General features: G+C 67.9%; 43 protein-coding genes. 24 read left to right on the forward strand and 19 right to left on the reverse strand.

Translation table 11 applies throughout. The annotated features are described in order from the left end of the window. Positions 1-150: 150 nt before the first annotated feature. The 5 genes from ASC87_RS22820 to ASC87_RS22840 all read right to left on the reverse strand — a co-directional run bounded on the left by ASC87_RS22820 (position 151) and on the right by ASC87_RS22840 (position 6,376). Positions 151-1,677: a hypothetical protein gene (locus ASC87_RS22820; protein ID WP_056667975.1), complete on the reverse strand. Its 1,527-nt coding sequence runs from the start codon at positions 1,675-1,677 to the stop codon at positions 151-153. A 15-nt stretch (positions 1,678-1,692) separates the two neighbouring features. Then, positions 1,693-2,367: a C39 family peptidase gene (locus ASC87_RS22825; RefSeq protein WP_056667978.1), complete on the reverse strand. Its 675-nt coding sequence runs from the start codon at positions 2,365-2,367 to the stop codon at positions 1,693-1,695. A 4-nt stretch (positions 2,368-2,371) separates the two neighbouring features. After that, positions 2,372-2,779: a hypothetical protein gene (locus ASC87_RS22830; RefSeq protein WP_056667981.1), complete on the reverse strand. Its 408-nt coding sequence runs from the start codon at positions 2,777-2,779 to the stop codon at positions 2,372-2,374. A gap of 90 nt (positions 2,780-2,869) precedes the next feature. Then, entirely contained in the window at positions 2,870-4,603 is a 1,734-nt protein-coding gene (locus ASC87_RS22835; protein ID WP_056667984.1) for a hypothetical protein, read from the reverse strand. A gap of 435 nt (positions 4,604-5,038) precedes the next feature. Beyond that, the gene (locus tag ASC87_RS22840) at positions 5,039-6,376 is read right to left on the reverse strand and encodes a sigma-54 dependent transcriptional regulator (protein ID WP_056667987.1); all 1,338 of its coding nucleotides are present in this window, start codon (positions 6,374-6,376) and stop codon (positions 5,039-5,041) included. A 428-nt stretch (positions 6,377-6,804) separates the two neighbouring features. Here ASC87_RS22840 and ASC87_RS22845 point away from each other — a divergent pair, with 428 nt between their 5' ends. The 3 genes from ASC87_RS22845 (at position 6,805) to ASC87_RS32085 (ending at position 7,481) form a co-directional block, all read left to right on the forward strand. Next, positions 6,805-7,002: a hypothetical protein gene (locus ASC87_RS22845; RefSeq protein ID WP_056667990.1), complete on the forward strand. Its 198-nt coding sequence runs from the start codon at positions 6,805-6,807 to the stop codon at positions 7,000-7,002. A 120-nt stretch (positions 7,003-7,122) separates the two neighbouring features. Next, positions 7,123-7,326, forward strand: a complete 204-nt coding sequence (locus ASC87_RS22850; RefSeq protein ID WP_056667993.1) for a hypothetical protein — start codon at positions 7,123-7,125, stop codon at positions 7,324-7,326. Between the two features lie 17 nt (positions 7,327-7,343). After that, a complete protein-coding gene (locus ASC87_RS32085; protein WP_157604241.1) occupies positions 7,344-7,481 on the forward strand; it encodes a hypothetical protein in 138 nt (45 codons plus the stop codon). A gap of 12 nt (positions 7,482-7,493) precedes the next feature. On the opposite strand, the gene ASC87_RS22855 is transcribed toward ASC87_RS32085, so the two are convergent. After that, complete coding sequence (locus tag ASC87_RS22855; RefSeq protein ID WP_056667996.1) at positions 7,494-8,558, reverse strand: hypothetical protein; 1,065 nt, start codon at positions 8,556-8,558, stop codon at positions 7,494-7,496. A gap of 13 nt (positions 8,559-8,571) precedes the next feature. Continuing rightward, the gene (smc, locus tag ASC87_RS22860) at positions 8,572-12,087 is read right to left on the reverse strand and encodes a chromosome segregation protein SMC (protein ID WP_056667999.1); all 3,516 of its coding nucleotides are present in this window, start codon (positions 12,085-12,087) and stop codon (positions 8,572-8,574) included. A 187-nt stretch (positions 12,088-12,274) separates the two neighbouring features. Here smc and queF point away from each other — a divergent pair, with 187 nt between their 5' ends. The 4 genes from queF to ASC87_RS22880 all read left to right on the forward strand — a co-directional run bounded on the left by queF (position 12,275) and on the right by ASC87_RS22880 (position 15,125). Beyond that, complete coding sequence (gene queF / locus ASC87_RS22865) at positions 12,275-12,763, forward strand: preQ(1) synthase (RefSeq protein ID WP_369820784.1); 489 nt, start codon at positions 12,275-12,277, stop codon at positions 12,761-12,763. A 93-nt stretch (positions 12,764-12,856) separates the two neighbouring features. Next, positions 12,857-13,414 carry an NADPH-dependent FMN reductase gene (locus ASC87_RS22870; RefSeq protein ID WP_056668002.1) on the forward strand — a complete coding sequence of 186 codons (558 nt, stop codon included), beginning with the start codon at positions 12,857-12,859 and terminating at the stop codon, positions 13,412-13,414. After that, positions 13,404-13,844, forward strand: coding sequence for an SET domain-containing protein (locus tag ASC87_RS22875; RefSeq protein WP_056668005.1), 441 nt, complete (start codon positions 13,404-13,406; stop codon positions 13,842-13,844). The genes ASC87_RS22870 and ASC87_RS22875 overlap by 11 nt, the downstream gene beginning before the upstream one ends. Positions 13,845-13,922: 78 nt before the next feature. After that, positions 13,923-15,125: a glycerophosphodiester phosphodiesterase gene (locus tag ASC87_RS22880; protein ID WP_056668008.1), complete on the forward strand. Its 1,203-nt coding sequence runs from the start codon at positions 13,923-13,925 to the stop codon at positions 15,123-15,125. 38 nt (positions 15,126-15,163) lie between these two features. Here the strand turns inward: ASC87_RS22880 and ASC87_RS22885 are convergent, their stop codons facing one another. Beyond that, on the reverse strand, positions 15,164-17,326 hold the full coding sequence (locus ASC87_RS22885; RefSeq protein WP_056668011.1) for a hypothetical protein: 2,163 nt from the start codon (positions 17,324-17,326) through the stop codon (positions 15,164-15,166). Between the two features lie 506 nt (positions 17,327-17,832). Here ASC87_RS22885 and dapC point away from each other — a divergent pair. From dapC to prmB, 5 genes are all read left to right on the forward strand, one after another. Next, on the forward strand, positions 17,833-19,020 hold the full coding sequence (dapC, locus tag ASC87_RS22890) for a succinyldiaminopimelate transaminase (protein WP_056668014.1): 1,188 nt from the start codon (positions 17,833-17,835) through the stop codon (positions 19,018-19,020). Positions 19,021-19,033: 13 nt separating this feature from the next. Then, positions 19,034-19,855 carry a 2,3,4,5-tetrahydropyridine-2,6-dicarboxylate N-succinyltransferase gene (gene dapD, locus ASC87_RS22895; RefSeq protein WP_056668017.1) on the forward strand — a complete coding sequence of 274 codons (822 nt, stop codon included), beginning with the start codon at positions 19,034-19,036 and terminating at the stop codon, positions 19,853-19,855. A gap of 97 nt (positions 19,856-19,952) precedes the next feature. Next, entirely contained in the window at positions 19,953-21,149 is a 1,197-nt protein-coding gene (locus tag ASC87_RS22900; RefSeq protein ID WP_235582250.1) for a PilT/PilU family type 4a pilus ATPase, read from the forward strand. A 15-nt stretch (positions 21,150-21,164) separates the two neighbouring features. Further along, on the forward strand, positions 21,165-22,310 hold the full coding sequence (gene dapE, locus ASC87_RS22905) for a succinyl-diaminopimelate desuccinylase (protein WP_056668020.1): 1,146 nt from the start codon (positions 21,165-21,167) through the stop codon (positions 22,308-22,310). After that, the gene (gene prmB / locus ASC87_RS22910; protein ID WP_056668024.1) at positions 22,307-23,191 is read left to right on the forward strand and encodes a 50S ribosomal protein L3 N(5)-glutamine methyltransferase; all 885 of its coding nucleotides are present in this window, start codon (positions 22,307-22,309) and stop codon (positions 23,189-23,191) included. The genes dapE and prmB overlap by 4 nt, the downstream gene beginning before the upstream one ends. Before the next feature lie 132 nt (positions 23,192-23,323). Here the strand turns inward: prmB and trpA are convergent, their stop codons facing one another. After that, positions 23,324-24,193 (reverse strand): tryptophan synthase subunit alpha, encoded by an 870-nt coding sequence (trpA, locus tag ASC87_RS22915; protein ID WP_235582251.1) that lies wholly within the window; start codon positions 24,191-24,193, stop codon positions 23,324-23,326. Between the two features lie 676 nt (positions 24,194-24,869). On the opposite strand from trpA, the gene ASC87_RS22920 reads away from it, so the two are divergent. Next, positions 24,870-26,168 carry an ABC transporter substrate-binding protein gene (locus tag ASC87_RS22920; RefSeq protein ID WP_056668031.1) on the forward strand — a complete coding sequence of 433 codons (1,299 nt, stop codon included), beginning with the start codon at positions 24,870-24,872 and terminating at the stop codon, positions 26,166-26,168. Between the two features lie 157 nt (positions 26,169-26,325). On the opposite strand, the gene ASC87_RS22925 is transcribed toward ASC87_RS22920, so the two are convergent. Then, entirely contained in the window at positions 26,326-27,408 is a 1,083-nt protein-coding gene (locus ASC87_RS22925; RefSeq protein WP_056668035.1) for a beta/gamma crystallin-related protein, read from the reverse strand. 334 nt (positions 27,409-27,742) lie between these two features. Between ASC87_RS22925 and ASC87_RS22930 the strand changes: the two genes are divergently transcribed. After that, positions 27,743-29,911, forward strand: coding sequence for a bifunctional diguanylate cyclase/phosphodiesterase (locus ASC87_RS22930; protein WP_056668038.1), 2,169 nt, complete (start codon positions 27,743-27,745; stop codon positions 29,909-29,911). 40 nt (positions 29,912-29,951) lie between these two features. Here ASC87_RS22930 and ASC87_RS22935 read toward each other — a convergent pair whose 3' ends face one another. After that, positions 29,952-31,382, reverse strand: a complete 1,431-nt coding sequence (locus ASC87_RS22935) for a GGDEF domain-containing protein (RefSeq protein WP_200954480.1) — start codon at positions 31,380-31,382, stop codon at positions 29,952-29,954. Between the two features lie 169 nt (positions 31,383-31,551). Further along, complete coding sequence (locus ASC87_RS22940) at positions 31,552-32,787, reverse strand: cystathionine gamma-synthase family protein (protein WP_056668041.1); 1,236 nt, start codon at positions 32,785-32,787, stop codon at positions 31,552-31,554. A 59-nt stretch (positions 32,788-32,846) separates the two neighbouring features. On the opposite strand from ASC87_RS22940, the gene ASC87_RS22945 reads away from it, so the two are divergent. From ASC87_RS22945 to ASC87_RS22955, 3 genes are all read left to right on the forward strand, one after another. Next, positions 32,847-34,781, forward strand: coding sequence for an ABC-F family ATP-binding cassette domain-containing protein (locus ASC87_RS22945; RefSeq protein ID WP_056668044.1), 1,935 nt, complete (start codon positions 32,847-32,849; stop codon positions 34,779-34,781). A 170-nt stretch (positions 34,782-34,951) separates the two neighbouring features. Further along, positions 34,952-35,440 (forward strand): MarR family winged helix-turn-helix transcriptional regulator, encoded by a 489-nt coding sequence (locus ASC87_RS22950; RefSeq protein WP_056668047.1) that lies wholly within the window; start codon positions 34,952-34,954, stop codon positions 35,438-35,440. Positions 35,441-35,477: 37 nt separating this feature from the next. After that, positions 35,478-35,903: an organic hydroperoxide resistance protein gene (locus tag ASC87_RS22955; protein WP_056668050.1), complete on the forward strand. Its 426-nt coding sequence runs from the start codon at positions 35,478-35,480 to the stop codon at positions 35,901-35,903. Positions 35,904-35,918: 15 nt separating this feature from the next. Here ASC87_RS22955 and ASC87_RS22960 read toward each other — a convergent pair whose 3' ends face one another. Further along, a complete protein-coding gene (locus ASC87_RS22960; RefSeq protein ID WP_056668053.1) occupies positions 35,919-36,851 on the reverse strand; it encodes an asparaginase in 933 nt (310 codons plus the stop codon). Between the two features lie 92 nt (positions 36,852-36,943). Between ASC87_RS22960 and lexA the strand changes: the two genes are divergently transcribed. From lexA to ASC87_RS22985, 5 genes are all read left to right on the forward strand, one after another. After that, on the forward strand, positions 36,944-37,621 hold the full coding sequence (lexA, locus tag ASC87_RS22965) for a transcriptional repressor LexA (RefSeq protein WP_056668056.1): 678 nt from the start codon (positions 36,944-36,946) through the stop codon (positions 37,619-37,621). Positions 37,622-37,625: 4 nt separating this feature from the next. After that, positions 37,626-37,928, forward strand: coding sequence for a helix-hairpin-helix domain-containing protein (locus ASC87_RS22970; protein WP_056668059.1), 303 nt, complete (start codon positions 37,626-37,628; stop codon positions 37,926-37,928). Positions 37,929-38,308: 380 nt separating this feature from the next. Then, complete coding sequence (gshA, locus tag ASC87_RS22975; RefSeq protein WP_056668095.1) at positions 38,309-39,784, forward strand: glutamate--cysteine ligase; 1,476 nt, start codon at positions 38,309-38,311, stop codon at positions 39,782-39,784. 138 nt (positions 39,785-39,922) lie between these two features. After that, positions 39,923-40,696: a PEP-CTERM sorting domain-containing protein gene (locus ASC87_RS22980; protein ID WP_157604243.1), complete on the forward strand. Its 774-nt coding sequence runs from the start codon at positions 39,923-39,925 to the stop codon at positions 40,694-40,696. A gap of 79 nt (positions 40,697-40,775) precedes the next feature. Next, positions 40,776-41,174 carry a YbaN family protein gene (locus ASC87_RS22985; RefSeq protein WP_056668064.1) on the forward strand — a complete coding sequence of 133 codons (399 nt, stop codon included), beginning with the start codon at positions 40,776-40,778 and terminating at the stop codon, positions 41,172-41,174. 250 nt (positions 41,175-41,424) lie between these two features. On the opposite strand, the gene ASC87_RS22990 is transcribed toward ASC87_RS22985, so the two are convergent. The 5 genes from ASC87_RS22990 to ASC87_RS23010 form a co-directional block, all read right to left on the reverse strand. Then, the gene (locus tag ASC87_RS22990; RefSeq protein ID WP_056668066.1) at positions 41,425-42,186 is read right to left on the reverse strand and encodes a hypothetical protein; all 762 of its coding nucleotides are present in this window, start codon (positions 42,184-42,186) and stop codon (positions 41,425-41,427) included. Positions 42,187-42,226: 40 nt separating this feature from the next. Next, a complete protein-coding gene (locus ASC87_RS22995; RefSeq protein WP_056668069.1) occupies positions 42,227-43,144 on the reverse strand; it encodes an FAD:protein FMN transferase in 918 nt (305 codons plus the stop codon). Continuing rightward, positions 43,141-43,386 carry a hypothetical protein gene (locus ASC87_RS23000; protein WP_056668073.1) on the reverse strand — a complete coding sequence of 82 codons (246 nt, stop codon included), beginning with the start codon at positions 43,384-43,386 and terminating at the stop codon, positions 43,141-43,143. Before ASC87_RS23000 ends, ASC87_RS22995 begins: the two co-directional genes overlap by 4 nt. A 305-nt stretch (positions 43,387-43,691) precedes the next feature. Continuing rightward, on the reverse strand, positions 43,692-44,972 hold the full coding sequence (locus ASC87_RS23005) for a mechanosensitive ion channel family protein (protein ID WP_056668076.1): 1,281 nt from the start codon (positions 44,970-44,972) through the stop codon (positions 43,692-43,694). A gap of 54 nt (positions 44,973-45,026) precedes the next feature. Continuing rightward, the gene (locus tag ASC87_RS23010; RefSeq protein WP_056668079.1) at positions 45,027-45,962 is read right to left on the reverse strand and encodes a histone deacetylase family protein; all 936 of its coding nucleotides are present in this window, start codon (positions 45,960-45,962) and stop codon (positions 45,027-45,029) included. A 93-nt stretch (positions 45,963-46,055) separates the two neighbouring features. On the opposite strand from ASC87_RS23010, the gene ASC87_RS23015 reads away from it, so the two are divergent. Both ASC87_RS23015 and ASC87_RS23020 read left to right on the forward strand, forming a co-directional pair. After that, the gene (locus ASC87_RS23015) at positions 46,056-46,982 is read left to right on the forward strand and encodes a MoxR family ATPase (RefSeq protein ID WP_056668098.1); all 927 of its coding nucleotides are present in this window, start codon (positions 46,056-46,058) and stop codon (positions 46,980-46,982) included. A gap of 53 nt (positions 46,983-47,035) precedes the next feature. Then, a complete protein-coding gene (locus ASC87_RS23020; RefSeq protein ID WP_056668082.1) occupies positions 47,036-48,007 on the forward strand; it encodes a recombination-associated protein RdgC in 972 nt (323 codons plus the stop codon). Between the two features lie 7 nt (positions 48,008-48,014). On the opposite strand, the gene ASC87_RS33350 is transcribed toward ASC87_RS23020, so the two are convergent. Further along, positions 48,015-48,235: hypothetical protein (locus ASC87_RS33350; RefSeq protein WP_235582252.1), on the reverse strand; the 221-nt coding region annotated here is incomplete at its 5' end.

The raw sequence follows: 48,235 nt of genomic DNA on the forward strand, positions 1-48,235 counted from the left end.
TTGAGTTGGCGCTCTGGGATTTATCCCAAACAGCGAGTGCTCGCAACAACTTACGTGACCTCGGTCCAATTTATTCCGGACAGTAGTGGGCTTTCGCCGGGATGACCCGAGATTTTCCCCGGACAGCGATGACCGCTTTTCCCGGCAGCGTCAACGCCGCAGCGAGTTGGTGATCGCGCTCTGCACTGATTGCTGCAGGTTCAACGACCGGAGGATGCCGGCGCTGTTCACCGTCGCGTTGACGGTGGTGACGCTCTGGATCTTCTGGTTGTCCAGGGTGTTCTGGATCACCGTGCCCACCGCCGACCCGATCACCGCACCGGGCAGCACGGTGTTGCCCGCCCCGCTCTGCACCACCGCGAGCGCCCCGCCGTTGAGGGTGGTCACGGCGGCCTGGCCGGCCGAGAGCTTGCTCAGGTCCGCCACGTTCAGGCTCGTCATGGTCACGAGCGTGCCATTGATGTACACCGCGCGCTCGATGCCGAACGACAGCGTGAGGCCGGTGTCGGTCATGAACCCGCCACGCACACCGTCCAGTTGCGACGAGTTCATCGCCACGGTCTCGCCTTGCCACGGCGCACGCGCCGGTTCGGCCTCCTCGGCCTCGAGCACACTCCTCAGGGCAGCCAGGTCGTTCAGCACATGCTCGATCGGCGATACCGCGGCAGGCCGGCTGGCATCGGCCACCGACACCACGGGTTCGGGTTCGGGCACGGCAGCAACCACGGGCTGCTCGGGCGGGGTCTCCTCCACCTCCGGCACACCTCTCAGCGCTGCCAGCGCACTCAACACGCGGTCGGTGGGCGTGGCACCCACGGCGTCGCCAGCGCCGTCGATCCGCGCCTGCACGTAGTCGGCCCGCGGCGTGGCGCGGGCCGGCGCATCCCCATCCGCAACGTCCGCCGGCACGACCAGGTCGATCACGGGCGTGGCGGAAACCTCCCCGCCCACACGCACACCGGCCAGGCTCGCCAACACACGGTCCGCGTGCACGGGCTCGTCCAGCACGGGCGCCTGCGCCACCTGCACCACGTCCTGGGCCGCGTCGATCGGCACATTCGCCAGAAGCAGGTGGTCCGGGTCCAAGGTGCCGGCCCGGTCGTCCACCAGCACCGCCACGGTGTCACCCTCGGCAGGTGCAGCCGGTGAGCCAGGAGGGGGCAACCAGTCGAGCGTCCAGGGCGCTGCGTGCAACGGGTCATGGTCATCGGGTTCGTCGGCGGGGCGGCTCACCAGGCCCACGAGCACAGGAGCCTCTGTCGGCACATCCGGCGCCGCCGGTTCCGCGGGGTTTTCGGACTCGCCCGCGAGCGCGACCAGTGTCACTTCGGTGCGGCCGAATCCCTCGGCCACGGCGGGCGCCTCGGGCACCACGTCGGCAGCCGTATCGACGGCCACCTCCAACGGCGCGGTGGTCTCGGGCCGGATGAGCTGCAACAACGCGCGGCGCTCCTCGGCCTGCACCGGGCGCGCCACAGACCGGCGCGGAGGTTTCGCGACGACTTGCGGGCAGGCCTCGGGCGCAGGCGCCATCGGGGCATCGATTCCGAGCACGCGCATGACACGCGACACGTCGTCGTGCGTGGGGTCGTCTTCGGCCGAGGCCTGCGTGCCCGCCGACAGGCCAAGGGCCATCAGCGAGAACAGCAGGGCCGGCCGGGAGGGATGGAGTGTCATGGCGTGAGGTCCCGCTCAGAAATCCGATGGGCCGAGCTTGGGGATCGTGATGCCGTTCAGCCCTTCGCGAAGGATCCCGTTGCTTGTCGGTGCGCGCGGGACGGTGCGCCAATCGGCGGCCAGGTTGAAACCCGCGAGCTCCTGCTTGTTCGTGATCACGAACACGATCTGGTTCACCCACCTCGCCTCGAAGGCAGCCCGCGCAAGCGCGCGAGTGCCGCCCGCCGGGTCGCCGATCAGCACGCGGCCATCGCGCACGCCCTTGATCACGACGAAATGGTTGTAGCCGCTCTCATTGATGAGCGCGATCGCCGGGATGCGCGCGCTCTCGAGTTTGTCGAGTGGCGCCTCGAACCCGTCGGCCTGGTAGCCGTGGGATTCCAGGAACCGCTTCATGTCCAGCAGCGAGAAGCCCTCGCGCTGGATCTTCGCTTGATCGCCGTGGCGGTACATCGCCTCGAAGACCGCCTGCTCGTTCACCCGATGCCCGTAGTGGTGGGTGAGCAAGGTTGAAAGCGCGGCGGAGCCGCAGCTGAAATCGAACTGCTGCCGCTCCGTCGCGAGGTAACGCCCTTCCTTCAGGCTCACCGCGGGCACCGAATAGATGCCGCCCACGTCGACCGAGCCGGCATGGACCGGACCACCCCACAGGGTCGCCAGCACGAGGAACAGGAAGGTGGGGGACTTCATGGTGTCACTTCAACTGCACGTTGACGATGGTGGCGTTCTGGATCAGCACGTTGTTGCCGCTGTTCTGGATCACCGTGGGCAGCCCGGCCGAGCCCGCGAGGGCCCCGTCGCTGATCACGTTGCCACCGGTCACGACGTTGGTGGCCGAGTTGTCGGCCACGACGCCCTTGAGCTTCATGTCGTTGATCGTCACCGAACCACCGCGCTTGGCCGCCAAGGAGCGGCTGTCGAGCGGTTTGATCCCGAGGGGATTGGGCGCGACGGCTGGCGTGGCCGCAGCGGGCGCCGCGGCTTCGGCGGGAGGTGGCGTGGATACCGCCACGACCTCGTCGGCCGCGTGCACCGCCGCGCTCCACGTCAGCGACACGAGTGACGCTGCACCGAGCACGAGTGTGTGCGTTAGGGTCTTCATGATGCCTCCTGTGCATTCCGCTGGGGCAATGAACTGTTCGCCGAAACACCGGGGGGCCCGGAGGTCCCCCGGTGGATCAGCTTGCTTGCATCACCTGCCGAGGCTCAGGTTGGCCTGCACATTGACGCTCTGCTGCACCAGTGCGCCGATGCCGGTGTTCTGGCTGAGAACCAGAATGCCTGCCGCCGATTGCGCCGTGCCCGTCATGGAGTTGGACATGTTGAACGTGCCGGCACTGACGGCGTTGGAACCGCCCGCACCACCTGCACCGCCCGCGGCACCCGAGCCTGAGCCGCCGCTGCCGGCGCCACCCGTGCCCGAAGCACCTGCCCCACCACCACCACCGGCTGCGCCAGCGCCGCCGGCCGCACCGTTGCCTGCCGTCGCGCTGCCATTGGTGGCGCTGGTGGACGCATCGCCGTTCGAGGCGCTGCCCCCGCCCCCGCCGCCACCGGCCACATTGCTGGCGGTTCCGCCAGCGCCGGCGTTGCTCGTCGTTGCGCCACCGGTTCCGGTCGCCGCACCGCCGGACGACGTCGCCGTGCCGGTGTTGGAGCCGCTGGACGCCGTGGCTGCACCGCTGGTACCGGCGCCACCGGTGCCTGTGGCCGAGCCCGTGGCCGCACCACCCGTGCCGGACGAAGAGCCGGTGGCCGCGCCGCCGGTGTTCGCCGCCGTGTTGGTCGAGCCGCTGCTTGCCGTGCCCGTGCCGGTGCCGGCACCACCCGTGCCCGTGACGGCACCGCCCGAGCCGGCCCCGCCACCGCTGCTGCCGCCGGCGCCGCCGCCTGCGCCAGGATCCCCTCCACCGGCACCACCGTTGGAGTTGCCGGCACTGCCACCCACGCCGAGGCTGCCACCGAGTGTGCCGCCCCCTGCGCCCAGGCCACCGCCCAGGGCGCCACTGCCCGACCGCTGGCCGGACGCGGACAAACCACCAAGCGAGGCATTGGCCGACAGGGCCGATCCACCGGTGTTGCCATCGGTGGCGCTGCCATCGCCGCCACTCGCCGCCGAGCCTGCAGCCGCGCCGCCGGTCCGCTGTGCGTTGCCTGCGAGGGCTGCCCCGCCCGCGGTGCGGGTGGTGCCGCCAGTCGCGGTGGCATCACCGCCGTTGGCACCCCTGGCACCCCGGGCGTCACCGCCGGCGCCGCCGGCGCCGCCCGTGGCGCTGTTCGAGGCGTCGCCAGCGTTCGCGCTGCCGACGCGGGCATTGCCGCCGTCACCGCCCGAACCGCCGGCGCCGCCACGGCCACCGGCGCCGCCATTGCCGCCACGGCCGTCGCCGCCGACGCCAATGCCGCCATAACCGTCACCGCCCGCGCCGCCCCGGCCACCATTGGCATTGCCGCTGTTGTTGGCGACATTGCCGAGGCCGGAAACCTGGACGCCGCTGACCGTGCCTGTCAGCTTGCTGATGGCGATGGCCTTGCTGGAGTTGAACGAGTTCGTGAAGTTCGCGGTGGACGTGCTGCCGTTGTTGGCCGCCGCGGTGCCCCAGCCGGACGCTGCTGCCCGGCCGCTGTTGTCACGGTTGTCGCCCGTGCTCTTGTTGTTCTTCTGGTCGGAGTTGTTGCTGTTGTCGGTTGGCGTGATCGTGGTGGTGCGGCTGTTCGTCCTGGTCGACGTCTTCGTCGCGGTGAGCGTGTTGGTCTGCGTGGCCGTCGAGTTCTCATTCGCCGCAGGCCCGAAGCTGCTGGAGGCAGATGCATTCGCCAACTGATTCACCTTGCTGGAGTCGCTGGTGTTCGTGTTGGTGGGGTTGGCCCAGGCGGAGGCCCCGAAGGCCAGGGCGAGCGCCGACGCCAATAAGGTTCTTGTCATGGAATTTCTCCTCGATAGGGTTGATATACCGGACATCAGGGATTTGGCATGGCACGCCAATCCGCAGGGTTCTTTGCAGGAACAGGACCACTGCATGCCAGGCCCTCGCCAAGTGCTTGATTCACAAGGGAAACTCCAGCATGGGCACGGGAGCACCAGGCCATCGCCCACGTCCGGATGAGGTCCTGTTGTCTCAGGGCTGTGACACCCCCGTCGCGCCCGCCGCGCCGAACGCGCGCCACGGCCTTTTTTCCCTTGCTGATCAACGGCCTGCGCGCGCGGCTCCGGGCAAACCCGGCCGAAACGGCGGCGTCACATCCTTGTGACATCCATCTGGAGGAGGCCCGCACAAGCTCGCGCGACGGGGGACGAATTCATCCCCCGCCTGAGGTTGCAAACGGATTGAGCGCGTATAGCGAGCACCGCGCGAGCGTGTCAGTTCGTGATGCTGTGCTTGGCCATCAGCCGGTACAGGGTCATGCGCGACACCCCGAGCTGGCGCGCCGCCTGGGTCACGTTGCGGCCGGCGCTTTGCAGGCTGCAGGAGATCGCGCTGCGTTCCGCCTCGGTCCGGGCGTCGTCCAGGGCCTCGTGCTGCGGCGCGTCCACGCGTTCCTCGAGCCCGAGGTCGAAGGGCGTGATCAGGCGCCCTTCGCTCATCACCATCGCGCGGCGCACGCGGTTGATGAGCTCGCGCACGTTGCCCGGCCAGTCGTGCACTTCCATCGCAGCCACCGCGCGGCGGCTGAACCCCCTGAGTCGGGGGCTCTTGTCGTGGATGAACTTCGTGAAGCAGTGCTGTGCCAGCAATGCGACATCCGTCTTGCGTTCACGCAGCGGCGGCACACGAAGGGGCAGCACATTGAGGCGATAGAACAGGTCTTCGCGGAACCCGCCGGCCGACACCGCCTTGTCGAGGTCGACGTTGGTGGCCGCGATCACCCTCACGTCCACCTGGATGCTGCGCGTGGACCCCACGCGGTTGATGGTCATCTCCTGCAGGAAGCGCAGCAGGTTGACCTGGAGGTCAAGTGACAGGTCGCCGATCTCGTCGAGGAACACCGTGCCGCCGCTGGCGGCTTCGATCAGCCCGCGTTCGTCGCGCGACGCCCCGGTGAACGAACCCTTCGTGTGGCCGAAGAGTTCCGACTGGATCAGCGACGGGTGGATGGCCCCGCAATTGACGGCCACGAAGGGCCCGCGGGCGCGTGCAGACTGCTGGTGGATCGCCTGCGCCGCCAGTTCCTTGCCGCTGCCGCTTTCGCCCCGGATCAGCACCGGCGCATCCACCTTCGCGACCCGCTTGACTTGCCACAGCAAGTTCTTGATGGGCGCGCTTTCACCGACGATCGGCCCGTCGCCCACCACACCGGACGGCTTGCCCTCGGGCGCCGGCCTGAGCGCCGCGTGCCCGTACGCGTGCCCCAGCGTCTGCACCAGGTGTTGCGGCTCGACGGGCTGCGTATGGTGATCAAAGAAGTGATCGAGGATCAGCTCACGGCAAGCCGGCAACGCCAGGGCCGGCAGGTCGAACACACCGACCCACTCGAGGCTGTCGTGTTGTGCGAGGAACTCATGGAGTTCCTCGCACCCGGCCTCGTGGACCTCGTGTGTCATCAGCAGGCCCACGCGGAAGTGGTGCTGGTGGAGCAACCGGTGCGCGGACTTCAAGTCCATCGCGGTGTGCACCTCCCAGGAGGCTGCACGCAGGTACTCGCACAGCCCGGCGTCGGCATGCCTCGGCACGACGCACAGAATCTTTCTTTCGCCCATAAAGCGTTCCCCACGAGCGGATTGCCGGGCCCGCCCGGCAGCAGCCGGCCCGCAAACTTCGCCTTGTCAAATCTGGTCTCCTCACCCCGAGCACGCACACGCGGTCCTGTAGCAGGACACGCGGCGAGCCGCGGCTTTCTTGCTTCTTGTGACGCGACGGTTCCGGTCGTCGGCTGGTGAGCCGTCCCCCCCGGTTCCCCTGACGCCGGAGGTGGATGACCCGCGGCGTGGAGGTGTTCCGCAAGGGCGAAACACCCTGGCAGGAACGACGACCCGCGTGGCCGACTTTCGGATTCTGCGAGTGCATCAGGGCCCTGCGTCCCCCGCAAACGGGGGTGTGACCAAATGCATCCATCCCCCCAAACGCGTGTTCCGCGAAGGGTCATCGGATCGCAGAATTCGTCCACACGCACCACGGAGATTCACACATGGATGCCCTCTACCTGCCCGCCTTCGACCAAGCCATGCAATTCCTGTTCGAACGCCATGGCAATTCGATCAGCGAAGACCTGGTCGAAGCGTACTGCGCTTGTGGCTACCTCAAGGACATTGACGGCGTGCTCACGCTGACCGACACCGGTCGAGCGGAACTGCGCCGCCGCCGTCGCAGCGTCGCCACGAACTGAACGCGCGTTTGCCGGTGTCGGACACCACCGACACCACACCGCGCACTGTCCCTACCCCTCTCGCGCCCTCGGCGTCAGAGACTGGTCTCCGTGAAGTTCCGCTCTTACAGGGAGCCGACAATGACCGAACGCACCCAATGGCACGAGTCCACCATCCCCATGGATGGCCAGCAGATCCTCATCCGCACGCGTCACCTGCCCAATGGGTGGGACTGGCAAGTGCGCATGGGTGAGGAAGACCTCGACAACCCGGCCGGCCTGGCCGACACCCAGGAACGCGCCATCTCCGCGGCCCTGCACGAAGCGGCAGGCCGCGCGATCTGACCAAAGTGGAGGCCGCCATGAGCCGCCGTCACGACCCCGCCCCGCCCGGCAAGCCCGAACCCGGTGAATTGCCGGTGGAGCCCGACCAGGGGGCCTTTCCGCCCCCTGGCAGCAGCGAAGAGGAAGACGAGGCCGACCTGCCGGCCCCGACCTGAGAGGCTGATTCGTCAGCTGAACAGGCGCCGCGCGGCGGGGGAACCCGCCGCGAGGTCGCGTGCCGCCAGGGCCTCGTACAGGCGGCGCAGTTCGCCGCCGATCGATGCGAAGCCGGGCACGCTGAGCGGGTGGCCGTTGTCGTCCACCACGGCCGCATCCATGCCCAGCGACAGCGCCTGCGCGCTGGCCTGCCAGGCCGCGAACGGTTCGGACGACGCCTCGGTCTGCGGCACGTCGAAGCTCAGCATCACGTCGCGCACGGCCGACTGGTTGGGGTCGTCCGCCAACGCGGCCTGCGCGTCGTAGCTCAACACCAGCACCGGCGGCGCCCCGTCCTCCGCACCCGGCAGCACCATGCGTCCCGGCACGTTGCCGGCCACGAACCCATGGCGTGCCGCATGTTGCTGGATGTAGCCCACGCTCCAGGCCGTCAGCCGCGCGTGCAGGTGCACGGCGAGCTGGGCGTCGTGCTGGCTCGCGAAGGCGTCGAGTTCGCGGGCTCGGCCCACCACGTCGAGCATGTCGGGGAAGTCCACCAGCGCGCCCAGCAGCTCGGCGAACCCCTGCACCTTCTGCACGAACTCGGAGTACTCGATTTCGTTCAGGCCACCGGTGCGGTTGGCCAGTTGCACCCCGGCCTGGAACTCGCTGTAGCGGCGTCCCGGCAGCGGCATTTCCCACTCACCGTTTTCGGTGTTCAGCCCTTCGATCAGGAAGGGTTTCGTACCCGCCCGCCGCGTGGGCGGCAGGTGCGACAGCGCCATGTCACCACTCACCGGCGCTTCCACCGTGATCGATGCGATGCCGTCGATCAGCGCATCGATGCGCGCGCTGGGACGGCGCGGGAACAACATCGGTTCCGCGCGGTCGGCGAGCCCGCCGCCGGTGGGGGTGTCGCCACCCGCCGCGCCCTGCGGGCCACCGTCGAGCACGGGTTCACGCGGCTCGGCCGGCGGGGCCACGGGCGGCGACGGGCGCAGGGGCCCGGCCTTGCGGGCCTGCCAGGCGCCGTGGGCGACCACGCCCGCCAGCACCACCCCACCCACACACGCCAGCGCAATCGTCAGGTTGTCCATCTCGTCGAGTTCCTCAGGCCGCCTGCACCATGCCGACAGCCGCTTCCATGTCCACCGCGACGATGCGCGAGACACCTTGTTCCTGCATGGTCACGCCGATCAGCTGCTCGGCCATCTCCATCGCGATCTTGTTGTGGCTGATGAACAGGAACTGCGTGCCGGCCGACATCGTCTTCACGAGCTTCGCGTAGCGTTCCGTGTTGGCGTCGTCGAGCGGCGCGTCCACTTCGTCCAGCAGGCAGAACGGCGCCGGGTTCAGCTGGAAGATCGCGAACACGAGCGCGATGGCCGTGAGCGCCTTTTCACCGCCCGACAGCAGGTGGATGGTGCTGTTCTTCTTGCCCGGGGGCTGCGCCATCACCTGCACGCCGGCGTCGAGGATCTCGTCGCCCGTCATGATGAGCCTCGCGTTGCCACCGCCGAAGAGGCTCGGGAACATGCGCCCGAAGCCGTCGTTGACCTGGTTGAACGTGGCCATGAGCAGGTCGCGGGTTTCCAGGTCGATCTTGTGGATCGCGTTTTCGAGCGTGTTGATGGCCTCGTTCAGGTCGGCGTTCTGCGCGTCGAGGAAGGTCTTGCGCTCGCGCGACGACGTGAGCTCGTCCAGCGCCGCCAGGTTCACGGCCCCCAGGGCGTTGATCTCGCGGCCGATGCGGTCGATCTCGCCCTGCAGGCCGTACAGCTTCACGCCGTTGTCGGTGATGTTGCGTTCGAGCGCTTCCAGGTCCACACCCGCCGCGGTGAGCTGCTCCATGAACTGCGCGCCGCCGAGCTGGGCGGCCTGCTCCTCGAGCTGCAGCTTCGTGATGCGGTCGCGCAGCGGCTGCAGGCTCTGCTCGTGGGCGAGGCGTTGTTCGTCGAGGCGGCGCAGGCGCAGCGTCAGGTCGTCGTACTCGCTGCGCTTGGCGGCGAGTGCCGATTCGCGGTCGAGGCGCAGCGCCAGCGCCGCTTCCAGCCCCACCTGCGCGGAGGCGTCGGTGAGCCGGCCCAGCTCCTCGCGCAGCTGCGCCTCGGACTGCGCGTTGCCCTGCACCTGCTGCGCCGCCGTCTCGATGCTGCGCTGCAGTTCGCCACGCCGTGCAGCCAGCGAGCGCGACGAGAACGTCGCCTCCTGGGCCTGCCGCTCGAGCGACCGCAGCTGTTCGCGCGCATCGGCCAGCCGGCGTTCGGCGGCGATCACCGCTTCGTCGAGCTCGGCGTGGCGCTCCTGCGTGGTAGCGAGCTGCATGTCGAGTTCCTCGAACCGCGCCTCGCCGGTGGCGCGGCGTTCGTTGAGTTCCTCGAGCTGGGCATCGATCTCGTGCAGTTCGTCGTCGAGCTGGCCGCGCCGGGCGCTGGTCTGCTCGGCAAGCTGCGACAGGCGCAGCAGCTCCACCTGCAGCTGGTGCGCGCGGGTTTGCGTTTCGGCAGCGTCACGGCGGGCCGTCACGAGGCGCTGCGAGGCCTCGGTGTACGCGGCCTCGGCACGCACCAGCCCACCGCGCGCCTCCTCGGCGATCAGTGTCTGGGCACGCAGCTGGTGCTCGAGGCTCTCGATCTCCTGCGCACGGGCCAGCATGCCGGCCTGTTCGGAGTCGGGGGCGTAGAACGCCACCGAGAACTGGCTCACGGCATGGCCCTCGCGGGTCATGATGACCTCGCCGTGGGTGAGCTTGTCGCGTGCGGCCAGCGCCTCGTCGATGTTCGGCGCGGTGTACACGCCTTCGAGCCAGTCGTTCAGCAGGGCCTTCAGGCCCGCCTCGGTCAGGCGCAGCAGGTCGGACAGCCGCGGCAGCGTGTGATGGGTGTTGGCGATGGCCGCATGCGGCGGGCTGTAGAACGCGAGCTTGGCCGGCGGCGCGTCGAGCGCGAAGGCCCGCACCGTCTCCAGGCGGCCCACCTCCAGCGCGCTCAGGCGCTCGCGCAGCGACGACTCCAGCGCGGTTTCCCAACCGGTTTCGATGTGGATGCGTTTCCACAGGCCCTGCATGTTCTCGAGGCCGTGCTTGGCCAGCCACGGCTTGAGCTTGCCCTCGGTCTGCACCTTCTCCTGCAGCGCACGCAGCGCTTCCAGGCGCGCGCTCAGGTCGGCCTGCCGGGCCGAATCGGTGTTGACCTGTTCCTGCTTCATGCGGCGGTCGTCGTCGAGCGCGGGCACCTGCTCGGTGAGCTCGTGCAACCGCTCGTCGGCCACCGCACGCGCGTCCTCGGCGACGCCGAACTGGGCCTTCAGGTCGCCCAGGCGGTCCATGTCGGGCACGGCCAGCTGGCGGCGTTCCGCGTCGAGCCGGTCGCGGCGCTGCTGGAACTGCCGGCCCTGGTCGTCGAGGCTGCGGCTCTCGGCCGCCAGCACCTGGATCTGCTGCTGCACGCCCGACACGGCCGTGCGCTGCTCGTTGCTGCGGTTCTGCGCCGTGCGCACCGCGTCTTCCACGTTGGGCAGGTTGCCCGCCTGTTCCTCGGCCTGGGCGGCGAGCACCTCGCTGCGTTCGTCGGCCGCAGCGATCTGTTCGGCGATGGTCTCGAGTTCGTCCTGCGCCTGGGCCTGGCGGTCGGCCCAGGTCTCGTTCTGCGTCTTCAGCTCGACCAGGCGCTGCTCGACACGCTGGCGGCCTTCCACCACGTAGCGGATGCGTTCCTCGAGGCGGCTCACCTCGAGTGCCGCCTCGGCCAACGACCCTTGCGCGGTGTGCAGCTCGTCGCTCGCGGCGTAGTGGGCCTGACGCACGGTTTCCAGTTCGGCCTCCCCGTGGCGCAGCTCCGCCGTGCGGGCCTCGAGCGCGTTGGTGGCCTCCAGCACTTCCTTGCGCACCCGCTCCTGCTCGCCGGCCGCATCGCGGTGCTTGAGGAACCACAACTGGTGCAGCTTGAGGGTGCCGGCTTCCTGGAGCCCGCGGTACTTCGTGGCCACCTCGGCCTGCTTCTCGAGCTTCTCGAGGTTGCTGTTGAGCTCGCGGAGGATGTCCTCGACGCGGGTCAGGTTCTCGCGCGTGTCCTTCAGCCGGTTCTCGGTTTCGCGGCGGCGTTCCTTGTACTTCGACACCCCAGCGGCTTCCTCGAGGAACAGGCGCAGTTCTTCCGGCTTGCTCTCGATGATGCGGCTGATGGTGCCCTGGCCGATGATGGCGTAGGCGCGGGGCCCGAGGCCGGTGCCGAGGAACACGTCCTGCACGTCGCGGCGGCGCACGGGCTGGTTGTTGATGAAGTAGCTGCTGGTGCCGTCGCGCGTGAGCACGCGGCGCACGGCGATTTCGGTGAACTGGTTCCACTGGCCGCCGGCGCGGGCGTCCTCGTTGCTGAACACGAGTTCCACGCTGGCGCGGCTCGCACCCTTGCGGTTGCCCGAGCCGCTGAAGATCACGTCCTGCATGGACTCGCCACGCAGTTCGCTGGCCTTCGATTCACCGAGCACCCAGCGCACCGCATCCATGATGTTGGACTTGCCGCACCCGTTCGGGCCGACGACCCCCACCAACTGACCCGGCAACTGGAAATGCGTGGGATCGGCAAACGACTTGAAGCCCGAGAGTTTGATGGAGTTCAGACGCATGGCGTGGAAACGGGCCCTGACAGGCAACCCCCGGCGCACCTCACCGGGGCATCCAGGACCGCCTAAGTACTTGATTTATTTGGCGAATCTCGTGCAACGACGAGCCTCCGGCGAGGCGCGATGATACCATCGGGCCCCTCGCGGCATTCCCGCAAAACCCTCTCCGAACCCGTCTGCCATGGCCAAGATGTCCACCAAAGTCGCCCTGCCCAAAACCAAGCCCGCCACGGCCGTGGGCCAGCGCGAAAAACCGGCCAAGCCGCCCAGCGTGCCCAGCAAGCAGATCGACGTGTTCCCGAACCCCACCCCGAAGCGCGACTACGCGATCCAGTTCCAGGTGCCCGAGTTCACCTGCCACTGCCCGCTCACCGGCCAGCCCGACTTCGCCCATTTCACGATCGACATGATCGCGGACAAGCTGTGCGTCGAGCTCAAGAGCCTGAAGATGTACATGTGGAGCTACCGCCACGAAGGCGCGTTCCACGAGAAGGTCACGAACGACATCCTCGACGACATCGTGCGTGCCACCGACCCGCGGTTCATCCGCATCACCGCGAAGTGGTACGTGCGCGGCGGCATCTACACGAACGTGGTGGCCGAGCACCGCAAGAAGGGCTGGAAGCCGCAGCCCGTGGTGGTCATGCCCGCCCACGCACCGGCCACCGGCCTGGCTTGACCGGCTGACGCACAAAGACCCGGTGCTTGGCAGGGTGCCGGGCCTTGCTCCACGATGGCGGTCCCGAAGCCCCTGCCCTGAAGGATCCCGTCCATGGCCACCACCCGCAACGTCGCCGTCTTTGTCGGCAGCCTCCGCAAGGCCTCGCTGAACCGCAAGGTCGCCCTGGCCCTCGCGGCCCTGGCGCCCCCCACGCTCAAGCTGTCCATCGTGGAGATCGGCGACCTGCCCCTCTTCAACGAGGACTGGGAAGCCAACCCGCCCAAGAACGTGGTGGACCTGAAGGCCACCATCCAGGCGGCCGACGCGGTGCTGTTCGTCACGCCGGAGTACAACCGCTCGGTGCCGGGGGTGCTGAAGAACGCCATCGACGTGGCATCGCGCCCGTACGGCAAGAGCGCATGGAACGGCAAGCCCGGGGCGGTGGTGAGCGCGTCGCCCGGCGCCATCGGCGGCTTTGGCGCCAACAACCACCTGCGCCAGTCGTTCGTGTTCCTGAACGTGCCGATGCTGCCCCACGAGGCCTACCTCGGCAACGCCCACACGCTGTTCGACGACGCGGGCAAGCTCACCAACGAATCCACGAAGGAATTCCTGACGAAGTTCCTGGCGCGGTTCGCCACCTGGATCGAAAGCAACATTGCAACCTGACCTCCTGGCCCTTCCGGCCCGCCCCGCCTACCAGAAGTACGCCGTCGATGTGCGCCCGAGCCCCATCGACGGCCAGGGCGTGTTCGCGCTCGAACCCATTCCGCGCTGGCGCAAGATCGGCGAGATCCGAGGTGAATCCATCAGCGTGATCGAGGCCCGCATCCGGGCCACGCGCCACGAGCGTGTGATGATCGTCGAGATCTCCGAGGACAAGGCCATCGACTTCCACAAGTCGGCCGACCCCATGCGCTACACGAACCACTCGTGCCAGCACAACGCCCGGCTGTCCATCCAGCAGGGGCGTGTCGAGTTCTACTCCCTTCGTGCCATCTCGCCGGGCGAAGAGATCACCGTGAGCTATGGCGAGACCCACCATGAAGGCCGGCTCGCCTGCCGGTGCGGTGCGCCGGGGTGTGCCCGGCGGCTGTAGCCGCCAGGCCATCCGGCGTCACAACCCCGTCACCCAGGGCGCGTACGGTCTGCCACTTCCCCACAGGAGAACCGACCCATGCGCTCTTTCCTCTTCGGCCTGGCCGTTGCCTGCGCCGCCGCCGTCGCCGCCCCGGCCGCGATGGCCCATGACCACCGCAGCCGCACCGAATCGCCCCTCGTGATCGGCCACCGCGGCGCCAGCGGCTACCTGCCCGAGCACACGCTGGAGAGCTACGCCCTCGCGATCGAACTCGGCGCCGACTACATCGAGCCCGACGTGGTGGCCACCCGTGACGGCCACCTGATCGCCCGCCACGAGCCCAACATCACCAACACCACCGACGTGGCGAGCCACCCCGAGTTCGCCTCCCGCCGCCGCACCGCGGTGGTGGACGGGGCCACCGAGGAAGGCTTCTTCGCATCCGACTTCACGCTCGCCGAGATCCGCACGCTGCGCGCGAAGCAGGCCTTCGCCGACCGCCCGCAGCAGTTCAACGGCCAGTTCGGCATCGCCACGCTCGACGAGGTGATCGCGCTGGCCAAGCGCAAGGGCCGCGAAGCCAACCGCACGGTGGGCGTGTACATCGAAACGAAACACCCCACCTACCACCAGAAGCTCGGCCTGCCGCTCGAGCAGCGCGTGCTGAACGCCCTCACCCGCGCCGGCTGGAACTACCGCGAGGCGCCGGTGTTCATCCAGTCGTTCGAGCAGGCCAACCTGAAGCAGCTCAACAAGCTCACCCGCGTGAAGCTCGTGCAGCTGATCGATGCGAACGACGTGAACGCGGACGGCTCGCTCGACTTCACCGCCCCGTACGACCGCCCCTACGACTGGACGGCCTCGGGTGACCCGGCGCTGCTGGCCCGCACCTTCGCCTACCTGACCACCGACGCCGGCCTGCGCGAGGTGCGCACGTACGCCGACGGCATCGGCCCGTGGAAGCGCTACATCGTCAGCACCGCCGCGAACCCCAACGGCACCGGCCCGGGCGAGGCCAAGCTCAAGCTGCTGCCCCCCACCGACCTGATCGCCCGCGCCCACCAGGCCGGCCTGGTCGTGCACGCCTACACCTTCCGCAACGAACAGTCGCGCCTGCCGGCCGACTACGCCGGCAACCCGGTCAACGAGTACCTGCAGTACTTCGCCCTCGGCATCGACGGCCTGTTCTCGGACTTCGCCGACACGGCCGTGGCCGCGCGGGTGTTGCACAAGCTGAAGACCGATCCGAAGTTCGGGGACTGCTTCACCGGCGAGGCGCGTTCTTGGCAATGTGACTGATCGCCCGGGTCACCCCCGGTGAACGCCGGAGGCGCCTCTCACCGCCCCGCGCGGGGGTACAAGTGCGAAACCACCACGTGCCCCTCCGGCCCGAAATCCAGCGAATAGCTGCTTTGCGTGAGCGGGGTCGGGCGCCCGGTGCGGTCGGGCGCGTTGCTGAAGCCGCGGCCCACCGGACGGCCGTGCTCGAAAACAGCGTCGGTGATACCCACGCCGCCCGGCAACGCATTGATCGCGCGGTCGAACTCGGCGCGAGTGCGCGCCGACAGCACGCCCTGCAGCTCGGATCGATGCGATACATGGGCGTTGATCTCGGCCACCGCGAGAGCCATGTCGGCATGCGAGCCATAGACCCCCGCGTAGCCGGTCTCCCGTGCGCGCGCGCGCAGCGCCGCGTCGTCGAGCAGCAAGTGGCGTTCCACGGCGCGATCCCAGGCGCGCTCGCTGACCAGCCCGGTGCTGGTGGAGTGGCTTCGCAGCTTAGTGCGGGTGTCCTGGATGTCCTGGTCCAGCGGCCGCATCCTGCCACGCAGGCTGGCGAGTTGCTCGCCCAGGGCGTCGAATTGACGCCGCCCCCCCGCCGCGTTGCGCGCATGGTCGGCGGCTGCGGTCTCGAGTTGGTCTTCGCAGCGCCGCAGCGCGGCCTTCGCCTGCCTGATCCTGTCGTCCGTGCCGGCAATCTGCTGCTTCGCCTCGTCGGCAGCTTCCTGGTGCCCTTGAATGTCCCCACGCAGCTTCATGCCGCGCGCCTCGGGGTCCGGCGTCGACGACGTGCTGGCCGTCTCGATTTGTGGAACGGCCTCCGACCGGAACTTGGCATCCTTGTTCGCCTCGGGGGCGTCGAGCCGGCGGCGCTCACTGGCGAACTGGTTGACCTGCTGGCGGACGGCATTGAACTCTTGCGCCGCAGCGACCCCCTGCGCAACGACAAGCCGGAGCGCCTTCTGAGCCTCATCGAGGGTACCCTGGGCCTGCGCCACCTCGGCCATGGCATCCGCATAGTCTTCGGCAAGCATGCTCATGATGGCGGCGGCTTGGGTCACGGCCCCCTTCAGGATCGCCTCGCGGTGCCCGGGCACTTCCTGCAGTTGCCACAGCGTTTCGTTGCGCACCGCGGTGACCACCACGTCCCTGGTCGGCACCGTCCCGCCACCGCTCAACCTCGCGCGCCGAGGCCCGGCCCCCCCGTGCCGGACGTTGATGGAAGCCAGCCGTGCCGCGTCGAACATGCAGCTGTCGAAGCCCGACCGGACCTGCCTGGCCACCGCGGCTTTCAGGGCGTCTTCGCCAGCACCACTGCGCAAAGCGGCCGTGATGGGTTCCATCTGCCTGCGCAGCAGATCGCCGCTGTTGCCGTGCTGCACGTCATCCATGTGGCCTTGCAGCACGCGCCAGAGCAGGCTGTTGACGTACACGTTCGGCGTCATCGAGCCGTAGAGCGCGGAGGCCGCGGAAAAAGCCGCGTTGTCGGCCACCAGATACGCCGCCTTGAAGCGCCGGGCACCGGCGCCTGCCTCGGTGAAATATTCGAGATAGCGCTCATGACGGTTGTCCGGACGTCCGCTCCGGGGCACATCCATGGGCGGCAGGTCATGCTCATCCAAATAGCTGTTGAGATTGCCGGGGACGGACGATTCGATCCTTTCCATGTAGGACGTCGGCTCCAGGATCTCTTCCGCCTCGGCCCTCAGGCGCTGGACCTCGGCGCGCGCCGGGGCGAGCACCGATCTGGCGAGGCGGTCCTGCTCGAGCTTCAAGGCTTCGCGCTGCCGCTCCAGTTGCTGCAGGTGCCGGCGCGCAGCCGCCTCCTCGGCACTGACGGGAGCCGGCCCCGCGGGTTCCGCGGCCCGGCCCGACGGGGCGGACGCGGAGGGAGGCGTGGGCGTCCCGGTGGCAACTGCCGACGCCAGCGACAGCCCCGCCAGCGAGCGCTCGCAAGACGCCAGCTGGCGGTCGGAGCGATCCAGCCGGTCGGCCTGCGCGTCGCGGCGGGCCAGCAACTGCTGCAGTTCGTCGCGGGCGTGGTCCACGCGGTCTTGCAGGTGGTTGATCTCGTTGCGGCTTCTGGCACCACGCGCACCGCGCGCGGCAGCCCAGCGGGCCTCCTCGACCTCGCCGAGGCTCGCCTGCAGCTGTGAACGCTGCTGCTCCAGCGTGCCGAGTTGCCGCGCCAGCGCCGTGAGCTGAGCCGACGAGGCCACGATGGGGGCGGCACGGACGCCCGACGACGATGCGCCGGCCGGGTTCGCAGGGGTCGAGCGTGCCGGCGCCGGCAGCCTTGTGCGCCTGCGCGTGGCGGCCGACGAGCTTTCGCCTGACGCACTCGCGGGCGGGGGCGGTGCCCGTCCCAGCTCGGGGGGGTCTCCGATCACCCGGGACGGGCCGCTGCCGGGATCCGGCAGCACCGGCGGCGCGGCTGGTGGCATGGCGGTCGGGCGAGTTGCGGGCGGGCGGATGGGGTGCGGCATTGAAAAACGGGCTCCGTGCTACGGCGCAGCGCCTCGGCGCGAACGCGATGTGACATGCGTGGCGGCACACGGTAGCCACGGTTCGCAATGCAGCCGGGCGCGCGGGCGAACCCGCCTGCGGAACAGCGAAGCGCCCCCCGCGACTCCCCATGCCCGTCGCAGGCCGTGCGTACGGTTTGTCACCCCGGCGAACACCACGGCCCCCCGCCGGAGGGTCGGGCGTGCCCGATAATCCGCGGATGAACCCTTTGCTTGCCCGCCTGCATCCCTACCCGTTCGAACGCCTGCGCGCGCTGACCCGCGACATCACGCCGAACCCGGCGTACAAGCCCATCAGCCTGGGCATCGGCGAACCCAAGCACGCCACGCCGCAACTGATCAAGGACGCCCTCGTGGCGGGCCTGGGGGGCTTGGCGGCCTACCCGGCCACCGCCGGCGAACCCGCGCTGCGCAACGCGATGACCGGCTGGCTGCAACGCCGCTACGGCATCGCGGTGGACCCCGCCACACAGGTGTTGCCGGTGAACGGGTCGCGCGAGGCACTGTTCGCCCTGGCACAGACCGTGATCGACCCCACGAAGGCGGGCGCCACCGTGGTGTGCCCCAACCCGTTCTACCAGATCTACGAGGGGGCGGCGCTGCTGGCCGGCGCGCAGGCGCACTACGTCAACAGCGACCCGGCACGCAACTTCGCGTCCGACTGGGGTTCGGTGCCCGACGAGGTGTGGGCCCGCACCCAGCTGCTGTACGTGTGCTCGCCGGGCAACCCCACCGGCGCGGTGATGCCGCTGGAAGAATGGCAGAAGCTCTTCGCCCTCAGCGACCGCTTCGGGTTCGTCATCGCGTCCGACGAGTGCTACTCCGAGATCTACTTCCGCGACGAACCGCCCCTCGGTTCGCTCGAAGCGGCCGTGAAACTCGGCCGGCCCGACTTCCGCAACCTCATCGCGTTCACGAGCCTGTCCAAGCGGTCCAACGTGCCGGGCCTGCGTTCGGGCTTTGTCGCGGGTGACGCCGCCCTGATCAAGCAGTTCCTGCTGTACCGCACGTACCACGGCAGTGCCATGAGCCCCACCGTGCAACACGCGAGCATCGCCGCCTGGGACGACGAGACTCACGTGGTCGAGAACCGCGACAAATACCGCCGCAAGTTCGCCCAGGTCACGCCGGTGCTGGCCGAGGTGCTCGACGTGGCGCTGCCCGATGCGAGCTTCTACCTGTGGGCCGGTGTGCCGGGCAATGACGTGGAATTCGCCCAACGGTTGCTGGCTCAATACAATGTGACCGTGTTGCCGGGCAGCCTGCTTGCCCGGGAGGCCCACGGCACCAACCCTGGTGCCGGGCGCATCCGCCTGGCGCTGGTCGCCGAAGTCGACGAATGCCTGGAAGCCGCCCACCGCCTGGCCGCCTTTGCCCGATCCCTCTGAACACCGTCCCATCATGACCCAACAGCTCCAATCCACCATCGAACTCGCCTGGGAAGCCCGCGCTTCCATCACCGCCGACAACAGCCCCGAGGTCCGCGAGGCTGTCGACACCGTGATCGCCGACCTGAACGCCGGCCGCGTGCGCGTGGCCGAACGCCAGGGCGTTGGCCAGTGGACCGTCAACCAGTGGGTCAAGAAGGCCGTGCTGCTGTCGTTCCGCCTGAACGACAACAAGCTGATCGAGGCCGGGGGCCTGAGCTTCTTCGACAAGGTGAAACCGAAGTTCGCCGACCTCGACGAAGCCGAGATCCGTGCCACCGGCGTGCGCATCGTGCCGCCGGCCGTGGCCCGCCATGGCGCCTACCTGGCCAAGAACGTGGTGCTGATGCCGTCGTACGTGAACATCGGCGCCTACGTCGACGAAGGCACCATGGTGGACACCTGGGCCACCGTGGGCTCGTGCGCCCAGATCGGCAAGAACGTGCACCTGTCGGGCGGCGTGGGCATCGGCGGCGTGCTGGAGCCGCTGCAGGCCAACCCCACCATCATCGAGGACAACTGCTTCATCGGCGCCCGCTCCGAAGTGGTGGAAGGCGTGATCGTCGAGGAAAACTCGGTGATCTCGATGGGGGTGTTCATCGGCCAGAGCACGAAGATCTATGACCGCGCCACGGGCGAAGTCACCTACGGCCGCGTGCCCGCCGGCTCGGTGGTGGTGAGCGGCAGCCTGCCGAGCGCCGACGGCAAGTACAGCCTGTACTGCGCCGTGATCGTCAAGCGCGTCGACGCACAAACCCGTTCCAAGACCAGCATCAACGACCTGCTGCGCAGCTGATGCCCCGTGGCGCCGGCCTGGGGAGACGGCGCCACTCGATCCCCACGTTCCGGGCCCCGCGCCCGGAACCCCGACCAGCCTGGAAAAGAGGACTTTGATGGCAGCGACCAATGGCGGCAACATGGAGCGGGTGCTCCGGCTGATGGCAGACAAACACGCGTCCGACGTGTATCTCTCGGCCAACACCCCCATCCTGATCAAGATCAACGGGCAGATCCTGCAGTTGAGCGACCAGCCGCTGAGCCCGTCCCAGCCCCGCCAGTTGCTTGCCGAACTGCTCACCCCCACCCAGCTCGAAGACCTCGAGGACACCGGTGAACTGAACGTCGGCATCGGCATCGCCGGCGTCGGCAGCTTCCGGCTCAGCGCGTTCCGCCAGCGCGGGTCCATCGCCGCGGTGTTCCGGCACATCCCGCACGACATCCCGGCCCTCGGCAGCCTGAACCTGCCCCCGGTGCTCAACACCCTCGTGCTCGAAAAGCGCGGCCTGATCCTGCTGGTGGGTGCCACCGGCACCGGCAAGAGCACCACGCTCGCGGCCATGCTCGAGCAGCGCAACCAGCAGCTCGCCGGCCACATCCTCACCATCGAGGACCCCATCGAGTTCATGTTCACCAACAAGCGCTCCATGGTGAACCAGCGCGAGGTGGGCCGCGACACGCAGTCGCTCCAGGTGGCGTTGAAAAACGCGCTGCGCCAGGCCCCCGATTGCATCTACATCGGCGAAATCCGCGACCGCGAAACCATGACGGCCGCCATCTCGTACGCGCTGTCGGGCCACCTGGTGGTGTCCACGCTGCACGCGAACAACAGCTACCACGCACTCGGCCGGATCCTCTCCTTCTACAGCCCCGAGTCGCGCCCCGCGTTGCTCGCCGACCTGGCCGCGGGCCTGCGCGCCATCGTGTCGCAGCGGCTCATCCGCGCCACGGCCGGCGGCCGCATGCCGGCGGTGGAAGTCATGCTCAACACCAAGCTCGTGTCCGAGTTCATCGAAAAGGGCGACTTCACCGGCGTCAAGGAATCGATGGAAAAGTCGCTGGCCGAAGGTTCGCAGACCTTCGAGGCCGAACTGGCCCGCATGATCAACGACGGTTTCATCACCCGCGACGAAGGCCTCGCCTACGCCGATTCGCCCACCAACCTGATGTGGCGCCTCGCGAACGACATGGACCCCGTCTCCCGGCTCACCCCCAAGAAGGATGAGCCCGACACGGACCAGCCCACGTTCACCGAAATCCAGCTGGACGTGCCGGCCGACGACGGCCGATCCAGCGGCTTTGCCCGCATCTGAGTCTTTCCGCCGCCGATGTCTGCCACGCTCGAACTCACCGAAGCCCTGCTCGCCCGCCCGTCCGTCACCCCCGACGACGCCGGGTGCCAGGCCCTGATCGCCGACCGCTTGCGCCCGCTCGGATTCACCTGCGAGTCCATCGAAAGCGGACCCGAGAACTTCCGCGTCACCAACCTGTGGGCCGTGCGCCGCGGCTTGCCCGGCAAGAAGCTGCTGATGTTCGCGGGCCACACCGACGTGGTGCCCACCGGCCCGCTCGCGCAGTGGTCGAGCGACCCGTTCGTGCCCACGCACCGCGGCGGCAAGCTGTACGCACGCGGCGCGGCCGACATGAAGACGTCCATCGCCGCCATGGTGGTGGCCATCGAGGAGTTCGTGGCGGCCCGGGGTGACACCTGCGGCAGCATCGCGCTGCTGATCACCAGCGACGAGGAAGGCCCCGCGGTCGACGGCACGGTCAAGATCGTGGAGTTGCTGCGTGCCCGTGAAGAACACATCGACTACTGCATCGTGGGTGAACCCACGTCCGTCAACACCCTCGGCGACGTCATCAAGAACGGCCGCCGCGGCTCGCTGTCGGGCAAGCTGACGGTCAAGGGGGTACAAGGCCACATCGCCTACCCGCAGCTCGCCAAGAACCCCATACACCTCGCTGCCCCGGCGCTGGCCGAGCTGGCCTCGTTCGACTGGGATGCCGGCAACACCTACTTTCCCGCCACCAGCTGGCAGTGCTCCAACATCCACGCGGGCACCGGCGCCACCAACGTGATCCCCGGCGAGCTGGTGGTGGACTTCAACTTCCGCTTCTCCACCGAATCCACCCCCGACTCGCTGAAGGCCCGCGTGCACGCGGTGCTCGACCGGCACCACCTCGACCACCACATCGCGTGGACGCTGAGCGGTGAACCGTTCCTCACGCCCGTGGGCGACCTCAGCGAGGCCCTGGCCGAGGCCATCCGCACCGAGACCGGCTTCACGCCCGAACTGTCCACCACCGGGGGGACGTCGGACGGCCGTTTCATTGCCAAGATCTGCCGCCAGGTGGTCGAGTTCGGCCCCCTCAACGAAACCATCCACAAGATCGACGAACACGTCGATGTGGCAAGCATCGATCCGCTGAAGAACATCTACCGGCGGACCCTGGAGAACCTGTTGTCATGACGCTCATCGAATTCATCACCGCGCAAAGCGCCCGCCTGAAAGAGGCGGGCGTTTCGTTTGGGCACGGCACCACCAATGCATTCGACGAAGCCGCGTGGCTAGTCACGTGGGCGCTCGGCATGCCGATCGACGCGTTGGAAACCCAGGCCCAGCGGGCCATCACGCCCGACGAGTTCACGAAGGGCGACGACATCATCGCCCGCCGCATCGACACCCGCCTGCCCGCGGCCTACCTCACCAAGCAGGCCTGGCTGCAGAACGTGCCGTTCTACGTGGACCAGCGCACCATCATCCCGCGCAGCTTCATCGCCGAACTGCTCGCCGATGGCGAAGGCGACGGCACGCTCGACGCCTGGCTCTCCGACAACACCCACAGCGTGCTCGACCTGTGCACCGGCAACGGCAGCCTGGCGGTCATCGCTGCCATGGCCTACCCCGAGATCACGGTGGACGCCACCGACATCTCCGACGAGGCGCTGGCCGTGGCCCGCATCAACGTCGACCAGCACAAGCTCGGCAAGCGCATCACCCTCTTCAAGGGCGACCTGTTCGAGAACGTGCGCGGCCCGTACGACCTGATCGTCTGCAACCCGCCCTACGTCAACAGCGACAGCATGGCCCACCTGCCGGCCGAGTACCAGCACGAGCCCGCGCTCGCCCTGGCCGGCGGCGACGATGGCATGGGCCTCATCCGCCGCATCCTGGGCGATGCCCCGCGCTACATGACCCGCGATGCCGTGCTCGTGCTCGAGATCGGCAACGAGCGCGAGCACTTCGAAGCAGCCTTCCCGCGGCTGGAGGTGGCGTGGCTGGAGGCCAGCGCGGGGTCGGACCAGGTGCTGCTGCTGACACGCGAAGGCCTGCTGCGCGCGGCGCGCTGACAACATCGCCGCCCCGCCGTCCCTTGGGGCTCTGCCCCTGGCAGCACAGGAAGACGAACGAGGCTCCCCAGACGGCGCCAAGCACCGGCAACCTTCCAGTCTGTATCGCATCGGGGATGCGTCCTCCGTCGCTCAGGCGATGTTGGTGAGGCCCGGTCGCGCCCGCCCGGCTTGCACTTCGCGGATGAAGCCGGCCACGTAGTCGACAGGTGCGGTGATGTCGTTCGGGTGCTTCTCGATCTCGAGACTGAACAGGCTGCCGATGATGACACCGTGAGCCCCCGCCTTCCACAGTTCCCGGACTTGAGACACCTTGCTGACACCGAACCCCACGACCACGGGCCCCTCCGCGTCGGCGGCAAGGCGTTGCACGCGCGCCAGCGCACCCGCCTCGAGGTGCTCGTTCGCGCCTGTGGTGCCGATGACGCAGGTGAACGCGGATGACTTCCTGATCAACTGGCGGCAGCGTTCATCGGGCGTGTACGGCGCTGCCATCTGGATGCTTCCCAGCCCGGCATCGCACAGCTTGGCCACGTGATCGGCACTCCCGTGGATGGGTAGATCAGGGCAGACCACCGCATCCACCCCGATGTCGGCAAGCTCACGGTACGCGGAATCCCCGCGCGTGAAGAGCAGGTTGTAGCAAAGCAGGAGACCGATGGGAATGCCCGGGTGGGCCTTCCGGATGGCGCGGACCATCTCGACGCAGCTTTCGTAGGTCACGCCCGCCCGGAGTGCGCGCTGCTTGGATCTCTGGTTCACGGGCCCATCGGTGATCGGGTCCGGGAAAGGAAACTCCAGTTCGACAGCGTCGGCCCCTGCATCGATCGCAGCCGTGATCAGCCGCAGGCTGGCCTCGGGCGTTGGATCGCCCAACGTGAAATATGGGATGACAGCCCGGCATTCAGGGCTGCGAAAGAGTCGGTTGAAGCGGTTCATTTGCGCAGTCCTTTCAGCTTCCCGTCCTGACCGAGGCCCTGGTCGCAGCGGCCGGAAATGCATCTTCCCTCTTCAAATAGATACTTCACCCACGACGCCCGGAAATTCTCCTGGCGAAAGTCATCGGGGTTTCTCGGCCCGCGAAAGTTTCGTCGAAGTTCAATGTCGGTAAACAAGAATTATTCCTCATAGAGCCTCCCGGCGGCGGTTTCTTCAGCGCTATTGCATAGATTCGCAACCGGGCAAGCGGGCATTTGGACTCTGTTCCTGATTTCTCGCCATCCCTAAGGATGGTCCGCATAAGCCCCGGGAAGGCGCCGTGGTCGGAACTGGTCGCGTTGATCGGTCCGTACTGACCCAGGCCAAGCGCGGCTGCATGGAGAGGAGGCCGAAGCCCCTTGGCGATGCGGGCTGCCAGGGCGCGGACACCGGGAGTCGAGTCGCCTGATCGATGAGTTGGAGCGCCTGAAGGCGAGCATCCGGGCCAAGGACGGCTTGACGCATGCGTGGCTTGAGCTCGGGGGACCGAGCGCGGCAACGCTGGACACGCAAACATCCGTCTTCGGTAAGTGTCTGGAAAGACGCCCCGCCATACATTGGCTGTCCCCACCAGATTCCGGACGAGACACCTGCCTCTATTGAGGGAATGCCCATCCGTGTTGCCGAGAAAGCACTCATCGCCCACGGCAATGCTGAGCAGCTGCGGGGCCCGTGGTTCGACTCCTAAAAAGGAAAATTCATGTCAAAAGTATCCAAGCTGCTGTTATCGTTTTCTCTTGCTCTGGCGATCACAGGTTGCGCGAGCATCCAGAGAAGTGAAATGCCGGAATCCCGGTTCTCCTCGCTGGATTGCCAGGCTATTGCGGGCCAGCTGGATCAAGCGCAAGCTACGCGCAAGCAGGCCGCCCAGGCGAAGCGTAGCTCCTGGAAAGTCATCATTCCCATCGCCATTGGTGTTCGCTACTTCAATGCATCACACGTGGAAAATGAGGCTGAAAAAAGAGAAGCCCACCTGTTGCAGGAGCAACAGGCGAAAGGCTGCACCCAGATTCCTGGTGCAGCCAAGAGCGCCCAGTCCATCGACCCCAAGAAAATGACACCCATATCGGTCATCTCGTTTCCATCGCCCCATGATTGGCCGATCTGGGTCGCGCAGGAGCGGGGCTATTTCGATCGCAACGGAACAACTGTTTCACTGATCCCAACGGCTGATTCGAAGTTTCAGCTGGCCGGATTGATTGATGGGAAGTTCGACATCGCGATGACCGGCATCGACAATGTCGTCGCCTACATGGAGGGGCAAGGCGAAGCGCCGACCCAGGCGGCACCGGATATATTCGCCTTCATGGGCGCCAGCAATCAAGGCTTCCTGCGGTTGGTAACCTTGCCGGAGGTGAAGACCTTCACCGACCTGAAAGGCAAGCAACTCTCGGTCGATGCACTGACAACCGGCTACGCATTCGTGCTGCGCAAAGTGCTGGAGGAAGGCGGCCTGAAATCCTCTGATGTCGAGTTTGTCAGTGTCGGTGGGCTGCGGCAGCGCTTCGACGCGCTGATGGAAAAGAAGCAAGCTGGTACGCTCCTTATCTCGCCCTTGCATGCGGCCGCCCAACAAAAGGGTTTCAACATTCTGGCCAACGCAGAAGATGTACTCGGTCATTATCAGGCTTCAGTCGGCGCCGCGCGGCGAGACTGGGCAAAAAACAATGAGGCCGCGTTGGCCGGCTACATCCGCGCATACATGGACGCCATCGCATGGCTCCGCAATCCTGCCAACGAGGCGGAGGCCGTCGCGATCCTGAGCAAGAAAATGCCGAACATGACGGAGCCGATGGCTGCACAAGCATATGAAGTTCTGTTGAACGCGGACAACGGACTTGATCCTCGCGCACAACTTGACATCAAGGGAATAGAGACGGTGCTGGCACTGCGCAGCGCGTATGGCCAGCCGCGAAAACATTTGACCGAAGCCGGGAAATACTACGATCTGCAATATCACGCAGAAGCAATCGGCCTGGAAAAGCAGCCGGGGATCTGAGGCGAGGTCAAATCGGGAATCTCAAGGCCCGCGTCCCGTTCCGGGGTCATCCGGCAGCAGTTCGGCTACGCGAAGGTGCGAGCGCCAATCCAGCCTGGAGCCTGGGCCGGCGGCGCGTCGAGGCACACCGCCGGCAACCGGAGCCATCAGTTCAGTATCAGTAGCGCGGCTCGCCGTTGTCGTTGACGGTCACCGTGTCCCCCGGCGGCGACGTGGTCTGCATGTGGTGCTCGACACCGCGGAAGCGGTAGGTCACGTCCCAGAACTCGGGGCGGTCGTTGGTGGGCACGTTCTCGCAACGCTGCACATCACGGTTGGCGACGGTGCCCCGGCCCGACTGCGAGCCGATGGCCGCGCCGGCCACCGCACCACCCACGGTGGCGAGGTCGCGGCCGGAACCGCCGCCCACCTGGTGCCCGAGGATGCCGCCGATGATGCCGCCCACGACGGCGCCACCCACGTTCGGCCCGCCACGCTGTTCGCGCGGCAGTTGCTCGCGCTCCACCCAGCAGCGCTGCTGCGTGGCGGCGTACACGGCCCGCACGTCGACCACACGGGCCTCATGCAGGCGTTCGCGCGGGCGGCGGCGCCAGTCGTAGGCCGGCTGTGCCGGCGGGGCGTAGCGGTCGTCGTCGTAGCGAGCACCCCGCTGCACGGGGCGCGCCGACGACAGCTGGTTGTCGAGGCCCATGGAGCGCAGGTCCGGGTAGCGGCCCGGGCGCAGGATGGCGCAACGGCCTTCGAAGTTCACGTGTTCGCAGACTTCCCAGCGCTCGCCGAAGACCACTGCGGAGGAGGCCTGGTCGTTGAACCCGCGGCGGACAAAATCGCGCGCGGTGTCGTCCACCTCGAACTGACGGCCCTGGAAGCCGTCGCGCTCGAAGAAGGTGATCTGGCCCTGCCCATCGCCAGGGCGCTCGGGCCCCCGGCGAACCGGCCGGGCCGACGACAGCTGGTCGTTCATGCCCATCTCGTTCAGCGAGCGGTAGCGGCCCGGCCGCAACACGGTGCAGCGGCCTTCGAACCGGACGTCCTCGCACACCTCCCACGCCCCACCGTCGATGACGATGGAGGATGCGCGGTCGTTGAACCCGCGGCGCGTGAAGTCATCGACGGCGCGGTCGGACGACAGCGATCGGCCGTCGAAATTATCGTGTTCATAGAACGTGATCTGCGCAGACGCATGCGCGGCCACCACCATGGCCGCGGCGGCCAGCAGTGACTTCAGAATCGCCTTCATGGGACGCTCTCCTCGTGGGTCTTGTTCGGCCTCATCGGAATGACCGGCCTTGGATACACAACGCCGCAGCCCGCGCGCCGGCTGACAGGTGCTGTCAGCCGGCGCGCGGGCGAACAGATCTCCACGAGCGTGCCTGCCGGGCTCCGGAAGCACGCCCCCCAGCCCCCACGGCCATGAGGCGCAATCGGGTCGGGAACGGCGGCGGCCATCATAGGTGACGATCCCGTTCGCGCCGGAACCCGGCGCCCCCTCCGTGCGGTGACGCACTGACAATGCGCCCCTCGGCGAAGAGACTGGGCGGACCGCTTCGCCGCGCAGGAGCCTCCACTTGCCCATGGCCTACCTCACACCTGCCTACGACCCCTGGATGGTGACAGCCTCCCTGCTGATCGCCTGCTTCGCGTCCTACGTCGCACTCGATCTGGCCAAGCGAGTCGCCACCTCGGACCGCGGAGTGGCATTGTGTTGGTGGATCGGGGGCGCCATTGCCATGGGCTCCGGCATCTGGTCGATGCACTTTGTCGGCATGCTCGCGTTTTCGCTGCCAATCGCTCTGGGCTACACGACGCTGTTGACCCTGGCCTCCTGGATCGCGGCCGTCGCAGCGTCCATGATCTGGTTGTGGATGGCCAGCCGTGAGGTGCTGACACTGCCGAGGCTTGCGGGCGGATCGCTGTCGATGGGGGCGGGCATCTGCGGCATGCACTACACCGGCATGGCATCGATGGACATGTCGCCCGGCATCGTCTGGGACTTGCCCATGTTGCTCACCTCGGCCGTGATCGCGGTGGGAGCGTCCGGGGCGGCCCTGCAGCTCTTCTTCTGGCTGCGCGACGTCGGCATGTGGCGTGGCATGCTTTACCGGGCGGCCGCCGCGACCGTGATGGGGTTGGCCATCGGCGGCATGCACTACACCGGCATGGCCGCGGCACAGTTTCCCGACGGCACGGTGTGCCTCAGCGCCAACGGGCTGTCCGGGTCGAACCTCGGCATGCTGGTGATGCTGGCATCGGCGACCCTGCTGGCCTTGACGCTTTTCACCTCCACGATCGACGCCCGCCTGCAGGGCCGGTGGACGCAGCTCGCCAGTTCGCTGCGGGTCGCCAACCGGGCGTTGCAAACTGCCAACGAGGAGCTGCAGAAGCGTGTCTTCGTGGACCCGCTGACCGGCCTGCCCAACAGCATGCTGTTCGAGGATCGGTTGAAGCATGCCGTGGCCCACATCGACCGGTCCGCGAGGGCCATGACGCCGCGCCACCCGAAAAAGCTCGCGGTGCTCTTCATCGACCTGGACGGTTTCAAGCCCGTCAACGACTCCTTCGGTCATGCGGTGGGTGACGTCGTGCTGCAGGAGGCCGCCCTCAGGCTTCGCGGCGAAGCACGCGCGATCGACACCGTCGCGCGCGTGGGCGGAGACGATTTCCTGCTGTTGATGGAGGACGTCGACGGCGTGTCGGGCAGCATGACGCTCGCGCAACGGCTGATCGATGCGCTGGCGCGGCCGTTCGACATGGCGGGCCGACAGGTGCAGATTTCCTGCTCCATCGGCGTGGCCTTGTACCCGGACCATGGGCCGCGCGACATGCTCGTCCGTCACGCGGATTCGGCGATGGATGTGGCCAAGCGCGCCGGAGGCGGCTGCTGCGCCGTGTTCGAAGCGCACATGGACCTCGGCGCGCTCGACCGCCTCGACCTGCACAACGATCTGCGCCACGCCGTCGCGCTCGGCCAGCTCGAACTGCACTACCAGCCCAAGGTCGACGGTGCCCGGGCGATGATCAGCGGGGCCGAGGCCCTCCTGCGCTGGCACCACCCGCTTCGCGGGCCGATCAGCCCCGCCGTGTTCATCCCGATCGCCGAGCGCTTCGGCCTGATCAACGAGCTGGGCAACTGGGTCATCGACGAGGCCTGCCGGCAAATGCGCGCCTGGGCCGACCTCGGGCTCCGCCTGCCCTTGGCCATCAACGTCTCGGTGCACCAGCTGCGCAACGACAGCGTGGTAGCCCGCATCGAGGCGGCGCTGCGCCGACACCAGATCGACGCCTCGATGCTGCTGTGCGAAGTGACCGAATCGATCGCGATGGAGGGCGTCCGGAGCACCCAGGGCGCGATCCAGGGGCTCGAACGCATCGGGGTCTACCTGTCGATCGACGACTTCGGCACCGGCTACTCGAGCCTGAGCTACCTGCGCCAGCTGCCCGCGCGCCAACTGAAGATCGATCGGAGTTTCATCCACGACATCGCCGTCAGCGCGGACGCGCACGCCATCGTGGACGCCGTGATCCGCCTCGCACATGCGCTTGGATTGAAGGTGGTCGCGGAAGGGGTGGAGACGTCCATCCAGCGGGACATCCTGCTGCGGCTGGGTTGCGACGAACTGCAGGGCTACCTCTTCGCCAAGCCGATGACCGCTGCCGCGTTGCTGGCATGGGCGCACGGCGGCAAACCCGAAGGTGCCACCGACTTCTCGCCGTCGGTCCTGGGTGGCCTCGCGACACCTTGAAGTGCGGCCCGGGTGCCGCAACCACCCGGGGTCGGAAACTTCAACGGGCCCAGATCACGCGATTTCGCCCCTGGTGCTTCGCGTCGTACAGGCGCCTGTCCGCCGCGCGCAGGATCACGTCGGTGGTATCGCCGTCGAGGCCCGACTGCGATACGCCGATGCTCACGGTGACGGCGACCGGGTACTGCATGCCGCTCTGGAACGGGTTGGCCTCGACGGCGGCCCGCAGGCGTTCGGCAATGACCCTCGCCGCGTCCAGCGCCGCCTTGGGCAACAGCACCATGAACTCCTCCCCACCCACCCGTGCCACCCCGTCGTACGGCCGGATGGCGCTCAGGCACGTCTGGACGAACGCCTTCAGGATGCTGTCGCCCACTTGGTGGCCGTGGTGATCATTGACGTCTTTGAAGTTGTCCAGGTCGAGCGCCAGCACGGAGAACGGGGGGCCGCCGCGCTTGACTCGTTCCATCTCGATCTCGACGCGCTCGGTGAAACGCCGGCGGTTGTCAGCACCCGTCAGCGAATCGGTCGCCGCCAGGCGCTCGAGCGTCTGGTTGGTGCGCCGAAGATCTCCCAGCGCATTTTCCGTGCGGGCCATCGCTTCGGCGATGCGCACCATCAGTTGCTCGTGGCTGTAGATCATCGAGAACGACCGTGTGGTGTGAAACGCCTGCACCACGCCATAGCTCAACAGGAAGAAGGCACCGGCAAAGATCACATGGGCCAGCCACCACATGTGGTTCCACGGACGCCCGAGAAGGAACGCGAGGGACGACAGCGCGAACATCGTGACCGCCATGGCGAAGACCACCATCAGCGGCGAACGGATTCGGCGCGCCAGGAGGACCGCCACGTTCGCCACGGACATCACCAGCGCCCCGCCTTCCATCGACAGCCGCACCGCGGGGTGACCGGCGATGGATGATCCCGCAACCAGTGCCACCGCGACGTTCACAAGCATGAACAGCGTCACCCACCTCGACCAGCGCCCGGGCTTCCCCCGCTGGTCCCGTGCATCGGGCGGACGGTGGTAATTGAGCAGACCGGCCAGCAGCAGCGCCGCCATGGCAAACCGGGAGACCGGCCCGTACAGCAGGAACAGCCAGATGTTGTCGTGCGCGTAGCCGGTGAACGCACCGTGCAGCACATAGATGACCGTGAACCCGAGGAAGCCGAGTGTCATCCAGCGAAGCAGCGGTTCACCGGACTCCCGGTAGCAGCGCCAGCTCACGTACGTGACGAAACCACCTTCCAGCGTGGCGATCGCGATCGCAACGATGTGGAACGCGTGGTGCTCGAACTTGAGGGCCGGGTCCTGGAGGAAGTACAGGTAGGCGATCAGGCCGGCCGGCATCAGCGCGAAACCGACGAGCAACAGCCGGACATACGCCTCGGTGATCCAACGGATGGTCCCGGTGGGGTCGCTCGCGAGCCCGTCCGGCACCACCACCGGCACAGCGACGGCGCTCATGGAACCTCCTGGCGGTGGAGGTGCTTTGCCGCCAGCCTGGCGGCGTTCAATAGGTGGTCATGCATGGGGTTTCCTTGAAAGGGACAACATGCAGGCCAGCCTAGGCCCATCGGACGCACCGGTCAGTGCGCTGGCAAACACAGGGCCGTTTGCGGACAGCCCCCTGCCCTCACGCCGCAGCCGCCAAGGCCCCCGCGAAATCGGCCTGCAGGTCGGCGTAGTCCTCGATGCCGATGGACAACCGGATGAGCGATTCGGCGATGCCCATCGACTCGCGCCGCGCGCGCCCCATCTCGAAGAAGATGGTGTGGGCCACGGGGATGGCGAGCGTGCGGTTGTCACCGAGGTGGCTCGACTTGATCACCACCTTGAGGGCGTCGAGGAAAACGAACAGGTCGCGGCGATCGTCGAGCTCGAAGCTCATCAGCGCGCCGAACTGGCGGAAGAGCAGTTTCGCCCGGACGTGCTGCGGGTGGTCTTCGAGGCCGGGGTAGTGCACCTTCGACACACCGGGCTGGCCCTTCAGCCATGTGGCCAGGCGCAGCGCGTTGTCGCATGCGCGGTCCATGCGCAACGCCAGGGTTTCGGCGCCGGTGGCGATGCGGTGGGCATTTTCACCGCTCAGCGTGCCCCCCATGTCGCGCAGGCCCTTCTTGCGCACCTGCAGCAGGCCCCAGCCGGCCGCCGGCCCCTTCTTGTAGGCGTCGAGGATGTTGGGAAACTTGGCCCAGTCGAACCGGCCCGTGTCGGTGACGGCGCCGCCCAGCGCGTTGCCGTGGCCGCTGATGGACTTGGTCAGCGAGTTGACGGACAGCCCGGCGCCCACGGTGGACGGGTGGAACAGGTAGGGCGTGGTCATGGTGTTGTCGACGACGAACAGCACGCCACGCTCGGCGCAGGCCCGGCCGATGCCGGCGAGGTCGGCCACCTGGGTGCGCGGGTTGGCGATGGTTTCGGTGAACACGAGGCGCGTTTCGGGCCGGATGGCGGCGGCCACGGCCGCGGCATCGGTGGCGTCCACGAGGGTGACCGGGCAACCGAGGCCGTCGAGCGTCTGCATCAGGCTGTTGGAGTTGCCGAACAGGAACTGGCTGGAGACCACGTGGTCACCGCTGCGCAGCAGCGACAGCAGCACCGCCGAGATGGCGGCCATGCCACTGGAGAACGACACCGTGCCGGTGCCGTCTTCCAGCAGCGTGATCTTGCGTTCGAGCGCACCGAGCGTGGGGCTGCCCTGGCGGCCGTACACGTGGCCACCGCGCTGGCCCTGGAAAACGGCCACCAGGTCGGCCGCGGCGTCGTACCCGAAGGCCACGGCGGTATGGGTCGGCTCATGGGCGGCACCATGCTCCACCCCCTTGAAATGGTCGGCGTGCAACAGGCGGGTGGTGAGTCCGAGGGTCATCAAAAGCTCCTGGAAGGCGGTCGTCGGCGAGAATCACGGTCTGTCGATTCGATTTCACCATGATTGTCCTCAAGAACATCACGCTGCGCCGCGGTACGAAAGTCGTGCTGCAAGACACCAGCGTCACGCTGCAACCCGGCGAAAAGATCGGCCTCGTGGGCCGCAACGGCGCCGGCAAGTCGTCACTCTTTTCGCTGCTGACCAACCGCCTCCAGTCTGACGGCGGAGACCTGGCGTTCCCGCCACGCTGGCGGGTCTCCGAGGTGGCGCAGTCGATGCCCGAGACCGACCAGCCGGCCACCGACTTCGTGCTGGAAGGTGACACGCGCCTGATGGAGGCCAACGCGGCCCTCGTGGCGGCAGAAGAGGCCGACGACGGCAACGCCATGGCCGAGGCCCACCAGGCCATCGCCGAGGCGGGCGGGTTCGAAGCGCGCCCGAAGGCCCAGGCCTTGCTGATGGGCCTCGGCTTCCGCATCGACCAGGTGGACGACCCGGTCGACAGCTTCTCGGGCGGCTGGCGCATGCGGCTGCAGCTGGCCCGCGCGCTGATGTGCCCGGCCGACCTGATGCTGCTCGACGAACCCACCAACCACTTGGACCTCGACGCCCTCGTCTGGCTCGAAGCGTGGCTGCAACGGTACGAAGGCACGATGATCGTCATCAGCCACGACCGCGAGTTCCTCGACGCCATCACGAGGGTGACGGTGCACCTCGACGAAACGAAGCTCACCCGCTACACCGGCAACTACACGGCGTTCGAAGAGATGCGCGCCGAGCGCATGCTGCAGGCCCAGGCCAACTTCGCCAAGCAGCAGGAGCGCATGGCGCACCTGCAGAAGTTCATCGACCGCTTCAAGGCCAAGGCCAGCAAGGCCAAGCAGGCGCAAAGCCGCGTGAAGGCCCTCGCCCGCATGGAGAAGCTCGGGCCGGTGCTCACCAGCAGCGACTTCCAGTTCGAGTTCCGCGAGCCGCAGAGCCTGCCGAACCCGATGCTCGCGTTCTCGATGATGAACTGCGGCTATGGTGGCGTGCCCATCGTGCGCGACATCAACCGCTCGGTGCTCGCCGGCCAGCGCATCGGCATCCTGGGCGCCAATGGCCAGGGCAAGTCCACGCTCGTGAAGACCATCGCGAAGGACATCCCGCTGATCTCCGGCGAGGTCACCGAAGGCAAGGGCCTGTCCATCGGCTACTTCGCGCAGCAGGAACTCGACGTGCTGCAGCTCGACGATGGCCCGCTGATGCACATGGTGCGCCTCGCCCGCGACGTGGGCCCGCCCGGACGCGAGCAGGAACTGCGCGACTTCCTCGGTTCGTTCCGTTTCGTGGGCGAGATGGTGACGCAGTCCGTCGGCTCGCTGAGCGGCGGCGAGAAAGCCCGCCTCGTGCTCGCGATGCTGGTGTGGCAGCGCCCCAACCTGCTGCTGATGGACGAGCCGACCAACCACCTGGACCTCACCACCCGCGAGGCGCTCAGCATGGCGCTCAACGAGTTCGAGGGCACCGTGATGCTCGTGAGCCACGACCGCGCGCTGCTGCGCGAGGTGTGCGACGAGTTCTGGTTGGTGAGCGGCGGCAAGGTGGAACCGTTCGATGGCGACCTGGACGACTACCAGAAGTGGTTGCTCGAGACGTCGAAGGAAATGGCCAAGGCCGCAAAGGAGGCCGGTTCGGCCAAGGTCAAGGCCCAGAGGGCCGCTGCCGCGGCGCCTGCGGTCAAGGAAGACCGCAAGTCCGGCGCCCAGCAGCGCCAGAAGCTCGCCGAGCAGGCCAAGCCGCTGAAGACGGAGCTGGCGACCGTGGAACGGCGCATCGAGACGCTGTCGCAGGAAAAGGCCAACATCGAGTCGGCGGCGGCCGGCGCCGGCGTGAGCCCCGCGCAGCGCGTGGAACAGGGCAAGCGCCTGAAACAGATCGAGACCGACACCTCGGCCGCGGAAGCGCGCTGGCTCGAGCTGACCGAAGCGCTCGACGCGCTCGCGGCCGGCTGACACGCCTCCGCCCGGGCGCTGCACGACACCCCCTGCCCGACACCCCCGGCCGCTGCTGGAGATCCCGGCTTGCGCCGGGATCTCTCAGCGTGGCGCCAATCACCGCACTCGGCAAAGGGTTTTAAATCGCCTGCAATTACATTGCACGCAATTCAATTAGAGTTGCGTCCATGCCGAACGCTTTCGCCGCCACCGCCGATACACCCGACCACTGGCTGGCCCTCGACCGCCAGCTGTGTTTCGCGCTGTACTCCACGTCGCTGGCGATGACCCGGCGCTACAAGCCGCTGCTCGCGCCGCTCGGTGTCACCTACCCGCAGTACCTGGTGCTGCTCGCGTTGTGGGAGCACGAGGAACTGGGCGTTGCCGAACTGGGCGAACGCCTGTTCCTCGACTTCGGCACCCTGAGCCCGCTGCTCAAGCGCATGGAAGCCTCGGGCTGGCTCACCCGCACCCGCGACCCCGAGGACGAGCGCCGCGTCCGGGTCACCCTCACCGATGGCGGCCGCGCCCTGCGCGACACCGCCCGAGCCGTTCCCCACCAGCTGGCCGATGCCACCCGCTGCCAGCTCGATGAACTCCTCTCGTTGACCGACCGTCTCCAGCGCCTGCGGGCCCAGTTGCTGGACGATTCCGAAACTGCCGCGCCCACGCATTGATTTCCCTCCGCTCCACCCCCCACCCAAGGAACACACCATGAGCCTCGAAAAAGTCCTCTACACCGCCACCGCCACCTCCACCGGCGGCCGCGAAGGCACCTCCAAGTCGTCGGACGGCGTGCTGGACGTCAAGCTGACCACCCCGAAGGAACTCGGTGGCAACGGCGCCGTGGGCACGAACCCGGAGCAGCTGTTCGCTGCCGGCTACTCGGCCTGTTTCATCGGTGCGATGAAGGTGGTCGCGGGCAAGATGAAGGTTGCGCTGCCGGCCGACACGTCCATCACCGCGAGCGTCGGCATCGGCCCCATCCCGGCCGGCTTCAGCATCCAGGCCGACCTGAAGATCTCGATCCCCGGCGTCGAACGTGCCGTGGCCGAGCAGATCGTGGAAGCCGCCCACCAGGTGTGCCCGTACTCGAACGCCACGCGCGGCAACATCGACGTGACGCTGACGGTGGTCTGACCACCACGGCCGGCCTCAAGCGCCCCGCATCAGCTCCAGCAGGAGCGCGATGCGGGCCTTGGCCGGCGTCAGGTCGCCGGCGGCCGGGAAATCATCCCCCGGCTTGTCGGCCACCGCCCCGTTGGCGCAGCGGCTGCTGCGCCACACGGTGACCCCCGCCGCACGAGCCTCGTGCAGCGCGCGGTCCAGGGCCTCGTGCACCGTGCCGTTGCCGGTGCCCACCACCACGATCCCCCGCGTGCCCAGCGCACACAGCGCCTGCACCAGCGCGCCGTCGGCGCCGGCGTGGCTCGTCACCAGGTCCACCCGGGGCCAGGCCCCCTCGGGCCAGCGCCAACCGGCCAGCGGCGTATCCCGCGGCGGATCGCGCCGCCACACGGCGGCCCCCGCCTCCAGCACACCCAGCGGCCCGGCATCCCCCGCCTCGAAGGCATCGAGCCGTGACGTGTGGGCCTTGCGCACGTCACGAGCGGCGAACACCGATCCCGCCATGACCGCCAGCACGCCCGTCGCCTTCGGGTCGAGCGCCACCGTCACCGCGTCCCGCAGGTTGCGCGGGCCGTCGGGCAATGCCGCGGTGGCCGGGCGCATGGCCGCGGTGAGCACCACCGGCTTCACCGGCGCCAGCACCCGCTGCAGGAAGTAGGCGGTTTCCTCGAGGGTGTCGGTGCCGTGGGTGACCACCACCCCCGCCACCGCGGGCGACGCGAGGTGGAACGCGATGCGTTCGGCCAACCGGTGCCACACGCCGTGCGACATGTCCTTGCTGTCCACCTGCACCACCTGCTCGCACACCAGGCCGGGCGGCAGGCCCGGCACGGCACGCAGCAGGTCGTCCACGCCCAGCTGCGCGGCGCGGTACACCCGCTCGTCACCGCCCGGCGCCGACGTGCCGGCGATCGTTCCGCCGGTGCCCAGCACCACCACTACCGCATTCGTCTTTTGCATTTTTTGCCAAGCTGGATAAAAATACAGCCACTGGATGTCCATTCAGCTGCGCCGCGACCCAGGGCGCCCGAGACCGCCCAAGAAGGAACCTCATGCAAGATGTCCCGAAGCTCACCGACCGCCAGCAGCAGATCCTCGATCTGGTGCAAAGCGCCATCGAACGCACCGGCGCGCCGCCCACCCGGGCCGAGATCGCCGCCGAGCTGGGCTTCCGTTCCGCCAACGCGGCCGAAGAGCACCTGCAGGCGCTCGCCCGCAAGGGGGTCATCGAACTGGTTGGCGGCACCTCGCGGGGCATCCGCCTGAAGTCTGACACACTGCGCGCGCTCAACGAGACCCGTGGCAAGCAGTTCAGCCTGCCGCTGCCCAGCTTGTCCCAACTCTCGCTGCCGCTCGTGGGGCGGGTGGCCGCGGGCAGCCCCATCCTGGCCCAGGAACACGTCGAGCAGACCTACCTCATGGAAGCCAGCATGTTCTCCCGCCGCCCCGACTACCTGCTGAAGGTGCGCGGCATGAGCATGCGCGACGCCGGCATCATGGACGGCGACCTGCTCGCCGTGCAGAAAACCAAGGAAGCGAAGAACGGGCAGATCGTCGTGGCCCGCATCGGCGACGAAGTCACCGTGAAGCGCCTCAAGCGCACCCGCACCACCATCGAGCTGCTGCCCGAAAACCCCGACTTCGAACCCATCGTCATCCCGTTCGGTGACGTCGATTTCGAGTTGGAAGGCCTCGCCGTGGGGCTCATCCGCAGCAACCTGCAGATGTGACACCATGGCGGCCATCAAGGCTCCGAAGGCCCGCAGCGCCGACCACTGCGAACGCCTCGAACAACTGCCCAACATCGGTCCGTCGCTCGCCGCCAACCTTCGGCTGATCGGCATCCACCACCCGCACGACCTGCGCGGCCAGGATGCCTACACGCTCTACCGCCGCCTGGGCACCGCCACCGGCCAGCGCCAGGACCCGTGTGTGCTCGACACCTTCATGGCCGCCATCGACTTCATGTGCGGTGCCGAACCCGCGCCGTGGTGGGCCTACACCGCCCAACGCAAGCTCACGTTCGGCACGCTCTGACATCCGCCCTCGACCACGCACAGGGCCGCATGCGCTGACGAAGCGGCGCGCGGCGCACCGCGCCGGTGCAAACGCTGTGGCGGCCGCCGGGTTGTCTCCGTCGAACCTGCCTGCCAGCCCCCCCTTTATGAGCGGCCCATGGATGCCGCAATGACCTCGAGCCGCGCGAGAATCACGGCGTCCCGCCGTCGAGCCCGCCCTGTCCACCACCGCCTTCGCCTCCCGTCAATCATGCTGAACCCGGCAGGAGATCGCGGCCAGCCAAAGCACGCTTGTCCAGGGTCTGCTACCTTTCGCCCCCGTTCAAACAAAACCAGGAGACCTGCGTGAGCAGTTTGCAAGAGGGCCTGCACGCACTGGCCCCTGGGGCCCTCACCGCGATGCGACGCGGTGTCGAGAAAGAAAGCCTGCGGGCGTTGCCGCAAGGCGGGCTCGCGCTCACGCCTCACCCGGCCGTGCTCGGTTCGGCTTTGACCAATCCGAACATCACCACCGATTTCAGCGAATCGCAGATCGAACTCGTCACCGGCGTGCACGGCAGCGTGGACGACTGCGTCGACGAACTCACCCGCATCCACCAGTTCGTCTACAGCGCCATCGGCGACGAGATGCTCTGGGTCAGCAGCATGCCCTGCGGCCTGCCTGTGGACGAAACCATCCCGCTCGGCCGCTACGGGTCGTCGAACGTGGGGCGCTCGAAAAGCGTGTATCGCATGGGCCTCGGGCACCGGTACGGCCGGCGCATGCAGACCATCTCGGGCATCCACTACAACTGGTCCTTGCCGGGCATCACGAACGACGGCTATTTTTCGCTGATCCGCAACTTCCGCCGCCACTCGTTCCTGCTGCTGTACCTCTTCGGCGCGTCACCCGCGGTGTGCTCCAGCTTCGTCGCCGGACGCGAACACGAACTCCAGGACCTGGGCAGCTCGCTCTACATGCCCCACGGCACGTCGCTGCGCATGGGCCGCCTCGGTTACCAGAGTGACGCCCAGTCGTCGCTGGCCGTCAGCTACAACGGCCTCGAAGGGTATGCGGCCTCGCTGCAGGACGCCCTCACCCGGCCGTACCCGGCCTACGAGGCCATCGGCGTGCGCAACCCGGCGGGTGAATACAACCAGCTCGCCACCAGCCTGCTGCAGATCGAAAACGAGTTCTACGGCACCATCCGCCCGAAACGCGTGATTTTCTCCGGCGAGCGCCCGCTGCATGCGCTGCGCGAGCGTGGTGTCGAGTACGTCGAGGTGCGCTGCATGGACCTCGACCCGTTCCAACCGGTCGGCATCTCCGCGCAGACCATGCGTTTCCTCGACGTCTTCCTGCTGCATTGCCTGCTGAGCGGCAGCCCGGCCGACTCCCCCGCCGAGATCGCCGCCCTCGCCCGCAACCAGCACCGCACCGCAGCCCGTGGTCGTGAGCCCGGCCTTCGGCTGGAACGCCATGGTGCCGAGGTCACGCTGGTGGAGTGGGCCGAGGAACTGCTCGACGGCTGCACACCGCTCGCCGCCGCGCTCGACCAGGCCCTGGGCACCACCGGCCATTCGGAAGCCGTGGCCGCCGCACGCACGTCACTCGCGAACCCGCACACACTGCCGTCGGCGCGGGTGCTCGACGCCATGACGTCGCAGCACGGCGGCTCGTTCATCGAGTTCGCCCGGGCGCAGTCGGCCCAGACCAAGGCGCTGCTCACGTCGCAGCCGTTCTCCGAAGTCCAGGCGCTGCATTTCGCCGGTGTGGCCCGAGCCTCGGTGGCCGAGCAGGCCGCCATCGAGACGGCCGACACCATGCCGTTCGAGGTGTACCGGCAAGAGTACCTGGCCATCGCCCGGCTGGGCGGCCCCCGCACCACGCGCTGAAAACGCCGGCAACCGCTACCGGCTGCCTGGCAAGAACTTCCTGCCAAGCGGCCCAGGAACCGGTTTCCCGCTGGCACGTTCCTTGATAACGCTCCCCCTCGCGCCCGCCCGGGCGCGATAACAACTCGGAGGGAAATCTTGTCACCGAAACAACTCTGCGCGGCCGCCTTGGCCGCCGCTTGCATGGGCCCCGCGATGGCCGTGCCGTTTGCCAACGCCTCGATCGACCTCACGTCGCTGCGCTTCTCGCTGCAAGACACCGATGCCAACGACGGCATCAACGCCAGTTTCTCTGAACAGCTGCAGAGCACCTTCGCGGACGTGTGCGTCGAAGCCGACGCGCAGGGCAGCTGCTGGATCTTCTCAGGCACCCCCTCGACTGGGCATACCAACGATCCGGCAGAAACAGTGAACGCCTGGGCCGCCAGCAGGCAGAACCAGGGGATGAGCACCGCAGGCCCCGAGTGGCTGGGATCGTCACTCCAAGGCGTGGGCGCCACGGGCCCGAACGGCGGCGCCAATGCCACGACCCAGCGCGAGCTCAAGTTCAGCGGCGCGGGCCGGTTCACCGCCGAGGTGAACTACGCCGTCTCGGCCGGCCTCGGCGGCGCGGCCACCTGGCGCGAGGTGCTGGCCTGGGTGGGCATCGTCATGTTCCCATCGGTCGGTCAGCACTTCCAGACCGAGGCCCTCGTGGTGACGCCGCAAGATCAGGGTGTCTCGTCCAGCGCCGGCCGGCTGAGCCTGTCGTTCGACGTGCTCGACGGCCAGACCTACCTCGCGGCACTGCGCACCCACACGCACTCGCTCGCTGCCCCCATCGCCGCCCCCGTGCCGGAGCCCGCCACCTGGGCCCTGATGCTCGCCGGCCTGGTGGGCGTGACCCAAGTCGTACGCCGCCGCGTCCGGTAAGCGCTCGCCGTTCCCCCGGCTTGTTGCCTGGCAAGCCGGGGCGTATGCTGGCCGTCGAATCACCTCGACGCCGCCGCTGATGCTGCCCACCGCTCCGCTACGCCCCGCCTGGCAACGTCACCTGTGGATGGCCGGCGGCCTGCTGTCGGTGCTGCTCGGGTTCATCGGCATCTTCCTGCCGCTGCTGCCCACCACGCCGTTCATCCTGCTGGCCGCGTTCTGTTTCTCGAACGGCAGCCCGCGGTGCGAACGCTGGCTGCTCGAACATCCCCGCTTTGGTCCCATGACCCGCGAATGGCGCGCGCACCGCGCCGTGCCGCTGCGTGCCAAGCAGATCGCCACCGCGATGATGGCCGTCAGCTCCATCGCATGCTGGTGGTTCCTCGCGCATCCCTGGCGCTGGGTGCCAGGGGCCTGCTGCCTGGCGGTGGCGGTGTGGCTGTGGCGGTTGCCGACGGCGGCGCGTGTGGCCGGCTGAACCGGGGCGCAGTCAAGACCGCCCGCGCACTCGCGTTCGCTGAGCACGTTGCACAGCGCCTCGATGGCGGCCCCGATGGGGCCACAACACCCGCCGAAGAGCTTTCGGTCGGTTGAGAGGGTCGACAGAAACGAGGAGCGAACCATCGAATATTTCGCGCCTGCATTTCTTCCCGCGTCTTACCAAAGAACGGAGCCGCCGGAGGCCATCTACGCATGAGGATGCACCCGAGGGATCGCATCGATCTTGATCACCGCACCGTGCTGCTCGCCACCTCGTAGGCCGCGTGCAAGCGCCGCACCAGCGGGCGGTTGAGTTCCTGGGTGTGGCGGTTCCAGCGTTGCATGGCCGACTGGATCTCGACCTGCAGCTTGCCGGCGAGGTCGATCTCGCCAGAGATGATGGCCCAGATGGCGAACTCGACACGCACCTCGAAGCTGCCGAAACGCGCGAGCGCGTCCTCGAACTCGACCCGCGCCTCGGCACGGCGGCCGGCGCCGGCCAACGTGCGGGCCCACAGCAACGAGACAGTTTCGGCGCGGAAGTCCGGGTTGGTCTGGCGGATGAACGCCAGGTGCTCGAGCGCCATCGCCCAGTGTTCCCCGGCAAACCCGGCACGTGCCGCACCGAGGCGGATCTCCAGGTCGCCAGCGAACGGGCCCTTCAGGCACGCTTCGTAGTGCGTGGCGGCCTCGTCGAAGGCGCCGGCCTCCAGCAGCGCCGCCGCAAGGCACATCTGCGTCTGGGCGGTAGGCGCGTAGGCGTGGGCCGACTGGGCCTCGCGCAACGCACGGCGCGGGTCGAGGGAATGGGCCGCGGCATTCACCGCCTGCCGGGCGCTGCGCTCCAGCCGGGACGATGGCAGGAACACCGCGACGAAGTACACGAGGCTGCCGAGCCCCGGGAAGGCGAACAGCACCATCAGCCAGTACATGTCGTGGCGGTTGCGGATGGCATGGATGGCAAAGTACAACGCGATGAGGACGTGCAGTCCCAATCCGATGAACGGCATGATGGGCTCTTCTTTCTATTCCGGGCGAGCGTGGAAGGGGTCAGGGGGCGGAGAGGTCGACGGCGGGCATTTCCCGGTGCAGCCGGCCGTCGGCGTCGATGGTCAGGAAGGCAACGCCTTGCTCGCGCAGGAAGGCGTGGGCGTCGTCACCCATCAGCATCGCGATGGTGGTGAGCGCGCCCGAGGCCAGGCAGGCAGGCCCGACGACACTGACGGACTGCCAGTGCGTGACCGGCCAGCCCGTGCGCGGGTCGAGGATGTGGCAGTAGCGGTGGCCGTCCACCTCGAAGCTGCGTTCGTAGTCGCCGCTGGTGGCCAGCGCGCCGTGGGCCAGATCGATGCTGGCGACGACCTCGCCGGTGCGGCGCGGGTGGGCGATGCCGATCTTCCACGGCACGCCGGTGGGGTGCGGCCCCACGAGGCTCACGTCGCCGCCGAGGTTCACGGTGCCACCAGCGATGCCCGCGGCATGCAGCGTGGCCGCGGCACGGTCGGCGGCGTACTCCTTGGCAAAGCCGCCAAAGTCGAGTTCCATCCCGGGACGCTGCAGTGCCAGCGTTTCACCGTCCCAGTCGGCCAGCGGCCAGCCCACGTCGGGCAGCAGCGCGGCCACCGCCTCGGCGCTGGGAACGCGGGCGGCCTTGAAGTCCCACACCCGGCGCAGGATGCCGGACGTGATGTCGAAACGGCCCTCGCTCGCCTCGTGGAGGTTGTCGGCAAAACCGAGCAGGCCGGCGGTTTCGGGGTCGACCGCGATGCGCTCGCCAGAGCCTGCGGACGCATTGATGCGTGACACGATGCTGTCGGGGCGGTAGCGCGAGTACTTGGCCTCCAGGCGGCGCACTTCATCGATGGCCAGTTGTGCCGAGGCCGCGGCCTCGGCTTCGCCGGGCGCGCACAGGCGCAGGTGGCACACCGTGCCCATGGCCTGGAACTCGAAGCCGAAATCGGGAATCATCGGCCGGCGGTGCGCATCGGCGCGATGCGGCCCTTCTCGGGCGCGGGCGCGGCGATCACGCCGGGCAGGTTCATTGCCACGGCCGCGTGGACGTGCATGGCATTGCGCTGTTCGAGGGCGTCGCCACCCGTCGACATCCCGGGTTTGGCGAGTGCGCCTGTCTCCCAGGCCTGCGGCGGCACAAGGGCCGAGCAGCCCGCCAGCACCAGCACCACCAGCGCGGAGAACCCAATGTATTTCATGGTTGTGTCCCCGGCGCCTGGATCACCTCTTTCGCAGCCATGGCAGCAGCCACCACGGCGACCGCAAGCCCTTCCCTGATCTTGTTCGTCAAGATACGCTCCCTTACGTATGCCGGGCGTCGAGGCCCGATGCGCAGGGAATAGCAGGACGCTTGCCAGGGTGGCGTCCACGGGCAAGCCCTCGGCGAACGGGCGCAAATCGTCACCCGGGCATGCCGGGATTTGTCAAAGGCGGACGGCGAACAGGAGACTGGGCGGCAGAGAAGGACCCACGTTCTCTCTGCCGTCCACGCCCCCGGGCACTTTCAGCCGGTCTTGTCGTCGAGGGCGACCGCACCCAGCCCGTGGAACACCACGCGCTGCGGGCCGGGAAATTCCACCTTTTCCATGTTGAGGGCGTCGAGGATGGCCAGGTTGACCTCGGACTTGACGCGGTCCTGCTCGTTGTTCGGGTCGGTGAGCCAGTACTTGATGGTCAGCTCCATGCCGTTGGCGATGAAGTTGGTGAGCTGCACCACGGGCGCGGGCTTGGTCAGCACCCGCACGTTGCCGGCGAGCGCCGCCTCGAGCTTGGGCTGCAGCGAGCGCACGTCGGTGCCATACGCCACCTGCACCACCACGCTGATCAGCACCTGCGACTCGGCCGTCACGAGGGACGCGTTTTCGACGCGCTGCGTGATGAGCAGCTCGTTCGGCACGATGGCCTCGCGCCCGTTGGTGGCGCGGATCACGGTGTAGCGGGTGCGGATGTCGGAGATGCGGCCCTCGAAGTTGTCGACCTTGACCGTGTCGCCGATGCGCAGGCTGCGTTCGGCGAGGATCACGAAACCGCTCACGTAGTTGGCCGCGATCTTCTGCATGCCGAAGCCGATGCCCACGCCGGCCGCGCCACCCAGCACGCTCAGGGCCGTCAGGTTGATGCCCACGGCCGACATCGCAAAGATGAGCCCGAGGAACAGCAGCACCACCCGCACGAGGTTGGCCGCCACCTTGCGCAGCGACAGGTCGTTGCCCGTGCCCTTGACCACCTTCTTCTCGATGGCCGCCGACAGCCACAACGCCAGCACCATCACGACGGCCGCGGTCAGCGACCCTTCGAGCATGGTGCGCACCGACACGTTGGCACCACCGATCTTCAGGCGGATGTCGTCCAGTTCCTCGAGCACGGCCGGCAGGATGCCGGTGATCCAGAGCACCGCGCCGATCCATGCGAGCCAGGAGACCGTGCGCTCGAACGACCGGGCCCACTGCGACGTGGGGAAGGCGTAAGACAGCACCCGCACCGACAGCCGGATGGCCAGCAGCGAACTGAGGATGGGGATGGCCACCTTGAACACGGCCACGCTCATCACCCCGGTGAACAGGAACCGGGTGAGCAATGCGAACAGCAGCGCCAGCACCGGGAACAGCACCCCGTCGATGGTGCGGCGGCCAAACAGCACCGCGCCCTCGATCTTCAACATGCGCCGCAGCAGCGAGCAGACCAGCCAGGAGGCCAGCAGGCTGCCGGCAAGCACACCGGCCCCGGTGAGGGCTGACGCGGTGGTGAATTCGGCGACGAGTTTGTTCAGTTCGTCAAATTGCATCGGAGGGAGGTCCTTCGGGATTCGGGAAAACGGGCGGCCGGGCCGCCCACGGGGTCACAGGTCGGCCAGCACCCGGAGGTGGGTGGCGACACTGCGGGCCAGCGCGCCAAGCGCGTAGCCCCCTTCGAGGCACGAGACGATGCGCCCCTGGGCGTGCCGGTCGGCCACTTGCTTGATGCGCCGGGTGATCCATTCGTAGTCGGCCTCGACCAGGCCCAACTGGCCGAGGTCGTCTTCGCGGTGGGCGTCGAAGCCGGCCGAGATGAAGATCATCTGCGGCTTGAACGCGTCCAGGCGCGGGATCCACATCTGCTCGATCACCTCGCGGATCTCGTCGCCGCGCGTGTACGGCGCGATGGGCACGTTGAGCATGTTCGGGCCCAGCGGTACCCCACCGCTGCCGGGGTACAGCGGGTGCTGGAAGAAGCTCACCATCAGGATGCGCTCGTCACCGGCCACGATGTCTTCGGTGCCGTTGCCATGGTGCACGTCGAAGTCGACGATGGCCACGCGCTGGAGCCCGCGCCGGTCGAGCGCGTGGCGCGCGGCCACGGCCACGTTGTTGAAGAAGCAGAACCCCATGGTCTCGTGGCGGGTGGCGTGGTGGCCGGGTGGGCGCACGGCGCAGAACGCGTTGTCCACCTCGCCGTCGATCACCGCGTCGGTGGCGGCCACGGCCGCACCGGCCGCACGCTGCACGGCGCGCCAGGTGCCGGGGGCAGCCACGGTGTCGGGGTCGATCGCGCGGGACTGGCCGGCGGCCTCCACCTGCCCGAGCACGTCGCGCAACTCGGTGACGTAACGCTGGTCGTGCGCGAGGGCCACGTCGGCCAGGTCCACGAGGGGGGCGTCGCGGCGGTCGAGGGCCACGTCCAGCCCGCTCGCCAGCAGGAAGTCGTTGATGGCGCCGAGCCGTTCGGGGCACTCCGGATGGCCCCGGCCCATGTCGTGACCAGCACATTCGGGGTGGCTGTAATACGCGGTTGCCATGCGGTCTCGGATTCCGGTTTCGGGTATGGTGCGCGACATGACACACCGACAAGCCTTTTGTTTTGCACTTCGCCGGCAGGGAGCCGGCACGTGGTGAGCCAGGATCTCGCACCCCGGCTGACCCGGCTCATCGACCAGATTAGCACGATCATCGTGGGCAAACGCCCGCACATCCGCGATTGCGTCGCCTGCCTGCTGGCCGGTGGCCACCTGCTGATCGAGGACGTTCCCGGTGTCGGCAAGACCACCCTCGCCCACGCGCTCTCCGTGTCGCTCGGCCTGCGCTTTTCGCGCACCCAGTTCACAGCCGACCTGATGCCCTCCGACCTCATCGGCGTCAGCGTCTACGAGCGCAGCAAGGAGGCCTTCGTGTTCCACCCGGGGCCGGTGTTCGCCCAGGTGCTGCTGTCCGACGAAATCAACCGGGCCGGCCCGAAGACCCAGAGCGCGCTCCTCGAGGCGATGGAGGAGCACCAGGTCACGGTCGAGGGCGAAACCCGCGCGCTGCCGGTGCCGTTTTTCGTGATCGCCACGCAAAACCCCACCGACCAGCTGGGCACCTACCCGCTGCCCGAATCGCAGCTCGACCGGTTCCTGATGTGCCTGACCCTCGGCTACCCGGACGCGGCCAGCGAACGCGCGCTGCTCGCCGGCACCGACCGGCGCGAGGCCATCCACGCACTCGCCCCGGTGATGACCCCGGAGCAGTTGGTCGAGGCCCAGCAGGCCGTGCAGAAAGTGCATGCGTCTGACGCCCTGCTCGACTACCTGCAGGCGGTGATCGCCGCCACCCGCAGCGGCAAGTGGTTCGTCGATGGCCTGAGCCCCCGGGCGGGCATCGCCATCCTGCGCGCCGCCAAGGCCATCGCGCTGCTCGACGAACGCGACTACGTGGCCCCTGACGACGTGCAGGCCATCCTCCCGCAGACCGTGGCACACCGCCTCGTGCCCGTGGCCGGTGCCGGACGCGGCGCGCGCGAACAAGTTCGCGCCATGGTCGAAACCATCCCGGTGCCCTGACGCCTCCTCACCCGGCGCGGCCTACAATCCGCGCCCTGCTCTGAAGTTCCTCCATGTTCAAGAACGTCCTCCTCTACCGCATCTCCCAATGGGACACCTCGTCCCTCGACACGATCGAAGAGCGCCTGGCCACAGGCCGGTTCGTCTCCTGTGGGGCCACGCAGCCCGAATCCGCCGGCTGGGTCGAGCCGCGCGGCGGCAAGCACACCTCGCTGATGGAAAGTGTCGGCGGCCAGCTGATCCTGCGCCTCGCCGTCGAACGCAAGGCCGTGCCCGGTTCGGCGGTGAAAAGCCGGCTCGAGGAGCGCCTCGACAAGATCGAACAGGAAACCGGCCGCCGCCCGAAGGGCAAGCAGGCCAAGGAACTGAAGGAAGAGGTGATGCAGGAGCTGCTGCCCCGCGCCTTCCCGAAACATTCCGCCAACCTCGTCTGGATCGACCCGCAGGCCGGGTTCGTGGTGGTCAACGCCGGCAGCGTGAAGGCCTCCGACCGCATCGTCACCCTGCTCGTCGAAACCCTCGGCGGTGGCATCGTGCTGCGCCTCGTGCAGACGCAGGTGGCCCCGGCCACCGCCATGGCCGAGTGGCTGCAGGCGAAGGAAGCCCCGGGCGGCTTCACGATCGACCGCGAGTGCGAACTCAAGCAACCCGACAGCGAAAAGGCGGCCGTGCGCTACGCCCGCCACACGCTCGACATCGACGAGGTCGGTGAACACATCAAGCAGGGCAAGTTCCCCACCCAGCTCGCGATGACCTGGAACGGCCGTGTGTCGTTCGTGCTGACCGAAGGCATGTCGGTCAAGAAGATCAAGATGCTCGACGTGGTGCTCGAAGGCAACACCACCGGCAAAGCGAGCAAGGATGACGACGGCGGCTTCGACGCTGACGTGGCCATCAGCACCGGCGAACTGCGCCAGCTGATCCCCGACCTCATCGCCGTGCTCGGCGGCGAGCAGGAAAGCGCCCTGGGCGCGCCCACCAGCACCGCCACGCCGCGCACCGATCCGGACCGGCTGGCGGCCTGAGGGGCCCTCAGGCCGGTCCCGCCGTGTCGTCCTGCCGCATGCCGGGATCTTCGGCAGTGGCCGGGAAAGCCGCTGCCCACTCTGCGCAAACGCCAATGCGTTTCCCCACACAACCCCGTCGTCCCGGCGCAGGCCCACTACTGTCCGGAATAATTTCCCCCTCAGTTGAACAGGGGCGGTTGGGCGGCGGCGAAGGCTTGCGCGGCTTGCCTTCGTCGTCGATACAAC

It is taken from the genome of Rhizobacter sp. Root1221, from assembly GCF_001425785.1.
Classification (GTDB): domain Bacteria; phylum Pseudomonadota; class Gammaproteobacteria; order Burkholderiales; family Burkholderiaceae_C; genus Rhizobacter.

Coding starts and splice junctions, on each gene's coding strand:
- ASC87_RS22820 (WP_056667975.1), bottom strand. CDS start 1,677: ATGACACTCCATCCCTCCCGGCCGGCCCTGCTGTTCTCGCTGATGGCC.
- ASC87_RS22825 (WP_056667978.1), bottom strand. CDS start 2,367: ATGAAGTCCCCCACCTTCCTGTTCCTCGTGCTGGCGACCCTGTGGGGT.
- ASC87_RS22830 (WP_056667981.1), bottom strand. CDS start 2,779: ATGAAGACCCTAACGCACACACTCGTGCTCGGTGCAGCGTCACTCGTG.
- ASC87_RS22835 (WP_056667984.1), bottom strand. CDS start 4,603: ATGACAAGAACCTTATTGGCGTCGGCGCTCGCCCTGGCCTTCGGGGCC.
- ASC87_RS22840 (WP_056667987.1), bottom strand. CDS start 6,376: ATGGGCGAAAGAAAGATTCTGTGCGTCGTGCCGAGGCATGCCGACGCC.
- ASC87_RS22845 (WP_056667990.1), top strand. CDS start 6,805: ATGGATGCCCTCTACCTGCCCGCCTTCGACCAAGCCATGCAATTCCTG.
- ASC87_RS22850 (WP_056667993.1), top strand. CDS start 7,123: ATGACCGAACGCACCCAATGGCACGAGTCCACCATCCCCATGGATGGC.
- ASC87_RS32085 (WP_157604241.1), top strand. CDS start 7,344: ATGAGCCGCCGTCACGACCCCGCCCCGCCCGGCAAGCCCGAACCCGGT.
- ASC87_RS22855 (WP_056667996.1), bottom strand. CDS start 8,558: ATGGACAACCTGACGATTGCGCTGGCGTGTGTGGGTGGGGTGGTGCTG.
- smc (WP_056667999.1), bottom strand. CDS start 12,087: ATGCGTCTGAACTCCATCAAACTCTCGGGCTTCAAGTCGTTTGCCGAT.
- queF (WP_369820784.1), top strand. CDS start 12,275: ATGTCCACCAAAGTCGCCCTGCCCAAAACCAAGCCCGCCACGGCCGTG.
- ASC87_RS22870 (WP_056668002.1), top strand. CDS start 12,857: ATGGCCACCACCCGCAACGTCGCCGTCTTTGTCGGCAGCCTCCGCAAG.
- ASC87_RS22880 (WP_056668008.1), top strand. CDS start 13,923: ATGCGCTCTTTCCTCTTCGGCCTGGCCGTTGCCTGCGCCGCCGCCGTC.
- dapC (WP_056668014.1), top strand. CDS start 17,833: ATGAACCCTTTGCTTGCCCGCCTGCATCCCTACCCGTTCGAACGCCTG.
- dapD (WP_056668017.1), top strand. CDS start 19,034: ATGACCCAACAGCTCCAATCCACCATCGAACTCGCCTGGGAAGCCCGC.
- ASC87_RS22900 (WP_235582250.1), top strand. CDS start 19,953: ATGGCAGCGACCAATGGCGGCAACATGGAGCGGGTGCTCCGGCTGATG.
- dapE (WP_056668020.1), top strand. CDS start 21,165: ATGTCTGCCACGCTCGAACTCACCGAAGCCCTGCTCGCCCGCCCGTCC.
- prmB (WP_056668024.1), top strand. CDS start 22,307: ATGACGCTCATCGAATTCATCACCGCGCAAAGCGCCCGCCTGAAAGAG.
- trpA (WP_235582251.1), bottom strand. CDS start 24,193: ATGCATTTCCGGCCGCTGCGACCAGGGCCTCGGTCAGGACGGGAAGCT.
- ASC87_RS22920 (WP_056668031.1), top strand. CDS start 24,870: ATGTCAAAAGTATCCAAGCTGCTGTTATCGTTTTCTCTTGCTCTGGCG.
- ASC87_RS22925 (WP_056668035.1), bottom strand. CDS start 27,408: ATGAAGGCGATTCTGAAGTCACTGCTGGCCGCCGCGGCCATGGTGGTG.
- ASC87_RS22930 (WP_056668038.1), top strand. CDS start 27,743: ATGGCCTACCTCACACCTGCCTACGACCCCTGGATGGTGACAGCCTCC.
- ASC87_RS22935 (WP_200954480.1), bottom strand. CDS start 31,382: ATGAGCGCCGTCGCTGTGCCGGTGGTGGTGCCGGACGGGCTCGCGAGC.
- ASC87_RS22940 (WP_056668041.1), bottom strand. CDS start 32,787: ATGACCCTCGGACTCACCACCCGCCTGTTGCACGCCGACCATTTCAAG.
- ASC87_RS22945 (WP_056668044.1), top strand. CDS start 32,847: ATGATTGTCCTCAAGAACATCACGCTGCGCCGCGGTACGAAAGTCGTG.
- ASC87_RS22950 (WP_056668047.1), top strand. CDS start 34,952: ATGCCGAACGCTTTCGCCGCCACCGCCGATACACCCGACCACTGGCTG.
- ASC87_RS22955 (WP_056668050.1), top strand. CDS start 35,478: ATGAGCCTCGAAAAAGTCCTCTACACCGCCACCGCCACCTCCACCGGC.
- ASC87_RS22960 (WP_056668053.1), bottom strand. CDS start 36,851: ATGCAAAAGACGAATGCGGTAGTGGTGGTGCTGGGCACCGGCGGAACG.
- lexA (WP_056668056.1), top strand. CDS start 36,944: ATGCAAGATGTCCCGAAGCTCACCGACCGCCAGCAGCAGATCCTCGAT.
- ASC87_RS22970 (WP_056668059.1), top strand. CDS start 37,626: ATGGCGGCCATCAAGGCTCCGAAGGCCCGCAGCGCCGACCACTGCGAA.
- gshA (WP_056668095.1), top strand. CDS start 38,309: ATGCGACGCGGTGTCGAGAAAGAAAGCCTGCGGGCGTTGCCGCAAGGC.
- ASC87_RS22985 (WP_056668064.1), top strand. CDS start 40,776: ATGCTGCCCACCGCTCCGCTACGCCCCGCCTGGCAACGTCACCTGTGG.
- ASC87_RS22990 (WP_056668066.1), bottom strand. CDS start 42,186: ATGCCGTTCATCGGATTGGGACTGCACGTCCTCATCGCGTTGTACTTT.
- ASC87_RS22995 (WP_056668069.1), bottom strand. CDS start 43,144: ATGATTCCCGATTTCGGCTTCGAGTTCCAGGCCATGGGCACGGTGTGC.
- ASC87_RS23000 (WP_056668073.1), bottom strand. CDS start 43,386: ATGAAATACATTGGGTTCTCCGCGCTGGTGGTGCTGGTGCTGGCGGGC.
- ASC87_RS23005 (WP_056668076.1), bottom strand. CDS start 44,972: ATGCAATTTGACGAACTGAACAAACTCGTCGCCGAATTCACCACCGCG.
- ASC87_RS23010 (WP_056668079.1), bottom strand. CDS start 45,962: ATGGCAACCGCGTATTACAGCCACCCCGAATGTGCTGGTCACGACATG.
- ASC87_RS23020 (WP_056668082.1), top strand. CDS start 47,036: ATGTTCAAGAACGTCCTCCTCTACCGCATCTCCCAATGGGACACCTCG.